The sequence below is a fragment of the Kribbella sp. NPDC023855 genome, from assembly GCF_040639475.1.
GTDB lineage: Bacteria > Actinomycetota > Actinomycetes > Propionibacteriales > Kribbellaceae > Kribbella.
Genome location: NZ_JBFAAA010000012.1, coordinates 169,157 through 225,641, shown reverse-complemented (window position 1 = coordinate 225,641; position 56,485 = coordinate 169,157). Strand labels below are relative to the sequence as shown.

The following is a 56,485-nucleotide window of genomic DNA, read 5'->3' as shown; positions in this document are numbered from 1 at the left end:
AACCACGGTCCTCCGCCGAGGGGCGTGCCACCCGGAACCTTCCCCGATCCCGGCCAACATCACGAGACAGTAACGAAGAAGTGGCGCAAGCGCCAATCCACTGGTCGGCGAGTCGCAAAAAGGTGTAACGGGCCGCTCACCCTTCGTGACGACCCCAGTGCCCCCGATGCACCACTTCGGCAGTACTGCGACGCCCGCGCTTCAGCGACGGGGACCGCTTGTCGGGGGCCCGGTAGCCGACCGAGATGACGCCGACCGGATCGAACCCGGCCGGTACGCCGAACTCCTCCTTGAGCCGGTCGACCTTCTCCGCCGGCGGCCCGAAAAGGCAAGCACCCAAGCCTTCGTCGACCACCGTCTGCAACATCAGCAGGGCCGCCATCCCGGTGTCGATGTACCAGTACGGCGCCGTCCAGTGCTTCTCGTCGCGGTCGGTCCAGCCCTTGTCCGGCGCGGTGTACCGGTCGAGGTACGCGTCCTTGTGGGCGAACGCGAAGATCAGCAGCGGAGCCCGCCGCAACCCTGTGATCCACTCCACATATTTCTCGTCCGGATCTTCGGCCGCGATCCGCCAGTACCGCTCCCGGTCGTCCCCTTCGAGGGTCAGGAACGCCCAGCCCTGGCTGAACCCGCCGGACGGCGCGTGCAGCCCGTTCTCCAGGATCCGCTCCCGGATCTCGGCCGGTACCGGCCGGTCGGGATCGTAGTTGCGCACCATCCGCCGGCGCCGGACGACCTCACTGAACTCCATTACCCGCACTCCATTACCAGGACCCGCCGAAGGCCCGGTCGGAGTTGTCCGACAGCGCCTGGCACAGCTCGGCGACGGAGATGTTCAGCACGCCGGCCATCTTCCGGACCGTGTGCGGGATCAGGTACGACGCGTTCGGCTGCCCGCGATGCGGCATCGGCGTCAGGTACGGCGCGTCCGTCTCCACCAGCACCCGGTCCAGCGGTGTCACGGCCAGCGCGTCCCGCAGCGACTGGGCGTTCTTGAACGTGATCACCCCGGCGAAGCTCAGGAACGCCCCACGGTTGACGCACTCGCGGGCGAACTCGGTGTCGCCGGAGAAGCAGTGCATCACCAGCCGGTCCGGCACGCCTTCGCGGTCCAGGATCGCCAGGATGTCGTCGTGCGCGTCCCGGTCGTGGATCATCAGCGTCTTGTCCAGCCGCTTGGCCAGCTCGATGTGCGCCGCGAACGACGCGTGCTGCGCCGCCCGGCCGTCCTCTCCGGTGCGGAAGTAGTCCAGGCCGGTCTCGCCGATCACCCGGACCTTCGGGGACGAGGACGCGAGCCGCTCGATCTCGGCCAGTGCGCTGTCCAGCTCGCCGGCCTCGGCGAGCTTCGGTGCCTCGTTCGGGTGCAGGGCGACGCCGGCGATCAGGTTCGGGTACTGCTCCGCGGCCTCGACCGCCCAGACCGCGCCGGGCAGGTCGCAGCCGACCTGGACGATCCGGGTCACCCCGACGGACGCGGCCAGCTTGATCGCCTTGGCGGCGGCCAGCCAGTTGCCGTCCTCGCCGTCGGCGATGTCCAGGTGGCAGTGCGCGTCGACCACGCTCATCGGCAACTGGTCCGGCACCGCGGGCCGGCTGCGATCCCGCGAGCGGCCGTCCTCCCCGATGGCAGCACGTTCCCGGGTCGGACGATCGACCTCCACACCGTCGGTAGACATGAAGAACAGCCTACTGACTGCCCCCGACAGCGCCGTACCAGTTATCGGAGGCGGTAGATGCGGATGTCCTGGTTGCGGTAGATCTCGGTGGCCAGCTGTTCCAGTTTCGGGGAGACCGGGCCGGCTCGCAGGTCGCCGATGATCAAGGTGATGCCGAAGTCGCCGGCCAGTTTGGCCAGATGTTGCTCGGACGGTTTCTCCACAGCGATCCGGCTGTCCAGCACGCGATCGGGCCAGGGCGACTGCTGGAGCAGGAAGCTGCGCCGGTGATCGGTGGCAGCCAGGTTGGCCGGCGCATACGCCCAGCCGCCGATCCACAGCTGCACACCACTCAGCCCGGTCATCCAGTACGCGTCGTTGGGGCACCCCGGCCGGTACGGCGCCGGCATGCAGAACACGTTGCTGACGGCCACGTCGTTGGGCTCGAGATGCTTGCGCAGCCAGAGCATCGCGCTCTGCTCTTCCTTGGTCAGGTACGTCCGCCACTCGATGTTCGGCGGCGGCAACGGCCTGGCCGCATCCCGCACCGCGTCCCCGAGCACGATGAACTGCACCGGAAGACTCGCAGCCACGGTCAGCACAATCACCTGTACTGCGGCCGATGCGGCCTGCCGTGTCCGGTTGATCCCGACGATCGCGGCCGCCCCAACCAAGGCCAGCACCCCGAACGGCGCCAGCAACCCGGCCGCGGCTCGCGCCACCGTGTGGGTCCCGGTGTCAGTCGGCCAGAACAGGTAGGTCGCCGTCGCGGTGAGCATCCCGGCCACCGCCACCACAACGAGCTCACGAGCCCCCGTCCGCCCGGGCTGCGTCTGCCAAGGAAGGTTGACGCCGACGGCAACCACTCCGACCATCCCGAGCGCCAGAATCGCCCCCAGGAAGTGGTACTCCGAATAGCCCGTGTGCGAGAACACCAGCGTCACGCCAGTACCGGCCAGCACACAGCCACCGATCCACCAGTACGCCGGATCGCGGCGTACCGGGGACATCTTCAACCCGAGCAAGGTCAGCAGCCGGACCGCGTTGACCAAGAGGTAATAGACCACCAGCACAACGGCGAACACGATCATCCGGGCATCGCCGTGCTCCAACGACGGGAGCACCCAGTTGCCGGTGGCCGGGTAGGTCTTGTCGCCCGTGACGGCCTGGTAGTACGGCTGGACCCGAAGCGCCGCGAGCAGCTGGAACCGGCTACCGCCCGTGCTACCGGTCAGCGCGAACGACGACGCCAGCAGGAACGCTGCCGCGACACCCGCCAACGCAGCCATCCGCCACGGCGCCCGGCGCTCCACGGCCCAAGCGCACGTACCGGCGAAGAGGCAACCGACCACCATGATCGGCAGCAGCGTCGGCTTCGTCCCGGTCGCCAGCGCGAGCATCAGCACCATCGCGGTCCACACCCCGCGACCCGCCTGCCGTCGCAGGATCAGCACGGTCGGACCGACCAGCCCCAGCATCACGACCCCGGCCATGGTGCCGGTTGGGCCCTGCACCACCTGCGCCGCCGACATGTTGGCAGTAGGAGTGTCGACCAACTGAATGGCGCCCGGCAGTACTCCGGCCAGCGCACCCGCCAGCGGCGCGGCCCAGGCGCGCTGACTGAGCGCCTCTCCAGCGGCCCAGCCGGCCAGGACCAGCGTGAGCAGCATCGTGAGCGGCCACTGGTGAATGAGCACCTGCGGCGGCCGGACATCGGCCATGACCGAGCCGCTCGCCATCGAGGCGGTCGCGAACCAGTGGTAGATCAGCGGCTCGCCGAGCACCCAGGGATCGGCAGGCGTCACGTCACGCAGCAACTGCTGGACCAGACCAAGCTGGTACCAGATGTCCTGGTGTCGCGTTGCGGCGATCGGCGGCAGCGGGACAGGTCGCAGGATGACGACCACGGTCCGAACCATGGCCAGCAGAAGACTGGCGACGAGCAATATGTGCCACCAGCGAGGTGGCGACGGGCTGGTGCCGCGCCAGCCGAGATGCGGCCGCAGGGTCTTACTGGCGGCGAAGACCACCAGCAACCCGGCGACGAAGGCCCACTGCAGCAGCGGGACGCCGAGCGCAGTACAGATTGCCCAGACGGCCAGCTGCCAGGCGAGGCCGAGGACTGCGCCGAATCCGAGGTCTTGGGTCACTGACCGGCCGCCCGCCAGGGCGCGCCACAGCAGCGTGCCGGGCAGCAGGACGGCGATCAGCCAGGTGAGGATCCAGCGGACACTCTCACCGGTCGAGTCACCGATCCGGACCAGCAGCAGGACCGCACTGACCGGCACGAGCAGCCACCACCCGAGCAGCCCGATACCGGGCAGTGACCGAGTGATTACTGTCGGATTCGTCCCCGTCATCCGGTAATGATGACGGGTGCCAGGGGGCTAACGGCTCTCGGCCGCCTCTTTCACGCCTTTGACGAGCATCTCCCACATACCGCGGGAATGGTCCGCCTCCTCCTGGCTGCCGTTGTTGTCCTGGCTCAGCTTGAGGTGCGTCCGGTCGCCGTCACCGGTCAGCTCGTAGGTGAGCGTGTGGTAGTTCTCCGGTTCGTCGGGCTGACCGCTCAGCGGGCTGTAGTGGGTCACCTTGAGCAGGCGACCCGTCTCCACCGCGAGGATCTCGCCCTTGTCGGTGTACTTCTTGCCCTCGTACTCGCCCTGCCAGGTGATCGGGCTGCCCTGCCGCCAGTCGGTCCGCACCTCGGCCCCGAACATGAACTTCTTGACCTCGTCAGGATCGGTCAGCACCTCCCAGACCTGCTCGGGCGACGCCTCGATCTCGGTCTCCGCGGTGGCCACGTAGTCGGCCATGATGTCCAACTCCTGTCTGTGTTCAGTTCTTCGACCGTACGGCGACGGCGCCGGGCAGGTCTTGTAGAAAGACGTCACCGCAGCCGGATCGTGCAGGAACTCAGCAACCTCGGCGATACCGGCAGCAGCCCTCGTCTCACTACCTTGCAGCCATGCTCAGACTCAGCACCGGCATTGCCCTGGCAAGCGCGCTGCTGGCCGCCACTCTCGCAGTACCCACTCAGGCGGCCGCCGCACCCATCCCCGTGCAAGTACTCAGCCTGACCGACCTGCACGGCTACCTGTCCGAGACCGAGAACCTGACCATCGCCGGCCCGTCGGGCAGCCTCGCCGTCGGCGGCGCGGCGTACCTGAAGGCGCATCTGGACAAGCTCCGGACCGGGCAGCCGAACAGCTTCCTGGTCGGCTCGGGTGACCAGTTCAGTGGCTGGCCCGACTACACCCAGGGGTTCGCCAACGAGCCGACGATCGAGGTGCTGAACGCGTTCGGGATGGACTTCGATGTCGCGGGCAACCACGAGTTCGACCGGGAGCTGCCGTTCCTGCGCCGGATGGTGTCGGGCGAGTGCTACGGCAAACCCGGTTTCGACAGCTGCTTCACGGACTCGGCCGGGCGCCCGTTCCACGGCACCGACTACGGCTATCACGCGGCCAACGTGGTGGACGCCGGGTCGAAACAGCCGGTCCTTCCGCCGTACTGGATCGCGCAGGCCGGGACCGCGCGGATCGGCTTCATCGGCGTGACGTTCCCCGGTACGCCGAACGAGACGCTGTCCATCGCGCAGTCCGGGCTGGAGTTCCAGGGGCTCGTCGACGGGACGAACCTGGCCGCGGCCGAGCTCAAGGCGCAGGGCGTGAACGCGATCGTGGTCAGCATGCACGAGGGCGGCCAGCAGGGCGGGTTGTTCAACGAGTGCAAGAACCCGACCGGGCCGATCTTCGACGCCGCCCGGGCGATCTCCCCCGACGTCGACGTGATCCTCGGCGGCCACTGGCACACCGCCTTCAACTGCATGATCCCCGACCCGGACGGCGTACCGCGGCCCGTCCTGGAAGCGTCCAACCACGGACGTTTGCTCGGCGAGGTCAACCTGTCACTCGACCCGGCGACCGGTGAGGTGATCCGCTCGGCGACCACCGCCACCAACCACGCGGTGACCAAGGACCTCACGCCCGACGCCGGCGTCCAGAAGATCGTGAAGTACTGGATGGACAAGTGGGCCGTCCGGCAGACCCAGCCGTTGGCCAAGCTCGACCGTGACCTCGACTTCTCCAAGACCGCGGAGAGCCGCACCGGCAACCTGGTCGCGGATCTCTACCGCTCCGAGGCCGCGCACGCCGCACACGGTGGCGCCGACCTCGCGCTCGTACCGGCCGATCTGGGCGTCGACGTGATCGCGGCCGGGCTCAAGGCCGGGACGGTCCGGTACGGCGATGCGTGGCCGGTGGTCGGTATCTCACCCATCACCACGCTGTCGCTCACGGGGTCGACCATCGAGCAGATCCTCGAGCAGCAATGGATCCCACCGGCGTACGGGTGCCGGCGGTTGTCCTCGCTCGCCGTCTCCGACCAGGTCCGCTACTCGTACGACTTGGGCAAGCCGGTGGGTGATCGGGTCGACCCGGCGAAGGTGTTCATCCGCGGCAAGCGGTTGGAGCTGGGCAAGACGTATCGGGTGACAACCAGTGCGGCAATGCCGTTGCACGGGGCGCAGTACGGCTATCCGGGCTTCCAGCAGTACACGGATCTCATCCGGGCGCCGCGAATGGGTCAGGAGGTTTTCCTCAACTACCTGCGGAGCCGTCAGTCGATCACAGCACCGGCGCTCGGCAGGGTGACGGCGATCCCTGGTACGCCGCCGCCGGTCGACGGTCCGTTCGGCCCGCTGAACCTGTTGCCGCAAAGCGAGATGACCGCCACCGCGACGAGTCCGGGGTCGCCCGCCTACAGTGCCGCCGCCGCGCTCGACGGCAGTTGCACGACGATGTGGCACTCCAACTGGAGTCCGCATGCGCCGCTGCCGCAGTACATCACTCTGGACCTCGGCCGGACCCGATCGATCGAGGCACTCGTGTACACGCCGCGCCAGGACGCAGCGGTGCCGAACGGACGGATCTTGAGGTACGACGTCCAGGTGAGCGCCGACGGCAACCTCTGGCAATCAGTTGCCACCGGCAACTGGGGCGGCACGGTCGACGCCAAGATCGCCCGCTTCCCCGCCGGCACGACGGCCCGCTACGTCCGCCTGATCGGCCTCGAAGGCGGCGCCAACTACGCGGCGGCGACGGAACTCAATATTGCTGTAATGCCCTGAGTCGGAAGGTCGGCGAGTGCTGGAGGTGTCCAGGCGGGTGCATCGCAAGGCGGAGAAGCAGCCTCGATGCGGGTTTCATCGTGGCTTCTTCTCCAACGCAGCGAGGTGCCCGCCTGGGCGCCTCCAGTGCCGTCGAACTTCCGACTCAGGGCATTGCCTCCGGGCTCCTGACCTTCTGGCGGTACTTCGTGGGCGAGAGGCCGAAGCGCTGGCCGAATTGGCGGCTGAAGTAGTGCGGGGACTCGAAGCCCACCGCGCGGGCGATCTGCGCGACGGACATGTCGGTTGCACCGAGCAACTCGGAGGCGCGTTGGAGCCGTAGCCCGACGACGACGTTCATGATCGAGTCGCCCACCTGTTCCTTGAACAGGTGGGCGAGCCTCGAGACGGACACCTGCGCCAGCCCGGCCAGGCTCGTCAGCGTGTAGGGGCGGGACGGGTCGGAGGTGACCGCGTCCAGCACCAACTGCACCCGCGAGTCGAGCTGACGGGTGTCCTTGCGCAGGCTGCTCGTCGCGACCAGCAGCACCTCTTCGATGCCGTTCATCGTCAACTGGACGGCGAGGTTCTTCTCCAGCAGATGCAACTCGGTATCGCCCGTCGGTGACAAGCCGGCCAGCTGCGCGTCCCGATGCAGCCGGGCGAACGCGGACACCAGCCGGTCGGTCTCGGACGGCCTGGTGAGCCGCACGTAGGACAGACCGGGCATTGCTTGCGGCAACGACCACCAGGCGTGCCACTCCCGCCGCGGCTGGAAGTGCGCCCACCAGGTCTCCCAGTAGGTGCCGACCGTGCCGTAGTCGTGCTCGGTCCCCGGGCTGACCAGCACGAGGTCGCCGTGCCGCAGGGTGAGCCTGTCCCCCGCGATCTGGAACTGCCCCGTGCCGCCGGCGGTGTAGAGCAGGTACCAGCTGCCGACGCCGTCCGGCCGGACCACCCGGTAGTCGCCACCGCTGTGGAAGTGGCCGGTCACCAGCTTGCTCGGCGGTGGGATCTCGCTGTAGAGCTCGATCAGCACCTGAGTAGCAAGATCGTGCTCGAAATCAGCAGGCTCTGTCATAGTGCACCCTTCGCGCGGGTCCCTAGATTACCCACACAGCAGCAAGATCCTGTATCCCCAGAATCGAGGATCCCCGTGGGTTTCGTCCCCGTCACCGAGCTCCCCGCCGATGCCACCACCCTGGTCTTCGAACACGGCTGGCAGTCCTGGAGTCCTTCCGGCTGGTACCCCCGTGCCGCGCAGCCGCCACGGCCCACGGCCGCGAACCACCACGTCATGGCCTACCGCCCGGGCGTCGACCAGAGTGGTTTCCAGGGCGAAGGCCTGCTGGCGGTTGCTACCGGCAACGAGGTGACCGTAATCGGCGCCAGGTCGCCGGATGAGGTTCCGTCAATCCGCTGCGAGTTGCGGGGAGACATTGCTGTGGTTACGGCTGACGGCAACGTGACGGTCCACTCCGGTCAGTACGCGAACGCGAATCAGGCCTTGGCCGACTGGGCTGATGGGTTCTCGACGGGTCGCGGGTCGCTCGACCACGCAGTACGGGTGTTCGGACCGTCCTGGTGCAGTTGGTACGCGTACTGGGGCAAGGTCACCGAGCGGGACGTGATGACCGAGGTCCGGCAGTTCGACGAGCACGATCTGAGCATCGACCTGGTCCTGCTCGACGAGGGCTACCAGGCGGAGATCGGCGACTGGCTGACTCCGCGCGAAGACTTCGGCTCGACGGTCCGCCTGGCCGCTGACATCCGCTCGGGCGGTCGACGAGCCGGTATCTGGGTGGCGCCGTTCCTGGTCGGCAGCAAGAGCGAGACCGCCAGGCTGCATCCTGAGTGGCTGGTGCCCGGCGTCACCGCCGGTACCAATTGGGGGCAGGAGCAACTTGTCCTCGACGTCACCCATCCCGGCGGCGCGCGACATCTCCAGGACGTCTTCACCGAGCTGTGCCGTCAGGGCTACGACCACTTCAAACTCGACTTCCTGTACGCCGGAGCCATCGAAGGCCGGCGGCACGAGCAGCTCGACGGCATCGCGGCGTACCGGCACGGCCTGCGTCTGCTCCGAGAGGCGGTCGGGCCGAACCGCATCCTGCACGGCTGCGGCGCCCCGATCCTGCCGAGCCTCGGGCTGGTCGACTGCATGCGGATCTCCCCTGACACCGACCCACTGGTCGACCCGCCATCAGGTGACATCAGCCAGCCCGGTCAGCGCGGCGCCCGGTCCACCTCGATCGCGCGCGAGTTCCTGCACGGCCGCTGGTGGGCCAACGACTCCGACTGCCTGATCGTGCGGCCGGACGTGCAGGAACGCGAGCAGTGGGCGGCGCACATCGAGGCCGCACCCGGGCTGCGGATGTCGAGCGACCCGATCGGCGAACTCGACCAGTGGGGGCTCGACCGCACCCGGGAACTGCTCACCCCGAGCTCGCCCCGGCCCCATCCGTTGAGGGATCCCGATGCTTAAACCCGCACCCCGCCGCAGCCGCGGGTCCCAACGGCAACGGCAGACCCTGGCCGGTTATGCCCTGCTCGCTCCGAGCATGGTCGGTGTCCTCGGCTTCCTGCTCGCACCGGTGCTGATCGTCATCGTGCTCAGCCTGTTCGACTGGAAGTTGCTCTCCACCCCCGAGTTCATCGGCCTGGCCAACTACCGCGAGCTCCTCGGCGACTCCGACGTCTGGCACTCCTTCCTCGTCACCCTGTACTACGTCCTGATCTGCGTCCCCGGAACGACGATCCTGTCGCTGCTGCTGTCCTTGCTGGTCAACCGGAAACTTCGCGGAATGAAGTACTTCCGCGCGTTGCTGGTGATCCCGTGGATGGCCACCCCGGTGGCAATGGGCCTGGTCTGGACGTGGATCTTCGACCCAGGCCGCGGCGCGCTGAACCAGTTCCTCGCGGTCTTCGGCATCGAGGGACCGGCCTGGCTGTCCTCGTCACTGCTGGCGATGCCGAGTGTCGCGGCGGTGCACATCTGGCAGTTCGCCGGCTACAACATGCTGTTCTTCCTGGCCGGACTGCAGAACATCCCCGCCTCGTTGCGCGAGGCATCGTCGCTGGACGGCGCCTCACCGGTCGCGCACTTCTTCGCCGTCACGCTCCCGCTGCTGCGGCCGACCATGCTGTTCGTGCTGATCACCAACGTGATCGGCTCGTTCCAGGCGTTCGACACGATCTTCGTGATGACCGAGGGCGGCCCCGGCAACAGCACCGAGGTGGCCACCTACCTGATCTACGACGAGGCGTTCCGCAAGTTCGACTTCGGCTACGCCTCGACCATCTCGGTCCTGCTCTTCGTGGTGATCCTGGTCGTCACGATCTCCCAGTTCGTCTACTTCGAGCGTCGCACGACGTACGACTTCTCCTGAGGTGGTGTCGATGTCGAGATTCCGGATCCTGCCGTACGGCGTCCTGGTGGCCGGCTGCGTCTTCGCGATCTTCCCCTACTACCTGACCCTGCTGACCGCATTCAAGGGCCCTGGGCAACTATTTGCCACCGCGCCGTGGGAGCCAGGCCGGCCGCCCAGCACGGCAGCCTTCGACCGGCTGTTCGGGTCCGGGTTCGGTGGCTATCTGGTCAACACCGTCGCGGTCACCGTGGGGATCACGGTCGGACAGCTGGTGTTCGCAGTACTGGCTGCTTATGCGTTCGCGCGGTTGTCGTTCCCGGGCCGGGACACCTTGTTCTGGGTCTATTTGTCGACTCTGATGGTGCCGCCGGTGGTGACGATGATCCCGCTCTACCTGATGATGCAGCGGCTCGGGCTGGTCGACACCTGGGCCGGACTGATGCTGCCGACGATGCTCGGGACGCCGTACGCGATCTTCCTGCTGCGGCAGTTCTTCCGAACCATCCCGGCCGACCTGGAAGACGCGGCCCGGATCGACGGTGCCGGGCGGGTCCGCACGCTGCTGTCGATCGTGCTGCCGCTGTCCAAGCCGATTCTGGTCACGGTCACCACGCTGGCCGTGGTTGCCAACTGGAACAGCTTCCTGTGGCCACTCATCATCACGAGCAGCGAGGACAAGCGGCTGCTCTCGGTCGGCATCGCGTTGTTCAAGAGCGAGATCGGCGTCGACTACAACGCCGTGATGGCCGGCAGCCTGATCGCGCTGGCTCCCCTGCTGGTGCTGTTCATCTTCTTCCAGCGCTTCATCGTCCGCTCGGTCGCGGTGACCGGGCTCAAGTAATTCGGAGGCACCATGTCCACTCCCCTGTCCCGACGGACCGTGTTGCTCGGCGCGGCTGGTCTGCTCGGCGGCCTGACTGCCTGCGGATCGTCCACCGACAAAGCCGGCAGCGGCGGCAAGACCGAGCTCGTCTACCGGTTGTGGGACGAGCAGCAGGAGGTCGGCTACAAGAAGGTCTTCGAAGCCTTCACGGCCGAGAACCCGGACATCACCGTCCGGATGGAGGTGCTGCCGTGGGACCAGTACTGGACCAAGCTCACCACCGAACTGGCCAGCGGCAAGGCGCCCGACGTCTTCTGGCTGACCGTCGAGAACTTCCCCGACCTGGCCGGCAAGGGGGTACTCGCGCCGCTCGACGACCTGATCGCCAAGGCCGGAATCAAGCTCGACTCGTACCACCCGAACGTGGTCCAGTCGTACAAGTTCGAGGACAAGCAGCTCGGGATGCCGAAGGACCTCGGCGTGGTCGGCCTGCTCTACAACAAGACGCTGGTCGCCAAGGCCGGGATCACCATGCCCGACCAGCTCACCTGGGCGCCGGACGGCTCGGGCAACTTCCTCGAGATCGCCCGCAAGCTGACGGTCGGTGAGAAGCAGTGGGGCTTCTGCTCCTGGAACCACAGCCAGACGCAGTGGCTGAACTGGATCGCGTCCAACGGCGGCAAGGCGATGGACAAGCCGTACGGCACCTTCGACTTCGCCGGCTCGAAGTCGGTCGAGGCACTGCAGTGGGCGCGGGACCTGATCTTCAAGTGGAAGGTCTCACCCGACGGCACCCGGACCAACCCGCCGACCGGCCAGGCGACCGAGATGTTCTACCGCGGTGAGGTCGCGATGTTCCCGGCCAACAACGCGTTGCTGCCGTACGCGCTGCCCGAGGTGAAGTTCCCGATCGGGGTCGCCGCACTCCCCGCTGGTCCGGCTGGCCGGACCGTGGTGATCAACGGGCTGGCCGAGGTGATGTTCGCGAAGACCAAGCACCCCGACCAGGCCGGCAAGCTGATCGCTTTCCTCGGCTCGGAGAAGGCGCAGAAGCTGATGGGCGACGCGGGCTACATCATCCCCGCCCTGAACGACGCGGGCGCCGGCTACGCGGCGTACTGGAAGAAGAAGAACATCGACGTGCAGCCGTTCCTCGACTCGGCGGCCGGCAGCACGGTGAACATGCCGATCGCGAACGGCTGGACCGCGAAGGTTGCCGAGATCAACAAAACCGCGAACGAGCTCTACCTGAACAAGACCGGCGTGCCCAGCATCGCGGCCGCCATGGACAAGATCGGGAACAAACGATGAAAGAGCTGCTCGACTCCACCCCCGTCGCCGACGACCCGCTGGTACTCCGCGAACGCCTCGCCGCCGAGGGGTACCTGTTCTTTCGCGGCCTGCTGCCGGCGGCGGTGATCGACGACGTGCGGAAGCAGATCGCCCAGATCCTCGCCGACAGCGACTGGCTCGCTCCTGGGTCGTCACCTGAGGAGTTGCTCGCCTCGGGCCGGGCGGTCGAGGAGGGGTCGCCCGGGTTCTTCGGCGCCTACACCGCGATCCAGAGCACCGAGGCCTTTCACGCGCTGGCGATCCGGCCCGAGTTGCTGGGGCTGGCGGAACGGCTGCTGGGCGAGGAAGCGTTCGCGCACCCGGCTCACATCTGCCGGATCGCACCGCCGTCGCCGGGAGCGAACCCGACGCCGATCCACCAGGACTACCGGTTCATCCAGGGTGACATCGACACGTTGACGACCTGGTTGCCGTTGAGCGACGCACCACCCGAGATCGGTGGGCTCCGGGTCTTCGCCGGGTCGCCGCGGCTCGGCGTACTGCCGGTGAAGGCGTCGGACGGACCCGGGATGATGCGAGCCGAGGCGGACGAGAACCACCCCGAGTGGCGGACCACGTCGTACCGGCCGGGTGATGTGTTGTTGTTCGGCAGCCTGACTGTGCATGGCGCAATGCCGAACATGACGCGCCAGCTCCGGCTGTCCGCCGACTTCCGCTACCAGGCGCTCAGCGCCCCGATGGCAGTCGACGCACTGGGGACCGGCAAGCCGCACTACCACCCCGACGTACCGGACTTCCCCACCCTGACCCGCGGCTGGACCTCGACGGCAAGCATCGAGGTCCCACCCGGCGTCAACTTCGTGGAGCGGTTCGACCCGCGCCTGGACGACGTACCGACACCGCCCTCGCGGTTTGCCTACAGCTAGGCTCCCGGCGGCTTCAGGAAGCGGGCTCCTCGTGGGCGGCTGGCGGGGTGAGGCGGGTGGCGCGGGCGTGGAGGTAGCGCTGTTCGGGGCTGCTGGTGGTGAGTTTCGCGGCGGCGAGGTACGCCTCGCGGGCGGGCTCGATGGCACCGGACTGTTCCAGGAGGTGTGCGCGGACGGCGGCCAGGCGGTGGTGACCGGCCAGCTTCGGGTCTTTCGCCAGGCCGTCGAGAAGTGCGAGCCCGGCCGCCGGTCCGTGCTGCATGGCGACGGCGACCGCCGAGTTCAGGCGAACCATCGGATCCGCGGACATCCGGACCAGGACGTCGTACAGGGCGACGATCTGCGCCCAGTCGGTGTCCTCGAACCGTTCCGCCTCGGCATGGACGGCAGCGATGGCCGCCTGTAGTTGGTACGGTCCGGGGCGGCGCTTCGGTAGCACCTCTTCGAGGAGGTGGATGCCTTCCGCGGTCAGCTCGCGGTCCCAGCGGGCGCGGTCCTGCTCGGCCAGCGGGATGAGTTCGCCGGTCGGACCGGTGCGGGCGTGGCGGCGCGCGTGGGTGAGCAGCATGAGCGCGAGGAGTCCACCGACCTCAGGCTCGGACGGGAGCTTCTCGTGCAGCATCCGGGTCAACCGGATCGCCTCGGCAGCCAGCTCCACCCGCTGCAACGTCGTACCGGAGGAGGCGGTGTAGCCCTCGTTGAAGATCAGGTAGAGCACCTGCATGACCACGTCGAGGCGCTGCCGCCGCTCCTCGCCGGCCGGCATCCGGAACCGCGCGCCGGACTGGCTGATCCGCTGCTTTGCCCGGCTGATCCGCTGACCGACGGTAGCTTCCGGGAGCAGCAGGGCCCGGGCGATCTCAGCCGTCGTCAGACCGCCGACGGCTCGCAGGGTCAGCGGCACCTGGCTGGCGGGCTGGATCTCGGGATGGCAACACAGGAAGAGGATCACCAGGGTGTCGTCCTGGTCGGCGGTTGTCGTCGGCTCGCCGCCCAGCAGATCGCCGGGAAGACTTCGGGTAGCGTCCAGTTGTTCGCGCCGGCGTCTCGCCTGCTCGCTGCGCAGCATGTCGGTCATCCTGCGGACGGCGACGGTGGTGAGCCAGGCAGCGGGATTCGGCGGTACGCCGTCCTTGGGCCAGCCGGTCACTGCCGCCAGCAAAGCCTCCTGGACGGCATCCTCGGCGAGATCGAACCGGCCGAACCGCCGGGTGACAGCGGCGAGGACCCGCGGCGCCAACTCGCGCAGCAGGTCCTCGATCCGAACGCCACCGACGCCCGCCGGCCCGCCACCGTCGGCGGGGCCGGCACCGTCCGCCGGCCCGGCACTGTCCGCGGGGCCGGCGGCATCCGTGGGGCCGGCGGCATCCGTGGGGTTGGCGGCATCCGTGGGGTTGGTCGGCACGGTCACATCTCCTGGCCGCCCTGGTCCATCACCGGTCGCAGCTCGACCCGGGTCTCGACCAGGGCCGAGAACCGCGCGGCCAGTTCCACCGCCCGGTCATGGGAGTCGACCTCGATGATCCCGAACCCGGCGAGCACTTCCTTCGCCTCGGCGTACGGGCCGTCCGAGGCGACCGGGCGGCCGTCGACCAGCTCGATGGTCATCGTGTGCGACGGGTCGGCCAGGCCGAAGCCGGTGACCAGTTCACCGTTGGCCGCGAGCTCGGCGTAGAACTCGCCCATCGCCTGGAAGTGGGCGTCCACCTGCTCCTGCGACCAGGTGGACTCCCGGCCGCCGAGCCCGAGGGTGTCCCAGGCCGACTCGTCCCCGAACGTCATGATCATGTACTTCACTGCCGATCACCCCACGCGCGTCATGGTCGACTCGTAGCCGCCGCCCGGCCACTGCCAAGCCCCGGTGTTGACCGAGTGGCCGGCGTCGAACTCCCCGACGAACTTGGCGGGCGAGTCGGTGTCGCCGAACCAGATCGTCAGCGTACGGCCGGCCAGCTGGTAGGTGTACTCGAGGATCTTGCCGGTGTTGGAGAAATAGTGGGACCGAAGTTTACCGCTCTCGGCGTCCAGCCCGATGTACTCGACTCCGCGACTGGTCTCACCGTCACTGACCAGCTCCACCCGCTGGACGATGAACGCGCCGCCTTCGAACCACTCGTAGCTGACGGTGCCGTGGTGGCCAGGACCTTCGACGGTCCAGCTACCGATCAGCGGCGCCAGCGTGCGCAGCGCCTCGACCGGGGACTGCTCGGTGGTGCTCCCACTCGCGGCGGGCATGTCGTGGTTGGTCATCGTTCGCTCCGATCACTCGAGGGTGTGTTTCACCCCGTTATCGGAGCCGCCCGACCGCTTTCGACAGCCCGCCGGAGAAATTTTCAGGAAGCGGGTGGGTTCTGGGTCGGCTGCGGGCCACGCAGGTCCGGAGTGACCATGTTGAGGACCGCCCAGTAGGCGCCCTTGAGGTCGTGGTCCGGTGCGCTGCCGTCGCTCTTGACATGGGTCGAGGTCTCGACGCCGACCCAGCCCTGGAACTTCCGGTCGTCGTCGATGATCTGCAGCAACGACTGGACGTGGTTGTTCGCGCGGTAGCAGTCACCGGTCTGCCGCAGGCATTCACACCAGTAGGTGTAGATGTTGTTCCGGGCCGGCGGCGCGTCGGCCAGGTACCGGATCCGGTCCCTGCGGGTCGGGTACTTGTCGCAGTAGCAACCCGTGTTGAGCTCCCGGATGCCCACGCACTTTCCGCTCGGGCAGGAGCGCCACTGATCGAACCCGGTCTTGACGAGGCCGGAAGGCTCGCGGTGGACCGCCCCGGCGCTGGCCGTGACGAACGTGCCCAGGTGCTCGTCCTGCCCGTACACCGTCCGGATGTCGGTGATGCTCGCCTTGTTGCCGGCCGACAGCGGCGCATTGCTGCCGTACCCGATCCCGAACGTCGCCGAGTAGTCGGAGAACGTGGTCGGCACGTCCACCGGGCCCTTGTAGATGCTGTGGTAGCCGTCGCTGCTGATCCGGGCGACCTTGCCGCCCGGAATCGGATCGAGGAGCCAGTGCTCCGTCAGCGGTGTGGCCAGGGGCTGGCCGGTACCCGTCTTGGTCCAGGTGACATCCAGCTTGCCGGCCGTGGTGCGGTAGGTGCCCTCGAAGGCCCCGCTGGGTGCCGTCAGGAAGCTCGACATCGTTTGGACTGGGCAGATGGGGACATCACCCCCACAACTGGCGACCACCCCACTGTCGACGCGCATCGGCTCGTCGCGCTGGTTCCAGCTCCACCAGTTCGTCCGGACCGTTCCGTCGGTACCGAAGATGTACCAACCGAGCCGGGTCCAGTTCGCATAGTTGTTGGCCGCGGCGGTGTTCAGTCCACCGACCGACACGACCCAGTTCGCCTTACCGCCCGGCAGGTCGGTAACCGTTGGCGTCGGCGTAGCGGGCAACACTCCCACCAGACTCGCCAACAGCCCGAGTACGACCCATCCGACCACGCGTTTCATGGCACCCCCAGTACCGTCGTCCGCTTGCTCTGTCGGGCCCAAGCATGCCGTCCGTTACTTGCCGGGCACAACCAGTAACCGTTGCAGCTTCCTGCAACGGTCACCCGGGTTGCGGACTAGGCCTCGGGGTCTGCCAGGCGGGGGAACAGCGACTCGCCCTTGACCAGGACGGAACCGGCGGGGACTTGGCCCCAAGTGCCGGCCTCCTGGATGCGCTGGTCCTTGAGTGGGCCGAGCTTGGCTTCGGCGCCGAGGAGGGTCCAGAGCTTGGCGGCGGTCTTCGGCATCGTCGGGTTGTGCAGCACCGCGACGGCGCGCAGTACCTCGGCCGAGGTGTAGAGGATGGTGGCGAGGCGGGCCTTCTGCGACTCGTCCTTCGCGACCTTCCACGGCTCCTGCTCGGAGACGTAGCCGTTGACCGCGCCGACCAGGTCGTTGATCGCCGCCAGCGCGTCGTGGAAAGCGAGGGTGTTGATCGCCTCGTCCGCCTTGGTGGCGGCCTCGGCGAGCTGGTCGGCCAGCGCCTGCTCGGCCGGTCCGTGGTCGGCGGGCTCGGGCAGTTCGCCGTCGAAGTACTTGTTCACCATCGCCGCGACCCGGCTGGCCAGGTTGCCCAGGCCGTTCGCGAGCTCGGAGGTGTAGACCGCGTTCAGGTGCTCCCAGGAGAAGGACCCGTCGGAACCGAACTGGATCGTGCGCAGGAAGTAGTACCGGAACGCGTCCGAACCGAAGTGGTCGGTGATCTCCTTCGGCGCGATCGCGGTCAGCTTCGACTTGCTCATCTTCTCGCCGCCGACCAGCAGCCAGCCGTGCGCGAAGACCTGCTTCGGGACGGGGACCCCGGCGGCGATCAGCATGGCCGGCCAGATCACCGCGTGGAAGCGGAGGATGTCCTTGCCGACCAGGTGCACGTTCGCCGGCCAGAGATCGGCGAACCGCTCCGGGTCGGCGCCGTACCCCGCGGCCGTGGCGTAGTTCAGCAGCGCGTCGACCCAGACGTAGAGGACGTGGTCCTGGTCCCACGGGACCGGGATGCCCCAGTCGAAGGTCGAGCGGGTGATCGACAGGTCCTGCAGGCCCTGCTTCACGAACGAGATGACCTCGTTGCGGGCACTGGCCGGCGCGACGAAGTCCGGCTGCGACTCGTACAGCTCGATCAGCCGGTCGGCGTACGCGGACAGCCGGAAGAAGTAGTTGGTCTCCGAGACCGCTTCCAGCTCGGTGCCGTGGATCATGCACCGCTGGGTGCCGTCCTCGTCGGTCCTGATGTCGGCGGGAAGCTTGAACTCCTCGCAACCGACGCAGTACAGGCCCTCGTACTCGCCCTTGTAGACGTCACCCTGGTCGTACAGCGCCTGGACGAACTCCTGGACCCGCTCGGTGTGCCGCTTCTCGGTGGTCCGGATGAAGTCGTCGTAGTCGATGTCGACGTCCACCCAGGCCGGCTTCCAGGACTCCTCGACCAGCTTGTCCGTCCACTCCTGCGGCGTCATGCCCTGCGCCTGAGCGCTGCGCATCACCTTCTCGCCGTGCTCGTCGGTACCCGTCAGGTACCACTTGCGCTCGCCCCGCTGGGCGTGCCAACGGGTCAGGACGTCCCCGGCCACCGTCGTGTAGGCACTACCGATGTGCGGCGGCGCCGTGACGTAGTAGATCGGGGTGGTGACGTAAAAGGCCTTCTCGGACATGCCTAAAGGGTAGTGCTCGGGGCAGGGCCGATTGACCAGGCCCTCAGCCGAGGATCCGGCCCCCGTGATAGCTCAACCGGTACGCCGCCCTCCTGTCCGCGGTCTCGATCCGCTCCGCACCGTCGAACCGCTCCACGCTGCCCCGGCTCTCGTCGACGTACACCCAGCCGTCGTGCCGGTAGGAGAACCCGCCGAGGAACCGGCCCTCGGCGTACAGCGCGGACAGAGCCCGTTTGATGATCCGCCCGGCGCCCGCGGCGTCGAGGACTCCCGGCTCGAGGAGGAATCCGTAGTAGTTCATCCCCCAGATCGGCGTAGAGCCCAGCCGGACGACCTCCTGACCGAGGAAGTCGGCGCCGCCGAAGTAGCTGTCGCGATACTCGAGATCGCCGTCGGTGAACCGCAGGTCGCCGTCGCCGACGTAGCTCGCGGCCTTGGCGCGGACGATGAAGGCTTCGAGTTCCTCACTGGTGATCACCCCTTTGATCTACCAGGCGGCGCCGACAGTGTTACTTCGGTGGGCGGGCGGCGAGCACTGCGTCGTAGACGGTGCGTTTTGGTACGCCGAAGCGCTTGGCGACGTCTGCGATGGCCTGTTTGCGGGGGGTGCCGGCCTCCTCGTCGGCGGCGACCTCCGCGGCCAGCTCCTCGGGGCCGAGTTCGCGGGCGGACGGGTCGGCGCCGGCCACCACGATGGTGATCTCGCCGCGGACCCCGTCGGCGGCCCACTCGGCCAGCTCGGCGGCGGTTCCGCGCTTGACCTCTTCATACGTCTTGGTGAGCTCGCGGCAGACCGCCGTACGGCGATCCTTGCCGAGCGCCTCGGCGAGATCCTTGAGCGAGGCGGCCAGCCGGTGCGGCGCCTCGAAGAAGATCATCGTGCGCTGTTCCCGCGCGAGCTCGGCGAACCGCTTCGCCCGCTCCCCCGACTTCCGCGGCAGGAACCCCTCGAACGTGAACCGGTCCACCGGCAACCCACTCAACGCCAGCGCGGTCAGTACGGCGGACGGCCCCGGTACGGCGGTCACCTGGATCCCCGCCTCGATCGCAGCCGCCACCAGCCGGTACCCCGGATCCGACACGCTCGGCATCCCCGCGTCGGTCACCACAGCAACCGTTTGCCCCTCGAGCAGAGCCTGCACCAACTCATCAGTCCGCTGCCGCTCGTTCCCCTCGAAAAAGCTGGTCACCCGCCCGCTGACGACAATCCCCAACTCACTCGTCAACCGCTTCAACCGCCGAGTGTCCTCCGCGGCCACCACGTCAACTTCCCCCAACACCCTCCGCAACCGCCCCGAAGCATCCGAAAAGTCCCCAATAGGAGTCCCCACCAACACCAATCGCCCGGTCACACGCGTCATCATCGCAGCCCGGGAGGCGCTGGTACCTCTGGCTCCGTACGATGGCCAGCGTGACTGCCGTGATCGAGGACGACACCGCGAAGCCGGCCGAGGTGGCCGGGGTGGGTGCTGACGTGCGTGAGACGCTCGGGCGGGACGTCCTCGGGCGACGGTTGCCGCCGCTGAAGGAGCGGTTGTACCCGCCGATGCCGAAGGAGTTCGAGGGCGGCTGGATCGCGACGCTGGCGATCACGGCGTTCGCGGCGATCCTGCGGTTCTGGAACCTCGGCAACCCGGTCAAGTTCGTCTTCGACGAGACGTACTACGCCAAGGACGCGTACTCGCTGCTGAAGTTCGGCTATGCCCGGCAGTTCATCGACAAGCCCGAAGGTGCCGCCGACAAGGCGATCCTGTCCGGCAACCTGGACGTCTTCAAGGACACCCCGAGCCTGACCGTGCACCCCGAGGTCGGCAAGTGGATGATCGCGGCCGGCGAGCACCTGTTCGGGATGAACAGTTTCGGCTGGCGGTTCATGCCGGCCCTGTTCGGCACGCTGACCGTTCTCTTGGTCATTCGGACTGTCCGCCGGATGACCCGCTCGAGCCTGATCGGCTGCATCGCCGGCCTGCTGCTCGCCGTCGACGGCCTGCACTTCGTGATGTCCCGGGTCGCGCTGCTCGACGTCTTCCTCGCCTTCTGGCTGGTCGCCGCGGTCTCCTGCCTGGTCGCCGACCGCGACTGGACCCGCCGCCGGCACGCCGACTCGCTCGAGCACCGCGACGGCAGCCGCAAGATCGGCCGCTGGCTGCTGGTCCGGCCGTGGCGGATCGCGGCCGGCGTCTGCTTCGGTCTGGCCCTGGGCACCAAGTGGTCCGCGGTCTGGGTGATGGCCGCGTTCGGCATCCTGGTCTTCGCCTGGGACGTCGGCGCCCGCCGCGCGCTCGGCGCCAAGCGCCCGGTGCTCAAGTCCGTCTTCGTCGACGGCCTGCCCGCGTTCCTCAGCATCGTGCTGGTCGCGATCGTCACCTACACCGCGACCTGGACCGGCTGGCTGCTGCACGACAACTCCTACGGCCACGACTACGCCTCGAAAAACCCTGCGCACGGCGTGATGAAGGTGGTGCCGGACGACTTCCGCTCGCTGATCCACTACCACCAGGAACTGCTCGACTTCCACACCGGCGACTACATCAAGAAGGCCACCCACCCGTACTCGTCGCACCCGGCCGGCTGGCCGATCATCGCCCGCCCGATCGGTTTCGACGCGGTCAACGACATCAAGCCCGGCACAAACGGCTGCACCGCCCAGCCCCCCACGAACTGCCTCTCGGTCATCTCGGCCGTCGGTACGCCGCTGCTGTGGTGGGCCGGCGCGCTCGCCCTGCTCGCCTCGCTGGTCTACTGGATCGCCCAGCGCGACTGGCGGTTCGGCGTACCGATCATTGCGTTCGCGACCTGCTGGGCGCCGTGGTTCGCCTTCGACGACCGGCCGATCTTCTTCTTCTACGCCGTCACGATGATCCCGTTCACCGTGATGGCGCTGGCCCTGGTGCTCGGCAAGATCCTCGGCCCGGCCCGGCAGCCGAACGAGGCGTCGACTCCCCGCCGGCTGGTCGGCAGCGCGGTCGTCGGCGCCTTCGTCGTCCTGGTCGTCCTCAACTTCGCCTACATCTGGCCGATCCTGACCGACCAGGTCCTCCCCCACCCCGACTGGCTCAACCGCATGTGGTTCAAGTCCTGGATCTGAGCCCCCGCGCCAGACAGTTCAGTGGCCGAGGTGGTTGTGGCCGCCTTGGTTTTTGAAGCGTTTTTTGTGGCGTTTGGAGCTGGGTTGGCCGCCGACGCCGCCGAAGAGGGCGAAGCCTTTGAGGATGACGACCGGGGCGTTCGGGTCGGGGGACTTGCCGCCGCGGGCGCCGAACCCGCCGAAGATGCCGAAGCCCTCGTTGCGGACCTCGACGGCGTCCGGGACGGTGACGTCGATGCCACCGAAGATCGCGAACGCCCAGATCGTCACCTCGCGGCCCTCGAACACGGCGTCCGTCATGTCCAGGTCGTAGCCGCCGAAGATGCACAGCGCGTTCGTCCGCCGCCGCACCCGCCAGCGGCCCTGGCGTTCACCGCCGCCGAAGATGCCCACCACACGGTCGAAACTGTCGGCCGGGTTGGCCGGCTCCTCGATCGGCACCGGGCTGTTCGACGGCACTGGGGCGACGGCCGGCCGGAACGGCTGACCCGGTACGGCGAGGTCCTGGGTGATCGGCTCGAGCTCACCCAGGGTGCGAGCCTGCAACGTCTGTTCCAGCCGCTCGGCGTGCTCGTCCTGCGTCAACCGGCCCGTCATCAACGCGTCGCGCAGTACCTCGACGACCTGGTCCCGATCGGTGTCGGAGGCCCGCAGATGCGCGTGCGGGTTGGACGGCTCCGGCAAGTTCTCCATAATCGCGAACAATATCCCTCCGCCCCGGTCAGCCGGAACGAATTCCGCACCGATCCAGGGTCGCGGCCGCACACCTCAGGGCCACACCGGGGAATCCCCCGACCCGGCATGGTCCCCAGGCGTCAACGCGACGGGCGAAGCAGCGGATTCGGCCGGTACGCCGTGAACGCCGGCGGCCGCACAGCGTCGGAGTTGGTGGCGAAGTCGTAGACCTTGCTCCACGACTCACCGAGCGCAGCGGCCTTCGCATTGAGGTGAGCCGGCGCAGTCGAAGGCCAGCGCCCAGTGTCGATCCGCGTCAGCAGCGTCTCCAGGGCAACGGCCTCCTCGGCGATGCTGAACGCACAGTGGGTCGCCCGCGCGGCGAAGAGTTGTCGCAACTTGCCGGTGTCACCGTGCCGGCGCACCTGTCCGGCGTACCAGCGCTCGTGATCGGCGACCGCCAAATCCACGGTGTTGTGCAGCGTCACGACCGGCGATGGCGTCGTGCCACGCGGTACGGCGTACCGCAGCATCCATTGCGTGGCAGCCGGATCGGGGCTGATCCGCGGCGCCTTCGCGAGCCGCGCGAGGTCCTTCCCGAGATCAAGCCCTGCCTCCCGGTACGCCTTGCGAACCAGAGCAAGCTGATCCGACTTGGCCAACTGCCGCGCGTAGTCCACACCGACGTTGTACGACGGGTTGCCGCCCGCATGCGCGGCGAGATCAGCCTGCCCGACCGCTCCGAAAACGCTGGCCGCGCCCATCATGTGAAGCTGGTACTGCGCCCGGATCTGCCCCTCGACCGACTCGGGCTTCGGGTCGTGCGCGGAGTTCCACCCGGTCACGTTCCCGAAGGCGCTGGCCAACGCGATCCGCGCCCGCCCCGGCGCCGTCTCGACCTGCTCGGTGAGCAGCTTCTGCATCCGCAGGTCACTGCCCTGCGGGTCCTTCGCGTTGACGAGCTCGAGGTCGTCGGCACCCGGCGCGAGCAGGGTCTTCAGCGCGAAGTTGATGTCCAGCGACATGTTCCACTGGCCATGGACGTCGGTCGGCGCGCACATCGCGACCACGCCGTCGATCCTGCTCGGGTGCTTCTCGGCCAGCAGAAGCGAGATCGCCCCGCCACCTGACGATCCGGTCGCCACGGTCCGGCGCGGCTTCCCGACGTGCCGCTCGAACCAGTCCAGTACGCCGATCTGGTCGTGCACCGCCTCCTTCATCACAAACCCGGTCCTGCCTTTGAAGTCCGAGGCGGCCAGCGCATACCCCTGCTCGAGGAAGTAGGCCTCACTGTCGACGCGGTTGCCGTAGCCGGGCGGGAACTCGGGCATTCCGTCGGGGTAGTACGGGTGGCTGTAGAGCAGCAGCGTCCCGTTCCACCGCTCCGGCACCTCCACCTTGTACTTCGCGCCGTCGATGGTGCCCTCGTAGGTATGGCGACCCGGGTTCGGCGTCTCGACGGCGGCCGCGGCGTTCGTAGTACCGGAGACCGCGCTGCTGATCAGTGCGGTGCTCAACGCGGCGGCGGCGACGGCTTGGGTAACTCGCTTCATCGTTCCTGCTCCTTGGTCGTGGGAGGTTTCCACCACGGGGTCGGAGCTGGGGACGGCGCAGGGACACCTTCCGCCGGAGAACTTTTCTGCGACAGGATGTCCCGGTGACGGTCCGGCCTCCGACTACTGGACGAGAGGCGCCCAGACCGGGGGCCGCAGTCGCGAGGAGTACGAGATGAAGTTCATCATGCTGGCCTACACGAACGCTCAGACCTGGGTCGAGGGCAGCTGGGATCCGGAGGAGTTCCAGAAGGCCTGCGACTTCTACGAGCAGCTCGGCAAGGAGCTGACCGAGAGCGGGGAGTTCGTCGCCACCGCCGGCCTCGGCGACCCGTCGCTGACCCGCACCATCCGCGCGACCCCGACCGGCACGGTCGCCGTCGACGGCCCGTACGCCGAGGTCAAGGAGGTGCTGGCCAGCTACGGCATCGTCGACGTGGTGAGCGCGGACCGCGCCTACGAGATCGCCCAGCGGATCGTCGACACGGTCGGCGACATCGTCGAGGTGCGGCCGCTGATGGACGGCTCGGCGGAGTCCTGACCATGGGCGGTGCGCCGGTCCCCGAGGTGACCGAGCCCGGCTTCGAGCACCTGTTGCGTGAGCTCACGCCCCAGGTGCTCGGGGCGCTGGTCCGCCGCTACGGTCACTTCGACGCGTGCGAGGACGCAGTACAGGAAGCGCTGCTGGCGGCGTCGCAGCAGTGGCCGCGCGACGGCGTACCGGCGCAGCCGCGGGCCTGGCTGATCACCGTCGCGTCGCGCCGGCTGACCGATGAGCTCCGCAGCGAGGAGGCCCGGCGCCGCCGCGAGAACAACCAGGCGCTGGAGATCCCTTTGGTTGCCCCCGGCGCCGATTCGGCCGGGCCGCGCGATGCCGATGACACCTTGCTTCTGTTGTTCCTGTGTTGCCATCCGTCGCTGAACCGGGCCGGGCAGATCGCGCTGACCCTGCGCGCGGTCGGCGGTCTGACCACGGACGAGATCGCCCGTGCCCTGCTGGTCCCCGAAGAGACCATGCGCAAGCGGATCACCCGCGCCAAGCAGAGCATCCGGACCTCCGGCGTCCCGTTCCGACCGCCGCCTCCTTCGGAGCTGCCGGAGCGACTGGCCGCAGTACTTCAGGTCCTCTACCTCATCTTCAACGAGGGCTACACCAGCACAGACCGCGTAGACCTGGCTGAGGAGGCCATCCGCCTGGCCCGCCTCGCATACCGCCTTCTCCCCGACAACGGCGAAGTAGCAGGCCTGCTGGCCCTCATGCTCCTGACCCACGCCCGCCGAGCAGCCCGTACTACGCCAGCCGGCGACCTGATCCGCCTGGACGAGCAAGACCGCTCACTGTGGGACGCGGACGCCGTCGCCGAGGGCACGACCTTGGTGACCGACGCGATGGCGCGCTTCCCCTTGGGCCCATATCAACTCCAGGCTGCGATTGCGGCGCTCCACGACGAGGCGCAAACCCCCGAAGCAACCGACTGGCCGCAGATCGTTGCCCTGTACGACTTGCTGGTCCGCTTCGACGACACTCCGATCGCCCGCCTCAACCGCGCCGTCGCGATCGCCATGGTCCAAGGCCCTCAGGCCGGCCTGGCCTTGATCGAAGACCTCGCCAAAGACCCACGCCTCACCAACCACCACCGGGTCGACGTAGCCCGAGCCCACCTCCACGAACTAGCCGGCAACCACCAAGAAGCCTTAACCGCCTACCTATCCGCAGCCCGCCAAACCACCAGCCTCCCCGAACAACGCTACCTAAACACCCGAGCCGCCCGCCTCCGATAAGCCGCACACAGAGCGCCCCGGCCGAGTAGGCGGCCGGGGCGCTTCAGTTGCTGCTGCGGTGCTAGCTGACCGTGACGATTCGGTGGGGGCTGATGGCTTGGGCGTGGTCGGGGTCGGCGGTGAAGAGGGTTCGGTAGGCGAAGCTGCCTCGGGTGGCTGGTTTGATGCCGAAGGCGTAGGCGCCGGTGGTGCTCAGTTTGGTTGAGGCGATCGTGCGCCAGGTCTTGGCTGAGTAGAGCTGCAGGTAGACCGGCGAGCCGTAGTGCCGTGGGGTGACGACGCCGGAGAGCCTGGTTCCCTGGCCGAGTCTGATCGCGGTCGGGGACAGGACGGACGTGATGGTCGGCGCGACGTTAACGGTGATGTCGGCGGTGCGCGTTCCCATCAGGTCGGCGTTGCCTGGGAAGACCATGGTGTAGACGGTCGACACTCCCGGCTTGAGGGTGTAGCTGACCGAGCCGGTTGAGCTGGTCTTCAAAGTGGTGATCAGCTTGAGCGTCGAGACGTTCTTGGGGCGGCCGTACAGGTGCACCGGCAGGCCCGCGAACGCCACGTTGTCGATCCGCAGCACACTGCCCTTGAGCGTGATCGCGCCGCCGTAGTTGATCAGGGTCGAGCTCGTGCGGATACCCGACTTGACCCCGTTCAGCGCCTTCGCCGAGATCGGGCTGACCTTGCCACTGCGGTCCTTGACCCACCCGGCGTACGTGTACGTCGTCGCCAGCGCGAGGCCGGTCACCTTGACCGACGTGCCGGTGCCCGCGTACACGAGCGTCCCCGTGGTCAGCGTCGGCGCCCTCCCCCCGACGTTCTGCCGGATGATCACCTGGTCGAGATCCGGCAGCGCCGGGATCGTCCAGGATACGGTCGCGGCTTTGTAGGCCCCGCTCGCAGCGAAGGTGGTGAGCTTCGGCGGCACCAGGTCGGTGGTGCTGAAGACAGTGGTGATCGGCTCGATCGACGAACCACCAGCCCATCCCACCCCGTCGACCACGATCTTGTACGGCGTCGCCTCCACCAGCGGCGTGACCGGCGTGATGGTCGCTTTGTGGAGCTCGGGGTCGTAGCTGACCGTCGCGGCAACGGTCGTGCCCGTCCTGCCGTTCAGGAGTTTGACGGTTCGCGATGTCACGGTCTCGGCGGACACCGACTGCGGGAACGTCACAGTGGGCTTCACGTCGAAGGCCGCGGTCGAGGACAGATGCGCCGGCGTCACGTCGAAAATCGGGTACGCCTTGTCCATGGGGGAAAGACCGTTACCGCCCTCGGTGACGGTCATCCGGTACGGCCGCGGGTCGCGCGATCCGTTGGAGTTCCGCACCGCGATGTACGTCGTACCGGCCTCCGCCTGGACTTCGGCCCACGCCCGGAGCTCCTCAGGGATCGGATACCCGTCCTCGTCCACCTCGGTCGGGAACACCTTCTCGTCGTGACCCCGGGAGTTCAGGACGTCGCTGTAGACGTCCACCACCGGGCCGATGTTCGTCGTGGAGCCGTACGGATCGTAGAGCGGACCGGTGACGATCACCCGGAGATTGCGGGCCGCGGCCGAGTCGACGGCGTACCAGTCGACGTCGCCCTCGGTGTCGATCAGGCCGGTCGTCTGCACGCCGACGGTCACCTTGGTAGCGCGGGACGGCTGGTCGTTGCCGTCGGCGGCGCCGCCCGGGAAGGCCGGGGCGAAGTGGCCGCCGAGGGCGGCGTAGGCGTCCAGGTTGCCGGCGCCGTAGTACGGGTCGGTACCGCGGGGACCGGCGTCGCGGGAGAGCACCTTGAGGCGCTGCTCCACCTGGGCGGGGGTGAAGGTCGGCCACTTGTTCTTCATGAGCGCGGCCACACCGGCCACGATCGGGGCCGAGCACGACGTGCCCGTGCACCACCAGTACGGCAGGTAGCCCGGCTCGGTGAGGTTGCGCGCGCCGGTGGTGAGGATGTCGGTACCGGGCGCGGCGATGTCGACGTGGTCGCCGTAGCTGCTGAAGTCGGTCAGTACGCCGGCCGCGTTCGTCGCGCCGACCGCGATGACGCCGGGGTAGGCGGCCGGGTAGCTCGGCACGTTGTTGCCGTCGTTGCCCGCGGCGGCGACCACGACGACGCCCCGGTCGAGCGCGTTCTGGATGGTGGCGGCCAGGACCGCGTTCTCGCCCGGGCCACCGAGGGACATGTTGATGACCTTGGCGCCGTGGTCGACGGCCCAGCTGATGCCCTCGGCGATGTCGACGTCGTAGCCGCTGCCTTCGGAGTCGAGCACCTTGACCGGCATCGCCTTGGCGTTCCAGCCGACACCGGCGACGCCGATCCCGTTGTTGGCAGCAGCGGCGATGATGCCGAGCGTCATCGTGCCGTGGCCGTTGTCGTCGATCGGGCCGCGGTTCGGCGAGGTCGCGTTGTAGCCGGCCACCAGGTGGCCGGCCAGGTCGGGGTGACCGGCGTCGACGCCGGTGTCCAGGACGGCGACGAGCTGACTGCCGGTGGTCCTGGACAGATCCCAGGCCTGCGCCACCCGGGAGGTGGTCAGGTACGACTTCTGGTCGGTGCCGTAGTACTCGTCGTTCGGGACGGCGCTGATCCGGCGGCGGTAGTTCAGCGACGCCACCTCGACGGCGGGGTCGGCCTTCGCCTTCTTCAACAACTCCGGGGCGGACCCCTCACCGGTGAGCTTGACGACGTCCTTGCTGACCGCGGCTTCGGACTTGGTTTTCAGCCGGGACGAGGTCGCCTTGCGGGCGGTGGCGCTCGCCTTCGCCTTGAACTTCACCAGGACCGTGTTCGGCTCGAACTCCGGCTTCGCGTTGCTGTGCGAGGTGAACTTCGGGTGGTACGGGCCGGGCTGCGCAGCGGTGCTGGACGAGCCGGTGACGGTGACCAGCGTGGCTGCGATCAAGGCGGCTGGGACGCCGAGGAACGCAAGGTGGACAGGACGGAAGGACACAGGACCCCCCAGGGCCTCAAGAATGACAGACCCGCGGAGTATGTCAGAGGCCCCGGCCGGGTACTCCGCCCGATCTCATGTCAAAATCTGCAATCAGGTTTGAGTTATCGGCCGGACACGGAGTGCGAGCAGGACGCCGGCGAAGGTGATCAGGCCAAAAACCAGTGCCAGGCCGGGGAATCCGCCGAGGCCGAGTCCCGCGCCGCCGACCGCCGCGCCCACGAAGGTGCCCATGCTCATCCCGGCGGCGTTGACGCTGAGCGCGGAGCCGCGGAGCGCGTCGCTGCGGCGTACCAGCAATGTCGTGACGCAGGCGGCGACGGTGGCGTGGGCGACGCCCATCAGTGAGGTCAGCAGGAGCGTGAGCGGAAGACTCGGGGCGAAGTAGAAGGCTGAGACGGCGAGCAGGGCGACCAGAAGGCCCAGCAGCAGGGTCTTCTCGGAGCTGAGCCACGGCCGGTCCGCGGCCAGGTAGCGGCCGGCGAAGAGGTTGCCCACGAAGAACGATGCGCCGCTGAGCGACCACACCAGCGCGAACCAGCCGGGAGCCAGGTCGAACTTCTCGTCGTAGAACGCCGCCAGGTAAGCGAGATAGCCCATGAAGGCGGCCGTTCTCAGCATCGCTACACCCAACAGCGGCAGAGCACCCGGGATGTGGGCCAGGGCCCGGTACGTCGCCAGGTAGCTCATCCGCTTCGCTCCATCGGTTCGCAGCGGCGCCTTGCGACCCCAGCCCCGCCAGAAGAACGCGGCGGACAGCGCCAGAGAGATCACCGCCGCGGCGACAAGGTTGCCCCGCCAGCCCCAGAACAGGCCCGGTACTGCGAGGACCGGCGCGGCCAGCATGGCCATCATCGACGTGGTCGCCGAGACGAGCGTCGCGGCGCGGCCGGCGGCGGCGGGTGAGGTGAAGCGGTCCGCGGCCGCAGCACCGATCGAAGGGGCGAGGATCGAGGTCGAGGCGCCGATCAGCAGGCAGAAGGTAGCCAGCGCGAAAACGTTGCCGATGGCTCCTAGTGCGGCCGAGAGGCCGAGCAGGGCAAGGCCGCCGGCGGCGACCAGTTCCCGGGCCAGCCGGTCGACGAGTGGCGCGAGCGCGATGCCGACGATGAGGGCTGCGAGGCCTCCGAGTCCTCGCAGACCGCCGATCTCGGCGACACTTCCGTCGGCCGCCGCCGCGATCGGCACCAGGTACATGCCGAACACGGTGAACGGAATCAGGCTGACGGCCGAGGCGAGCAGGAACGGCCACAACCGCTTGGCCATCCGCCAGTCGCCCGGCACTTCTCCTGTACTGCGTACTTCGGTCGTGGTGGTCACGGCGTGTGGGATCCGTTCTTGCGGTAGCGATAGAGGCTGGTCGGACGAGCGCTGAACTGGGAGAAGGGGAAGGGCTCCGCGGACAGGGCGGTGACGCCGGAGCCGAGGAAGGCACGGGCGACGGCGCTTCCGGTCTGAGCATAGATGGCCAGCGGCTTCGATTGCTGCAGGCAACTAGTTAGCAAGGTGTCGAAACTGCCGTTGCTCAAGGTCATCCCGGTCGCCACCACGGCATCGGCGGCGTCGACAACTTGCGTCATGTCGCGGGAAACCGGGATTCCGGAGGCGGTTTCGCGGAGGTTGAAGTCGCAGGGCAGACAGGTGCCACCCAATGCGGTGATTGCCTCGACCAACGGGTTCACGACGCCGATCAGGGCGACCTTCGACCCCTCGGTGACATCCAGCAGTCCGGCGACCGCCGCATCACGGGCTCGGGCGCGGACGTCCGGAGTACCGGCTGGGAGGACGACCTCTTCGGCCTGGGCCGAGAGATGGTGTGGCTCGACGGCGGCCAGGTAGGCGTCCAGGGCCGCGATCCGCACCGGTAAGGGGCCATCGGCAATCAACTCGGACAGCGGCAGCCCGGAGGTTTCCGCGCAGTACGACGGATCCAGCTCGCCCGCTTCGAAGGAGCAGGCGCCGAAGACCTCGCCTACCCGCAGCAGCACGTAGTAGTTGCGATAGGTGACGTCAGCGCCGGGCAGCCGGGTCGTGTGGTGCAGCCAGAAGGCGCTGGTGACGCTGAGCTCTGAGGGCGCAGGCCCATGCTCCCCGTTGAGGACGGCGGTGGTGAGGGCGGCCACGGAAGCGGTCATGGCAGATCTGCCTGACTGGGGCGGTGGGGTGGGCATGGAATCGAACACAGCCTTTCGGCGTGATAGTTGAGGGCGGACAACTCTGGACGTCCAGCAGGCTGGAAGCAGAACAGCAACGATCGGCGGTCGGTAGCAGTTCGGTTGGGTGCGGACCGGTGCACCATCAAGCCCGGAAACATCAGCACCGACCCGGCCGGCGCCGTCACCGTCACCGCGCGCTGGACGTCGACAGCCAGTGGGTCGACCAACAGCCCCGTGGGCTCGAGCGGGTCCCGCCGAACTGGGCCTTCGAGGTGACTGCCGGGGATCAGCGTCATGGCACCGTTCTCGACGGTGTTGTCGTCCAGCATCACGATCGCGGTGGCGATGTCGTACGCCGGATCGCCGGCGCAGCAGTACCAGTACGGGAAGTCCTGATGCCAGGCGAACTCCGACCCGACCCCGGCCCGCTTGAAGTTGAGCTTCGACACGAATGGGCCGACCGGTGCCCCGATCAACGACTCCATCGGGGTCGTCAGCCGCGGTTCTGTCCACAACTCGGCCAGCGCCGGGTGCAGGTGGGCCACCGGCGCGAGGCTCCGCACCGCCTTACCCACAGCATCCGGCTCCCAGTGGATCGTCGTACCGCGGATCTCCTCGAGTTGGTGCCCGTCCGGCCAGACCGTCAGGTCGGTCTCCCCCGCCTCCGCGGCCGACACCACCTCGGCGTGGACCTGCTCGGCCGCGTCGCGCAGGCGGCCGACTTCCGTTGCCGTGAACAACTGCGGCAGGAGCAGGTAGCCGGTACTCATGAAGATCACTTTAATGCGACGGAGTCGCAGATGGGAACTCCCGGCGCTGCGACTGGCCCGTGCGGGACGGTGGGGTAGCGCCGGCCTCCAGCACAGTTTCGCGCCGGTCCCAGGACATCGCCGACCACGGCACCGCGAGCTGGTCCAGCGAATCGATCTCCCGCGGCTGCATGCTGGCCATCGGCCGCGCCTCGGCATGGCGGGAAAAAGCCGACTCGACGTACCGGGTGCCGGTGTCGGCCGCGAGGAAGACGTGGGTGCGGCCGCTGTCACAGGTGTGCTCCCACAGTGCGGACAGGTACGCCGCGCCCGCGGACAGGCCGGCGAAGACGCCGCTGGTTCGCAGCAGGTCCACGGCGGCCGACATCGCGTAGTCGAAGGACACCCAGTGCAGCCGGTCGTACAGCTCGTGCCGCACGTTGCGGAACTCGATCGAGCTGCCGATCCCGGCGATGATCATCTCCGGGTCCTGCGTGTGCCCGGCACCGAACGTGATGCTGCCGAACGGCTGGACGCCCACGAGGTTCACGTCCCGCCCGCGGTCCCGCAGGTACTGCGCGATCGCACCGGTCGAGGCGCCCGTGCCGACTCCCCCGACCAGACACAGCGGCCCGGACGGCACCACCTCGGCGACGAGCTCGGCCACCGCGCCGTACCCGAGGTAGTGGATGTCGTCGTGATACTGCCGCATCCAGTGGTACGTCGGGTTGTCCTGCAGGATCTCGCTGATCCGGCGGACCCGGAGGTTCTGGTCGAGCTGCAGGTTGTTCGAGGACGGCACCTGTTCGATGGTGGCGCCGAGGATCTCCAGCTGGATCCGCAGGGTCCGGTCCACCGTGGTGGAGCCGACGATGTGGCACTTCATCCCGTACCGATGACAGGCCAGCGCCAGCGCATGGGCGTAGATCCCACTCGAGCTGTCGATCAACGTGTCGCCCGGCTGGACCGCGCCGGTCTCCAGCAGATGGCGCACCGCTCCGAGCGCGGAATACACCTTCATCGTTTCGAACCGCAGGCAGATCAGGTCGTCGCCGACCCGGATCGGGTCCGGGTCCTTGATCGCCTCCGCCAGGTGATCGTGCAGCAGGGCAGGCTTCATCGGTGCGGATCGCTCCTCGTGTCGGCACTACTGGTCAGCACGGGCGGCGCTTCCGGGGGTTCTTGCCCGACCAGAGCGGCCCTCACCAGCCGCTGGGTCAGTTCGGTGCTCGGTTCGGTCATCACCGTTGCCGGTGGCCCCTGCTCGACGACCCGGCCGGCGTCGAGCACCAGCACGTGGTCGGAGACAGCGGACACCAATCCGAGATCGTGGCTGATCCACACCAGGGCCGTGCCCTGGGCCTTCAGCTCGTTCAGGAGTTCGACCACCAGCGCGGTGCCGTGCTCGTCGAGCGCCGTGGTGATCTCGTCGCACACCAGGACGTCGGGTCGCGCGAGCAAAGCCCTCGCGAGAGCAGCTCGCTGGAGCTCGCCTCCGGACAGTTGGCTGGGCGGTCTCGCGGCGATCAACGCCGAGACGCCGAGCCTTGCCAGGGTTGCCACGGCTTCGTCTCGGGCAGCGGTCGGGATCAGGCCGCGTAGGCGTATCGCAGTACGGGCTACTTGTTCGTCGACGAGTCGGCGTTCGTCGAAGGAGCCTCGGACTTCTTGCCAGACGTACTGGACGCGGCGGTTCTGGTCGAGGGAGCGTTTTCGCAGTACGGGCAGGTCTTCGCCGGCCAAAGTGATGCGACCGGTGTGGCGCTCGTGCAGGCCGGCGAGGCAGCGCGCGAGGGTTGTCTTGCCGCTGCCCGAACGACCCACGATGCCGACACAGCCACCTGGCGGCACCGCGAGATCGATCTCCTGCAGGATCGGGTCACGGCCCCGGGTGCGCAATGATGCCGACACATTGATTGCCTGTAGCAACGGCTCTCCGGTACTACGAGTTGCCGCGCCGACGGTCCGTGCTTCAGTGGCGGGAAGGACATCGCCGACCACCCGACCGGCGGACAGCACCACGACGCGGTGGGCCAGGGCCCTGACGAGGTCGAGATCGTGGCTGAGCAGCAGGATGCCGAGGCCCGCATCGGCGAGGTCAGTCAGCTCGCCGACCAACTGGAGTCGGGTGATCGAGTCCAGGCCGGTGCTCGGCTCGTCCAGGACGAGCACCTTCGGACGGCACGTGAGGGCTTGCGCCAGGGCGATGCGTTGCCGCTGGCCACCGGAGAACTGATGCGGGAACCGCCGGAGCGTGGCACGGTCGTCTGCAAGCTGGGCTGCCCGCAGTGCCTCCGGTACGACGTCGGCACCCGGATGATGCAGCTTGGCCAGTTCGTTGAGGCCGGCACCGATCCGTCGAGCCGGGTTGAGCGCGCTGCCCGGGTGTTGGGGCATGTAGGCAACTACACGTCCGCGGACCTTGGCGGCGGCGGCTGTCACACCGTTGCTGTCGACAACCGTTTGATCATCGACCTCCACCGAGCCCGTCAGCGTCACACCGTTGCCGTGTTCACCCAACAGGGCCAGTGCAGACGTGGTCTTGCCGGAACCCGAGGCGCCGACCAGAGCGGTTACCTGCCCCGGCCACACCTCGAAGTCCACGCCGTCGACCAGGATGCTCTGACCAGCCACGGCTGCCAGCCCGCGGACCTTCACCAGTGGCTTCATCGCTTGACCTCGACGAGCCGACGGGTCCGGTGCACCAGGCGGTCGGCCAGCAGGTTGAACCCAAGCGTGAACGACACCAGCAGCAACGCGGGCGCGAGCACCGCCCACGGCTGCAGCAGCAGTCCCTCGCGGTTCCGCGAGACGCTGACCGCCCAGTCCGGCGCGGTCGGGCTGAGACCGAGACCGAGGAAGTTGACTGAAGCAACAAGGAAGACGGCTAGCGTGATCCGCGTGCCGATGTCGGCGGCCACTGGCCCGAGGACCGCGCGACCGACGTACCCGAGATGGATGCCGGCCCAGCTCTCCCGCTGCATCCGTAGCGCCTCGACCACCGGCCCACTGGCCGCGTCCAAAGCAGCCGCCCGGACCAGGCGGGCGACAGTCGGGACGTTGACCATGGCAACCGCCAGCGTGATCGCAAGAGGCGACGCGCGCCAACCGACCGCGACCACGCTGATCACCAGCAGCGAGGGCAACGGCAGCAGGACGTCGAGCGGCCGGATCAACGCCTCGTCGACCCACCGGTGCCGAGTGGAAGCGGCGACCAGACCGATCACTCCGCCGATGAGGTAGGCGGTGACGACCGCGCCCAGCGCCATACCGAGAGCCGTGCGACCACCCTCGAGCAGCAGGCTGAAAACGTCTCGGCCGAGCCCGTCGGTGCCGAGTACACCAGCCTTGTCGTACGGCAGACCGGGTTTGACGTCCACAGAAATCATCGGGCCGAGAAGCGCCACCAGCAGGGGAATCAGGACAAGCAACGTGGACACGGCGAGCGGCGTACGGGCTCTGAGGGCTCTCATCGGAGCAGCTCCGTTCGCGGAACCAGCCGGTTGCAGACGAGGTCGGCGCCGAGGTTGATCAGCAACGCGGCGACCGCGAGCACCAAGGTCAACCCTTGGACGACCGGCACGTCCCGCGTCTCCACCCCGTCGACGAGCGCAGTCGCGAACCCGGGGATCGCGAAGATCGCCTCCACCACGAGAACCCCACCCAGCAAGGTGTCTCCGGTCCTCGCCAACTCCTGTACACCGGGAACCGCCGCGTTCGGCAACACATGCCGGAGCAGCAACCGCCGCCGAGGAACCCCGAGCCGCCGAGCCTGTACGACGTAGTCGGCGTGCAGCGCATTGATCGTTCCTGCCCGAACCTGACGGGACAGCAGGCAGACCGTGCGGCCGAGGAGAACAGCGACCGGGAGAACCAGCAGCACTGGGCTTGCCAGCAGCGATCCACCGACCCATGTGGCGGGCAACCAGCCGAGCTTCAACGAGAAGAGCGCGACCAGCACGACCGCGATGACGAAGTCGGGGATCGCGCTCAGCGCCAGCGTGATCGAGGTGATGGTCCGGTCCAGCCGGCCATTCTCGCGCGTGCCCATCAAGATGCCGAGGGCAACCGCCAGCGGAACGACGACGGCCAGCGTCGCGAGGGTGAGAACAAGCGTCGCCCCAGCCGACGCCTTGACGATGTCGAGCACCGGGCCACCGCTGATCAGCGACGTCCCGAGGTCGCCGGTCAGCACGTTGCTGAACCAGTGCGTGAACCGCTCGAGGGCCGGCTGGTCCAGGCCGAGCTGCTCGCGCAGCCGGGCGACCTGATCAGGTGTCAGCGTCTCGGTGAACCGCATGTCCGCGGCGTCGCCGGGCAGCAACGCCGTCAGGACGAAGACGAGGATCGACAGAACGGCCAGCTGGACCAGGGCCAATGCGGCCCGCTGGGCAGCATAGGACCGCATTCAGGCCAGCCACACCTTGTCGAACCGGGCCGACTCCAAGGTATTCGGCGGCGCCGCCTGGACGCCTTGCACCTTGGCCGCGACCGCGACCATGAAGTCCGGATGCCCCCAGGCGAGAATGCCCCCGGTGTCCCGCAACGTCTTCTGCAGTTCCCCGTACTTCGCCGTCCGGGCCGCCTCGTCGGTCTGCACCTGCGCGGCCGCGAACGCGGCGTCGAAGGCCGGCTGCCGCCAGTGCGTGACGTTGAACGGCGACTTCGACAGCAACCGGTCGGTGATGTACTGCGGGATCGGCATCGCGCCCGAGCGGTGACTGCCCAGCACGCCCTTGGTGAGCAGGTCCTTCGCGTAGGTCTGGGCGCTGCCGGTGCTGACCTTGAGCTTCACGCCCGCCTCACCGGCCTGCTCGGCGAGCAGCGTCGCCGCTTCGACGAAACCCGCCGAGGCGTCGGAGGTGAAGATCTCGACCTCCTTGTTCAGCAGGCCCGCCTTCTTCAGCAGGGCCTTCGCCTCGTCGACGTTCCGCTCGCGCTGCGGCAGGTCGGCCGGGTAGTACTGGAAGCCCTTGCCGAACAGGTCGTTGCCCACTACCCCGCGACCGGCGAGCACGACGTCCACCAGCCGCTGCCGGTCGGCGAGCAGCTTGAAGGCCATCCGGACGTCCGGGTTGTCGAAGGGCGCCTGGTCCACCTTCATCACGAACGCCTGGGTCGTACTGCCTTTGGCCGCGACGATCTTCACCGTCTTGCCCGCCTCGGCGGTCCGGGCGAAGGTCGCGGTCATGTCGTTCGCGTACTCCGCCTGGCCACCCTGCAACGCATTCGCGCGCGCCTCGGCGTCGGCCGAGAGGATGTGCAGCTCCTCGAGTTTCGCCGCGCCGTCCCAGTAGTCGTCGTACCGGGTGGCGACCATCGAGCGGCCGGCCTCGAACGAGACGAACTTGAACGCCCCGGTACCGACCGGCTTGGTCGGGTCCTTGAAGCCGTCGCGGACGATCTGGGTGCCGATCCCGGCCAGCAACGCCGGGAACTCGGCGTTCGGGGCGGTCAGCACGAGCTCGACGGTGCGTGGGTCGATCGCCTTGCAGCGGCGCAGATCCAGCGCGGCCAGCGACGACTGCGCGACCCGCTCCGGCGCGGCCGGGTCGGCCATCCGGGCCAGGCTGTAGAGCACGTCTTCGCTGGTCAGCTTCTTGCCGTCGTGGAAGGTCGCGTCCCGCAAACTGAACCGCCAGGTCGCGGCCTGCGCGTCGGGCTCCCACTTCTCGGCCAGGCGTGGCAACGGTTTCAGGTCCGGCCCGAGCTCGACGAGCTTCTCGTACATCGCCTTGTGCCGGGCGATGTCGACGAACAGGCTCTGCACGTGCGGGTCGAGAACCTCCTTGGCGCCACCACCGGCGAAGACGGCCCGCAGCCGGCCACCCGCCTTCGGCTGGGCAGCGGCGCCAGTGCTGCCGCCGGACCCGCAACCGGTCAGCGCGGCCAGGCCCAGACCGCCGGCCAGGCCGAGGAATCCCCGTCTGTTCAGAGCATCGGACATCCGTTTTTCCTTCACGGTCGGGGGCTCCGACGACGGGTGGTCGTCGGGTCAGAATCCTGCCGTTAATGAAAATAGTTGTCAAATTCAGGCGCATCTGAACGGACCTCTTCATTGTTCCGTCAGACCCCGCGCGCCCGTCGCCCGTAACGGCGTGTCACCGCGTCCGGACGCCGAGTACTGGCAGTCACCACCAGCTTTTCCACGCCCTTGCGACGGGAGGAAGGTGGTCGGCGGCGGTGCGAAGGAAGGTCAGCAGTCCGCGATGGGAGTGTCGGCGGCGCGGGTGGGGAGGTCGGCCAGGACGCGGTCGAGCAGTTTGGCGAGCAGGTCCTGCTCTTCGCGGGTCAGCTGGTCGAGGAAGTGGCTCCTGACCGCGTCCACGTGGTCCGGCGCGGCCGCTTCGATCGCGACCCGGCCGGCCTCGGTCAACCGGACCATCGAGCCGCGGGCGTCGGACTCGCACTCCTCGCGAACCACCAGCCCGCGCTTCTCCATCCGGCTGACCTGGTGCGACAGGCGGCTACGCTCCCACCCGATCGAGCGGCCGAGGTCGCGGGTGCGCAGTACGCCGGACTCCGCGATGGAGAGTGGATGCAGGAGCGCGTAATCCGCACCGGACAGCCCGGAGTTGCGGATCAGGCGGCCTTCGAGCGTCGTGGTCAGCTCACGGTAGGCGTCGCGGTACGCCTGCCAAAGATGCGCCTCCCGCGCATCGAGCCACCGCGTCTCCTTCATCCACCCATCGTACGTGGCCTGTTGACATGTCACTGAGCTACGGCGTACGGGACAGGGCGACGGCGAGCCCGACCGTGCCGGCCATGACGAGGAGCTCGACGGCGGCGAGGCGCCAGAAGGCGGCCGGTTCGTTGGCTGTCAGTGCCGGGAGCGTGAGCTGCCGGTGTCGCTGGCCGATCCACACGAGCAGAACGAAGGCGACTGCCTTGGCGAAGACCAATGCGCCGTACCCGGTGGTCACCCATTGGGTGATGAGGCCGAAGCCGTCGTCGCGACCGCCGAGGTGGATCTCGGCGGTGAGCAGGCCGGTGAGCCCGATCGTCACCGCGCAGACCAAGGCGAGGCGGCTGAACTTCTCGACCGTCACCGGCAGCTCACGGCCGTAGCGGATCACCGAACCGAGACCGCCGATCCACGCGGTCGCACAGAAGACGTGGACGACGAGCGACGCGGTTGCGAGCACCGACCAGAAGGTTGTCCGCTCGATCGCGCCGTGCCCGGTCAGGAGCGGGCCGGTCAGCGCCGCGGCGATCAGTACGAGCGCGACCCGCGCGGTCGCAACCGTGCGAGCACCCGAGAGGATCACCGCAAGCACAGCAGTCAGTACGACGGTGAGCGCGAGCGCCCTGACCTGGTCGAGTGACCCGGCATCCCCAGCCCTCGCGGCCAACTGCGACAGCGGTACGCCGAGGATGACCGAGGCGTTGGTCAGCAACAATCCGATACTCGCCACGGCCCACAGCCCCGCAGTGACAGCAGCATCCTGGCAGGCCCGAAGACCTTCTCCGGAAAGACTTCTGTCTGTTGCTGGAAGCAACCAAGCGGCTGCCAGCACTGCACCGCCAGTGGCGACAGCTGCTAGGTCGGCGAGCAGGCGTAGTACGGGGAGTGCCCACGACGTCGCCTGACCGGCGCCGATCAGGCCCGCGGGCAGCGGCTTCGGCGCGCCGCCCGCGAGCACCAAAGCGGCTACCAGTACTACGACTCCTGCGGCGACAACTCCAAGCCCTAGAACCCTTCTCATTGCGGCGGCGGCGCGGGCCTGCGGCGGACGATCACGATGGCCAGGGCGACGACGACCAGCATCACCAGGGACATCGCGACGATCACCACCACATTCGACCCGCTGTCCTTGGTCGGCGGCCCTCCGGCGACCGGCGTGGCCGGATGGCCGGCGTGGGTGATCGTGAAGCTGGCGGTGACGGTGATCGGGTGGCCGTCGGCGGACACGATCCGGGCGTCGACGGTGTACTTGCCGATGTCGACCAGCCCGTCGACCGGCTGGGTGACGGTCTTGTCGATCACCTTGAGCTCGCCGGTGGACACGTTGGTCCCTTTGGGCGACTTGACCTGCACCACGGCGCCGGTACTGCCGACCGGCTCGTTGAAGGTCAGCACGACCTCCGTCGGCGGCACGGCCTGGGTCGAACCGTCGGCCGGCGTCATGGACTCGAGTTTGGCGTGCGCCGCCGCCGTCCCGGTGGAACCCACCAGGACGAGCAGCGACGCCACCAGCACAGCGGCTGCTCGACGCACGATTACGGCGTCGCCTTCCGCGTCCGCCCGGCCCGCAGACCGAGTCCCAGCCCGATTAGTCCGAGCAGCAACCCGGCTCCACCCAGCACGCGGGCGAGGGTGTCCGGATTATCCACCTCGGTGCTGGCCGCCACCGGCGTCACGGCCGTGACCAGCTTCAGCGTCGGCGCCGGGTGTTCGGGCTTGTCCGCGCCGTCCTTGGCGAGCTCCTCCCACTTGACCACCTCGCCGTCGCTGTAGGTCTGGACCGCCGGGAAGTTGAGCGAGTCGACGCCCTCGGGCAGCTTGCCGACCGACAACGCGAACTCGTCGAAGTCGTTCGGCGGTACGCCGCCCGCCGCGGCCGTCCAGGTGACGGTGGTGATCGCCTCGGACAGCGTGACGTCACCGACCTTCACCGCCTGCGGGAGTTTCTCGGTCGTCTTGACCACCTTCCAGCCGTCCTTCACCTGCGCGCCGACATGGGCGAACGGGTGGTCCTTCGGCAGCGAGACGACCAATTTGGTGGTGCTGGCATTGTCCGACTCGGTCGGCACCCGGAACACCAGCTTGGCGTAACCGCCCGGCTTGGCGTCCGGCGACGACACCGTGACATGGGCGGAGGCAGAACCGGCGGCTCCGGCCAGGATGAGCGCACTGGCCGCGGCGATCGCGGCAGCACGGAGTACAAACTTCTGGGGCATGACAGAAAAACCCTTCGCGGGCAACGGTTTCGAACCGTCCCACGCGATGGCGGGACGGTCAGTACAGAGCTGCGAGAACCCGGTACTGCGGAGGCCCGCGCCGCGAGACACCCGAGGTCAGCCACCGCTGAGTCAGCCGCGGCTGCTCCGGTACGCCGAGCAGCGCTGCGCGCACACCGGGGATCGCGACGGCGGGTACGGGGAGCTGAGGGGCCAGCCGCGCGAGAATCCCCAACACCCGCTGAACCCACCGATGAGTGCTCCCCACCAGAAGCACACCAGCCAGCAGCACCACCAAGTGCGCCACCGACATCCCCACCGCCCCAAAAACCCCGTCATGCATCCCACCCATGGACCCGACGCCGGCCTCACCCACACCCGACACCGAAGCCGACGCCGCATCCATCCCCGCCACGCCGTCCACCGCTCCATGCCCCACCGCCGAGTGGTCCGCTGCCGCGGCGTGAGCCAGCGCCGAGTGGTCCGCCGTGGCGGCGTGAGCCAGCGTCGTGTGGTCCGCCGTCGCGGCGTGGTCTGCCGCTTGCACGACGTGCCCCAGCGTGGCGTGGTCTGCCGCTTGCACGGCGTGCCCCACGGCGGCGTGGTGCGTCGCCGTCGCGGCGTCGGCCGTCGGGCCGAGCCCCGCGGCGTGGCTCGTCACGGCGGGGTCCGTCGCCGTCGGGGCAGTTGGGTGGTTTGCGTCGAGGGTGAGGTGGGTTGTGAGTTGGAGGGTGGCTAGGAAGCCGAGGGTCAGGTGTCGGCGGCCGCTCAGGTGTTCTCCGAGAGACCAGCCGACGGCGGCCAGCACGACTAGCTGTGGCAGCGCCGTGAGCGAGACGGATCCGCCTGCCAGCGCATGGCCGAGCGCCGCGACCGCGACGCTCAGCGCCGTGATCGCGGAGGTCGCACTGGTCTCGGCACGCAAGCCCGGTAACCCTCGTCAGTCGCGGTGGCGGCCAAAAAACCGCCCTCCACTCAACTCTACGTTTGGGCAGGTCCCGCTGGTTCCCGGCTCAGTGCGCCGCCGCGAACCGCAGTACGGAACCGAAGAACTCCTCGGGCTCCTCCAGATGGCCGAAGTGCCCGCTGCCGGCCAGTACGACGAGTTCGGAGCCGGCGATCCCGTCGTGCAACTGACGCGCCCACTTCTCCCCGCAGATGAAGTCGTAGGCGCCGACGATCACCAGCACCGGTCCGTCGATCTCGCCCAGCCGGTCACGAATGTCCCAGGCGGACGGCTGCCGGTTCGGGTCGATCGTCAGGTCCATCAGCGTGAACCAGTCGGCGAGCCGCGGCTCGATCTCCTCGAAGTCGCGGAAGTACACCGGGAGCAGCCGGCGCAGGTTGTCGAGGTGGCGCTCCTTGTCGTCGGGCAGCTCCGAGTCCTCGTTCCAGGCCTGCTGGACCTGCGCGGCCAGTGGGTCACCAACGGGCCGGCGGGCGACGTACGCGTCGAGCTGGCGCTTGGCCTCCTGGCCGAGCTCCTTGCCGTTGAACGCCATCCCGTCGTAGACGATGATCCCGCGCACCAGGTCCGGGTAGTCCAGCGCGAACTGCAGCCCGACGAACCCGCCATGCGAGTGGCCCAGGAAGAACACCTTCTCCTCGCCGAACTGCTGAGCCACCTGTGCGGCGTAGTACGCGTAGCTCTCCATCGAGTAGTTGCCGTCGGCCAGCAAGTCGGAGGCGCCGGTTCCGACCGGCTCGAGGTAGACCATGCTCAGCTGCTGCTCGAGTTCGGGCATCCGCAGGTAGTCGTAGTGGATGCCCGGACCGCCGGAGTGCACCAGGCAGACAGGCCCGGAGCCGGCAACGTGGTAGCTGACCTTCACACCGTCGACGACGAGTTCTGCCATCTGACCAGTCTGCCCGGCCCCGCAACCGATCGGCGGCTCGCCACGTTTCAGACCAACACCGCGAAGGCACGAGCCCGTTGGCGGGCCGTCGTGGATGATGGGCGGCATGAGTTCTGGTGTGCCGGTGCTGGAGATCGGTGGGAGTCACGTGACCGCGGCGGTGGTGTCGCCGTCGACCGGGGTGGTCGAGGGCGTGCATCGGGCCGGGCTGGATTCGAAGGCCGATGCCGACTCGATCATCGGCGAGCTGTGCGCGGCCGCCCAGCAGTTGCCGTTGGCAAAGGGTCTGGCGGTGGCGTTGCCCGGGCCGTTCGACTTCGCGGCCGGGGTGGCGTGGTACCAGCTGGACAAGTTCGCCTCGCTCTACGGACACGACCTCGGCCAAAGCCTGCGCGAGCGCCTCGGCCTCGACCAGGTCATCTTCCTGAACGACGCTGAGGCGTTCACGGTCGGCGAGTGGTCAGCGGGCGAGCTCCGAGGCCTGGACCGCTGCGCCGGCATCACCATCGGCACCGGAATAGGCTCAGCCTTCCTAGCGAGCGGCCGAGCCATCCGCACCGGCGACACGGTCCCACCGGGCGGCGAGCTCTACCGCACCACCTACAACGACCGCCCCCTGGAAGACTGGATCTCCGCCCGAGCCATCCTCACCCGGTACGCCGAACTGCTCGGCTCGCCACCGCCTCGCAGTACCGGCGTCAAGGAGATTGCGGAGCTTGCCCGGGCGGGAGACGCCAACGCCAAGGGCGCCTTGGTTGGCGCGTTCGAGGTGCTCTCCGACGCACTCGTGCCGTGGCTCGAGCGGTTCGGGGCGACTCGGGTGGTGCTCGGCGGCTCGATCTCCGGCGCGTTCGACGTGGTGGCCGATGTGTTCCCGTTCCCCGTCAGCGCCACCGCCGACACCGAGCACTCCGCGCTGATCGGCGCGGCCGCGCACTACCAGCGCAGTACGGGCTCCGAAAACTGACGGAGGCGGTCGCTACGGTGGCGGACATGCCTCCTCGCAAACCCACCGTCCGGATCGCCACTCCTCGGCTGCGCACGCAGCTCGACGAGAAGACCCTGACCACCGACGAGGTGGAAGACGAGGACCGGCTCACCGATCTCGCGCTGACCGACCAGGATCTCGGCGGCCTGCTCGCCGAACACCTCGAGCTCAGCGGCTGCCGGCTGACCAGGGTCAACCTCGGCGGCTCGGACCTGGACAAGCTGATCCTGGTCGACCTCGAGATCGACCACTGCGATCTGGCCAACGCGCGCTGGGCCGACGCCTCGGGCACTCGGCTGGCGATCTCGTCGTCGCGGCTGACCGGATTCGCCGGCTCGGGGAGCAACCTGCAGCACGTGACCGTGCGCGACTCGGTCCTCGACTTCAGTTCGTTCCGGTTCGCGAAGTTCGTGAAGGTCGAGTTCACCGACTGCCGGCTGCAGAGCGCCGACTTCGTCTCGGCCGACCTGACCGGCACGGTCTTCCGCCGCTGCGACCTGACCGGTGTCGAGTTCTCCCAGGTGACCGCCACCGGCGCGGTGTTCGTCGACTGCACCTGGGATGGCACCCGCGGCATCGGCAGCCTGGCCGGCGCGACCATCGCCAACTCCTCCCCCATCGACACCCTGGCCGTCACGATCGCGATGGCCTCGGCCCTGGGCATCAAACTCGGCGACCCGGACGACTCCCCGGAAGCGGGTTCTTAAGGCGAGTTAAGGATGGCGCAGGTGATCTTGCCGCCACTTTCCGCAGCCCGGACAGTGACGCAGAAAGGCGGCAAACCCACCTGGAGGCATCGTGAGAACCTCGGCACCTGACAGTTCACGACGAGTCGTGAGCAACATCTTCAAAGGCTCGATGGGCAACCTGGTCGAGTGGTACGACTGGTACGTCTACACCGCGTTCGCACTGTACTTCGCGCCGGTCTTCTTCCCGCAGGGCAGCACGACCAGCCAGTTGCTCAACACCGCGGGCATCTTCGCGGTCGGGTTCCTGATGCGCCCGGTCGGCAGCTTCCTGCTGGGCCGGTACGCCGACCGCCACGGCCGGCGAGCCGCGTTGACCCTGTCGGTCACGTTGATGGCCACCGGCTCGCTGGTGATCGCGTGTACTCCGGGCCACGCGAGCATCGGCATCGCGGCACCCGTGCTGCTGGTGACAGCACGGTTGCTGCAGGGCCTGTCGGTCGGTGGCGAGTACGGCACCTCCGCGACGTACATGTCGGAGGTCGCGACGCAGGGCCGGCGCGGCTTCTTCTCCAGCTTCCAGTACGTCACCCTGGCGGCCGGCCAGCTGGTGGCGCTCGCAGTACAGATCCTGCTGCAGCAGACGCTCTCCAAGAGCGCACTGGCCGAGTGGGGCTGGCGGATCCCGTTCGTGATCGGTGCCGTCGCCGCGGTCATCGTCTTCTGGTTGCGCCGGTCGATGGATGAGTCGGCGGCCTTCGAGGCGCAGCCCGCGTCGCGCCGCTTCCGGCAGGGGTCGCTGGCCGAGCTGGCCAAGCACCCGCGCGCCGTACTGACCGTCGTCGGCCTCACGCTGGGCGGCACGGTCGCGTTCTACACGTTCACGACGTACCTGCAGAAGTTCATGGTGAACACCACCGGGCTGCAGAAGACGACGGTGACGTGGATCAACTTCGCGGCCTTGCTGGTGTTCGTCCTGCTGCAACCGCTGGGCGGCATGCTCTCCGACCGGATCGGCCGCCGGCCGCTGCTGATCTTCTTCGGCGCCGGCATCACGCTGCTCACCGTCCCGCTGCTGACAGCGCTGGAGGACGCGACCCCGGTACAGGCCTTCCTGCTCATGCTGGCGGGGCTCATCGTGGTCACTGGCTACACCTCGATCAACGCCATCGTGAAGGCCGAGTTGTTCCCGACCAGCATCCGCGCACTGGGCGTCGGCATGCCGTACGGCGTGACGGTGGCCGTGTTCGGCGGGACCGCGGAGTACGTCGCGCTCTGGCTCAAGGACGCCGGTCACGAGTCGGCCTTCTACTACTACGTCAGCGGCTGCGCGGCGATCAGCCTGATCGTCTACCTGGTCATGTCGGAGACCCGCGGCAAGTCGACCCTCGACCAGAACGGGCCGCGTCCAGTGCGGCGTCCCCGCACTCCGGCGGCACAATGACGCAATGCGTACTCTCATCGCCGAGGACGACGAGCCGGTCGGCCGCGCCCTGCGGGACGTCCTGAGCGCCAACGGGTACGCCGTCACACTGGTCCACCGCGGCGCCGACGTACTGCTCCGGCACGCCGAGGCCCAGGTCATCCTGCTCGACCTGGGCCTGCCGGACATCGACGGGCTGGAGGTACTGCGCAAGCTCCGCCGGGTCGACGACGTGGTGGTGATCGTGCTGACCTGCCGCGACGACGAACGGTCGGTGGTCCTCGCCCTGCGCCTCGGGGCCGACGACTACCTGGTCAAGCCGGTCCGGCTGGCCGAACTGCTGGCCCGGATGGAGGCGTCCGTACGCCGGTACCGGCACGCGGAACTCGACGGGACCGGCTACAGCGCGGGTGGTCTGCAGATCGACTTCGGCCTGCGCCAGGTCACCGTCGACGGCTCGGTGATCCACCTGACCCCGACCGAGTTCGACGTACTCGCCGTACTGGCTCGCCGCGCCGGTACGGCGGTCAGCCGGGAGGTGATCCAGGACGAGATCTGGGGCGACGCGTTCCTGACCAAGTCGAATGCGCTGGATGTCCACCTGCACCAGTTGCGGATGAAGCTCGGCAAACCGGTCATCACCACGATCCGCGGCTTCGGCTACCGGCTCGAACCATGAGAGCGCGTTTGATGGGCGTGCTCGCGATCGTCTCGCTCGTCCTGCTGGCCGCGTTGCTGCTGCCGTTCCTTGCGGCCGTCTCCGACGCGCAGACCCAGCGCTTGCAGCTGACCAGGAGCGCCGCGCTCGACCGCTTCGCCGGGCTCGCCGACCGGTCGGCCGCCGAGAACGACTACAGCAGCGTGCGAATCGAGGCCGACCGGCACGAGGAGCTGTACGGCGAGGCTGTCCTGGTGACCGATGCCTCGGGCAAGGTCGTGGTGTCCACCGGCGATCTTTCGATGGCCTCACCCGGCGTCGGTACCGTCGCCGATCTCGCCGCCCGGGAGCTGCCGCAGCTCACTATCGATCCTCTGCGTCCGTGGAGCTCTGCTCGCACGCTGATCGCCACGCCGGTCGGATCTCCGCATGAGCCGGAGGGGGCGGTGGTGCTCGCGGTCGACAGCTCACGGGCGATCGGTGACGTCCGCCGGTTGTGGCTGATCATCTGTGCGGCAGCCATCGCGGCTGCGCTGTTGTTGCTGTTCATGGCGTCCCGGACTGCCCGTTGGGTGATTCGCCCGGTTCGGCAGCTGGAGGATGCGGTGGTCGAGCTTGGCCGGTCGGCCACCTGGAATCAGCCGCTGGAAGCGAGTGGTCCGCCTGAGCTGCGTCGGCTCGCGCGGGCCGTGGAGGTGATGGGTGCGACCGTCCAGCGTTCGATCGATGTGCAGCGGCAGATGGTGGCCGACTCGTCGCACCAGCTGCGGAATCCGCTCGCCTCGATCCGGCTGCGCATCGACGGCCTGGCCCCGGAGCTGCGGGATCCGGCGAGTCCGGCGTTCGCGCATCTGCAGGATGATCTCGAACGGCTGGAAGATGTTCTGAGCGATCTGCTGAAGCTCGCCGCTCTGGAGAGTCGGGTCACGGACGGGCGCGCTGCCTTCGCAGCGGAGGAGTGCCTGGTCGGCGCAGTGCTGACGGAGGAACTCGAGATCTGGCGCCCGGCTGCTCTGGCGGCCGGCATCGACCTCGTACTACGGGTGTCCGACGGGCTGGTCGCCGCTGCCGGGGAACACGATCTGCGGCAACTCATCGGGGCGCTGCTGGACAACGCGATCAAGTACGCGGGGAGCGGAGCGACCGTAGTACTGGCGGCGGCTCGTCTCGGGGACGGCTCGATCGAGGTCAGGGTTGCGGATGACGGGCCTGGGTTGCCGGCGGAGCAGTTGGAGTTGGCCACGCAGCGGTTCTGGCGTGGGGGTGTCACGCCGCTGGGGACGGGTCTCGGGCTGGCCATCGCCGAACAGACCGCTTTGGCTGCGGGTGGGCGGCTCGAGCTTGTGCCGACCGAACCGCATGGACTGACCGCTGTCATCACGTTGCCTGAGGCAACCTCATGACCGGGGTGGGGCAACCTCATGATCGGGGTGGGCAACCTCATGACGAGGCTTGGGGCAACCGCATGACGGGGCTTGGGGAGCCGCGGCGGATCGTGGCTCGGCGTACGGTGCTGGCGGGCGGCGTGGGGGCGTTGTTGGCTGGGTGTGGGCCGCGGGATGCTGCTGTTGGCCGGTTGACCATCGCTGCCGGCGAGGCCGGTGGTTTCTATTTGGAGTTCGCCCAGTTGCTGGCGGCTCAGCTCGACTTCGCCGGTGTCGCGAGGGAGATCGTCGTACGGCCGACCACCGGCAGCAAGGAGAACCTTCGGCTGCTCCTGAACCGCGAGACGGACCTGGCTCTCAGCCTCGCCGACACCGTGACGCCCGGGCCCGAGATCACCGCGCTGGGTCGGGTCTACGAGAACTACTTGCAGTGTGTGGTCCGCGCGGACAGCCCGTACAAGACTCTCCGGGAGCTGGCAGGGACCAGGATCTCCGCCGGTGCTGCCGGCTCGGGCGCCGCCGTGACGGCAGACCGGCTTCTGACCACGGCCGGCGTCACCTGCACCGTGGACCACCTGCTCCTGGAGCAGGCCACCAAGTCCCTGGCCGAGCGCAAGATCACCGCGATGTTCTGGTCCGGCGGCGTACCGACCTCCACGCTCGACAAGCTCAGCCGCAGCGTTCCGTTGCGACTGATCCCACTCGACGGCTGGCTCGGCGCGTTGCGGCGTACCTACGGTCCGGTCTACCAGGACGTGCGAGTGCCGGCCGGCGTGTATCGCGGCACGACGCCGGTGAGCGTCGTCGGCATCCCCAACCTCCTGCTCTGCCGGCCGGATCTGCCGGCTGCGGCTGCGCGCCGGATCGTCGAAACGCTCGTCCGCCGCGCCAGCAACCTGATCCCGCCGTCAGCGGTTGGGGCACAGTTCCTCAATCTGCAGTCATTGGTCGTCAGCGCTCCGATCTCCCTTCATCCGGGTGCGGTTGAGCAGTACCGGCGGATGTACGGCTGATCATTCCGTCGCCGCTTCGACTCGTTGGGCCAGGCCGTCTCGACTCGTCATTCCGTCGCCGCTTCGACTCGTTGGGCAAGACCGTCGACGATGAGCGCGACGGCGCCGGTGAAGGCCTGGTCGGCCGCGCGGATCCACGGTTGTGGACCTCCTTTGCGTTGCTGGGTTGCCATCGCGGTGGACTCCGGGAACCGTTCGGCGAAGTCGGGAGCTGCCACGGCGAGCGCCTGCGCACGCTCAGCCCACCACTCGGCGTCCTCCTCCGTCACCGCCGCCCTGGCCTCGCTCGCTTGCTTGGCCGCGCCGCGTACGACGCTGAACAACGCGCTGGTCGCCGCCGGACGGTCCTCCAGCGGCAGGCCTGCCTTGGCCAGGACCCGCAGCAGGGACTCGAGCACCTCCTGCTCCTTCGGACCGAGCACCGGTCTCGCGGATGAGACCTCGAGCAGCCAGGGATGCGCAAGGTAGAGATCGCGCAACCTCGTGCACCAGTTCGCGATCGCCTTGCGCCAGTCCTTGACGTTACGCGGCCCGGCGAACTCCGCATGGACGCTGTCGTACATCAGGTCCACCATGACTTCGCGACTGAGGACATAGGTATAGAGCGACATCGCGGTCCGGCCAAGTTCGTTGCCCACGGCCCGCATCGTGACTGCCGGGAGCCCTTGCCGGTCGGCGACCCGGACCGCCGCGGCGATGACTTCGTCGGAGCCGATCGAGTGCCGGGGCCCGCGCTTCGGCGTGGCGACCTTGCCCCACAGGAGGGCGAGCGTGCGCGCCGCATCACCCTGGCCGATCAGCTCGGTCACTTTTACTCCTTACGCCGTAAAGTGTTATCGTTCCTGGGAACACTATACATCGTAAGGAGTTTCTTGTGATGGACTTCGAAGTGCACGGCGCTGGCCCGAATCTCTTGCTCCCGGTCAATCCGGTCGCTCCGGTCGAGGGCCCGGAGACCGAGCAACTCCGTGCCTGGGGCGCGGATCCCGCCCTCGGACACACCCTCGTCGAGGGCTTCAGCAAGCGCTTCCGGGTGATCGCCTTCGACTACGAGGGCCACATCCAGGCCAACCCCCTGCCCGACACCCTCACACCCGCCAGGCTGGTCGAGGACTTCCTGGCCGTCGCGGACGCTGCCGGCGCCGAGACATTCGCGTACTACGGCTACAGCTGGCTAGGCATGGCCGGACTGCAGCTCGCCATCCGCACCAACCGCCTGACGGCCTTGGTGATGGGCGGCTATCCACCCCTCGATGGCCCGTACGACGCCATGCTCGCGGTCACCGAGGCGACCCATGCCGAGGCGGGCAAGCCGGTGAGCGACAAAGTAGTCGAGCCCGGCGACTGGGACAGCACAGAAGTTGCCTTGAGCAAAGACCAGACGAAGCAGTTCCTCACGCTCTACCAAGCCCTGCAGGGATTCGACGACCACGCAGTACAGAACCAGCTCACCATCCCCCGCCTCTGCATCGTCGGCGGCGCCGACAACATCCAGTACGGCGAACGCTGGGGCAACACTCTGGTCAGCATCGCCACCCCGGTGGCCGCCAACAAGTCAGTGCTCGAAGACCTCGGCTGGACGGTTCACCTGCTGGACGGTCTCGACCACATGCAGGCAATGCAGGCCGTCCAGATCCTGCCAGTGGTCGAGCCATGGCTGTCCGAGCAACTGGGAGTCTGAGTCAGCGGATCAGGTACTTGCGGACGTCATCGGCGATCTGGGCGCGGTTGACCATGCCGTACTTCTTGAGGATGGCGCTGAGGTGAGTCTTGACGGTGTTGAGGCTGATGCCGAGCTCGGCGGCGAGCTGGTCGTTCTCCAGCCCGTCGACCAGGAGCACGGCCACGCCCTGCTGCGCCTTCGTCAGGCTCGCGAACCGGCGCTCGGGCCCTTCGTCGGTGGCGAGCATCATCTCCATCAGCTCGGACTGCATCTCCTCCGTCGAGCGGATCAGCCGTTTCAGGTGCTCCCGGACCGGCGAGTTGGCCACATCGGGTTCGTTCATCGCCTCGGTGGCGATCTCGCGAAGGGTGGCAACCCGGTGACCGATGTACTCCATCACGTGATCGGAGGTGAGCAGGTTCGGGCTGTCGTCACCGGCCGGTAGCCGGCGCAACGCGTCCTTGTCCTCGTCCTCGCGGGTGAGCACCCGTTCGACCAGGCCGCAGAGCCACTCGAACGCGCGCACCGCGTTGTCGTCATAGGTGTTCGGGGTGTAGCTGTGCATCGACAGCATGCCGAACAGCTGATCCGGCCCGTTCTGCGTCGGCCGGAAAATGGGCACCGTGACCGCGTCCGCGGACTCCTTGGTGACGTCACCGGTCGGCACCCCCGCGTGCAGGGCCGCCCCGTTGTCGTAGGCGAAGCGGTAGGTCTGCCGCTGTTTGAGCAGCCAGGCCGTCTGACCGTTCGGTCCGAAGATGTGGGTCGCCGGATCGTCGTACCGGCCGCCGTCGTAACCGTACGGGTAACGCACCCGGTTCGAGCCGTGCAGGAAGCCGACGAAGAAGCTGTCGACGGTGGTGAACTTGGCGGCCACCGCACGGACGTAGTCGTACAGCCCGTAGTGGTCGCCGCGGTACAGCGACTCGATCTTGTGGTACGCCTCACGCAGGATGATCGCCGTCTCGGCGTCCACCCGCAACGGTGCAGGCCTGTCCGAATCCACCGGCCGCATTCTCCCTGTGCCTAGTTCAGTGCTGTCCGTAGTCAGTGCTTGTTCTCGAGTCCGTGAGGTACCCAGGTTTGGCCCTTGCTAGCGAGGACTATGCCCGCCGTCACGGACGGTTGCCAAGGCTTTGCCCGATCACAGAACCCAGCGCACCTGCTGCACCCGGTCACGATGCTAAGCGCTGCCACCCACCCGGGTCGCCCGATATCAAGCCCGAATCGACACACGGACGAATCAACGCCGTCAGCTCCGCGTCGTCCTCGCCCTTGAGTTGGTCGGAGGCGATCTTGCGCGCCACCCCGGCCAGGAACTTGGCCACCTGGATGCACGGGCCGGTGAAGGAGCGCACCAGCCGGCGACAGGGTGGTCCGCCGGTCATGGCCGATGACGACCCAGCTCGGCCCAGCGCTCGACGGCCGGGCGATCGCCCGGCGGAGCGGACCGAGAGGCGGGATCAGATTCACCAGTGCTCGTCGCGGCGCCGCGCCGCGCCGCCCGCACCATCGCCTCAACTCGCGGCCGCGACGTTTTCGGAGCGGCTGTTGCCGGGCTCTCGTGGCCCAGCCGGTGCGGAGAAGCTCGTCAGGTCGTCCCGCGGCTCACCCGACCGGTCCGCCGCGAACGCGAGAAGTGAGGTTCATCGCGCCGCGGGCGGCCGGCGGCCGTGGTGAACGCGGGAGGTGACGACCTTGCGCGACTGTCAGATGCGCGACCGCCGGATGTTCTGCCCCCATCACATCCGGCGACCGGCCGTTTGAGCTCACCACCTGGTTGAGCTCAACCAACCTTCAACGCATCCCCAACCTGGAGCCCTGCAACTCCTCAGCCACACCGTCCACCACCACCCACGCCCACAGCACCCGAGACCCGTTCCAAGCGCCCGGATCGCCCACCCCCAGTGCCCCCACCAGGACAAGCTCTCCCAACCGCCCGAACTACGGTCCCTTCCATTCCCCCTGTACCAAAGACTGTCACTCTCCGCACCACCCGCCCATCCCCCACCGAATGATCTTTCGCTCAACTACCCTCACCCCAGGAATGAGACGCCCCCACGCCACCCCCGCGCCTCGGCAGCTCGGTTCTCCGTCGCTCGCGCTCATCCGTCGCTCCCCACCTCCGTCGCTGGCCCTCCGTCGCTGGCCCTCCGTGGCTGGCCCTCCGTCGCTGGCCCTTCGTCGCTCGCGCCCCGTCGCTTGCGGCCCCCGCCGTTCGCGCCCCGCGGCTCGCCCTCTCCCGCTCGCGCGCCCGCCGCTCGCGCGTACCGTCGCTCCCAGCTTCGGGCGCTCCCCCTCCCCGACGGCCACCGGAGATGCTCACCCGACTCCGTCGCCCGGTGCCCCTGCGCTCGCTCCTACCGCTGCTCGCTCCTACCGCCGCTCCCAGCTCCAGGCCGCTCCCGCCCCGCCTGTCCCCATGGGCCACCGAAGATGCTCACCCGACTCCGTCGCCGGCCGCCGGCACGGCCTGCGTCGCCGGTGGCCGCCGCGCCACCCGCAGTACTCCGATGGCGGCGCCGATGAGCCACAGCCCAAATGCCACGGACGCCATACCCCCACTCCAGAAGCCGGTCAGGCACAGCACAGCGACCGCATAGGACCACCAGATCACCCACCTCGGCAGAGCACCCGCCTGCTGAGCGATCCGTGTCGTGACAGCAACCAGCACACCGCAACCGATCAGCCCGGTGAGCGCGACGACCTGCCCCGCCATGCCGAACGCACGAACGGTGTCCGGGTCGGCGGTGAACTCGTCCGACCACGCCGCGAACGCGCTCGCCACATCCAGGGAGACACCGGTGATGATCAGCCCGCCGAACAGCGCTGCAGCCGGCACGACCACGTGCGCGAGCGGGTCACCCCCAGACAGCCGATCCAGCACTCGCCGCAAACCGGCGGCAAACCAGAGCAGCAGCGCAACCCCAGCAGCGAGCACGGGCAACCCGACGCCGGCACCGGCCTGCCGCGCATCGTCGTTGAGCCTCTCGATGATGGCCGCGTCCGACATGCCCGGATCGTCGACGCCAACCAGGTAGCCCAGCACCACCCCAGCGACCAGCAGCACGACCGAAGCCAACCCCGCCCAGCCAGTACGCCGAAGCGCCCGTGACTCGTCCATCCCGCCTCCCACGGTGGGTCGGAGGTGATGCACGCACCCCGCTCCGGCCAGCGAAGTACTCGTCAACCCGAGCATGCGTCCGTACCAACCCACCAGCAAGAGCCCGAAACGATCCCACTACCCGGCCCCTCTTGGCCACCTGTCACCGCTTCTCGATGAGTACGCTCGGCCCACGATGACCCCGCTGACTGTCGCCACGTTCAACACCCGCGGCCTCCCTCTGCGAGGCAACCGCATCGCCGACCGCTTCGCCGCGATCGCGTCCGAACTCAACACCAGCGACATCGACCTGATCTGCCTGCAAGAGGTCTTCACGTACCGCCACCTGGCACACCTCCGAAAAGGCATGCCCTCCTTCCCCCACCTCGCCTACCGCAAGTCGCTCCCCGGCCCCGCAGGCGGTCTCGTCACCCTGTCGCGCCTCCCACTGACCAGTACGACGTTCACCCGCCTACCACGCCCGCCACGCCGCTCAGGCCTCCCCACCCGATCCCGACTCAACGCCCTCCAAAGCGGCATCCTCACCGTCTACCTGGCCGACACCGGCGTCCGCGTACTCAACATCCACCCCACAGCCAACACCGACGGCGACTGGTCAGAACACAACCGCTTCCGCCCCCTACAACACACCCAACTAACCGCCGTAGCCAAAGCAGTAACAGCCGACCCGTCCCCAACCGTCGTCTGCGGAGACTTCAACATCTCCCGAGAAAGCACCCTCCACCCCGACCTTCACCACCGCACCGGCCTACGCGACACCTTCAACGGAAAATGCCCACCCACCTTCCACCCCGAATACCTCCCCCCAGGCAGCACCCCCCACTGCATCGACTTCATCCTCACCACCGAGTCGATCCGGGTAGACGACACCGGCTTGCTCTTCACCAACAAGCAAACCCTGCCAACCGGCCCAACCCACCTCTCAGACCACATCGGCCTACAGGCCCGCCTCGACCTCCCTGGCCTCAACCACTAACACCCCATAGACGCCGAAGCAGTTGCCATAACATCACGACGGTTTGCCCCCGACCCTCCAGCGCGCTACCGGACGGCTCGGCTCCTCCGATGCGACGTCCTCCACCAACCCGCTGTCAGCTCACACCCATCTCGACACTCTGAACAGCACCTTCCGGCGCCAGAGCGCGTCGCGCCGCCGACGGCACCCCACCCGAGCGGTTTGACCTCCAGCAGAAGACAACCCGCACCCGGGCACCCACCGCGACGCAGGAGCGGCAGTTCGCGCGACGCAGGAGCGGCTCTAGACACGGGTGGGTGGGAGCGGCCGGAGCTAGGAGCGACGTAGGAGCGAGTGGCGCAGGCCGCGTGGGGGGTGCACTTGCGCAGTACAAGCAAAAAGCCGGTCTCCCGTGCGGGAGGACCGGCTTTGTCTTTCTGGGTGGAGCTGAGGGGATTCGAACCCCTGGCCTCTTCGTTGCGAACGAAGCGCGCTACCAACTGCGCCACAGCCCCAGGTTGCCGCCGTGTTCCTGGCGACCGCGAAACTCTAACACGCGATCGGTCGCTCTCTGAAACCGGATCTCGCGTCGGCCCACGAGAGGCCTCGCGAGGAGGTCGCGGAGAGGTGAGGGCGGTTCGCCGCGGTCATGAGAACAGCCCTGAGCGGTCATGAGAACAGCCCCGAGACGGAATCTCGGGGCTGTTGGAAGGCGGTGTCGGACAAGTCGTCAGTCGCCGACGGCGCGGCGGATTTCGGGCTCTTCGACCGGGGCCGGGGCCGGCTCCGGTACTACGGGGGCCGCCTGCGGCTCGGGGTCCGCAGTACGGGCTGATGAGAAGACCTCAGGGCCGGACAGGCTGATCGTGCGGACCGTCCGGTCGGGGGCCTTCTCCTTCATCACGTACGTCGGCAAAGTCACCGGCACCGGGTCCCACAGGCCGTCGGTGCGCGGCTCGGGCTTCGTCTGGATGACGGGCTCCTCGATGACCGGGAGCGTCACCTCGATCGTCATCTCGTGGTCCGGCGACTGCACCGGCGCAGTGGCCGGGCCGCGGTCGTGGTGAGCCTCGGCGCGAGCCCTGCGCTCGGCTGCCAGCGCAGCACGCTCACGCGCCTGACGGCGAAGCTGCACGCGAGTCAGTACGACGAAGGCCACGATCAGCGTCGCCGGTACTGCGAGGGTCCACCACGCCAGCATCTCGAAGCTCGCGAGTGCGGTGACCGACAACAGCGAAAGGGTCAGGATCGACAGCACCCGCCGGCGGCGCATGGCGGCCACCCGGCGGGCTCGGTTGGGGACGTATCGCGTCGGCGGCGACGGATCCGACACGACTTCGTCGGCACCGCCCGGGCCGGCGGACACTTCCGAGCCTGGGGGTCGTACGACGTAGCGCGAGCGCGCCTGGACGTCGGTCTGCCGCGACAGCACGCGGGCAGCCGACGACGAGTACTTCTCCGCCGAGCGGCGCTGACTCGCCTCGTCGTTGCGCTTCAGCAGCATCGGGACAAGGTAGGCAGCCCACGCGGCGACGATCGCCACATAGATCAGCCCTGTCGTCCCCATGACGACGACGCTAAGACCCCGGACGGGTCAGGTCCGGTACGTGAGCCGGTGTGTCGCAAGAAGACTCGTGTGACTGGTGTGAATAAGCACGCAGCGTGATCAGGGCAGACGTGCTACCAGACCCGGCCCGACTTCCTCGGCGTTGAGGGCGAAGATGCGATGGTCGCGCCAGTCGCCGTCGATGTGCAGGAACCGCGGCCGGTCTCCTTCGTAGCGAAAGCCGAGCTTCTCCACCACCCGCAGACTTGCCTTGTTCTCGGGGCGGATCGCGACTTCGAGGCGGTGCAGCCCGAGGGTGAACCAGCAGTGGTCGGCGGCCAGCGCGACGGCCGTCGGCACGATGCCGCGGCCCGCGTACTGCTCGTCGACCCAGTACCCGAGGTTCGCCCAACGCGCTGAGCCGTAGGTGATTCCGGACACCGTCAACTGGCCGACCAGTGGCCGCTTGGCCCGGCCGGCCGCAGTACCGCCGTACGTGATGACGAAGGGGAGCATGCGGCCGTAGCGGGCCTGGCGGTTCCAGTCGCGGGCCATTGCGCGGAAGGTGCGGGCGCCGTCTTCTGCGCCGGGCGGCTGGGTCGCGTCCCAGGGGCGAAGCCAGTTGATGTTCCGCTGGCGCGCTGCGCTCCACTCGGGACCGTCGGACGCCTTGAGCGGCCTGAGCCCTACCTGCCCGTGCTGGAGTTCGACGGGCCAGTGGACGACGGCCATCAGTCCTGGTCCGTCCGGGGGTGGTCTCCCCCGCGTACCTGATCGACAGCGTGCTGCAGTAGTGGCTCCAGCACCACCAGACCGTCCTTGACACCGCCACGCGAGCCAGGAAGGTTCACGATGACGGTCTTGCCGGCTACTCCGGCCAGTCCTCGTGACAGAGCGGCAGTAGGCACGCCCTGCGCTATCCCGTAAGCCCTGATGGCTTCAGCGATGCCGGGGATCTCCTTGTCCAGCACAGCTCGCGTCTGCTCCGGCGTCTCGTCGGTAGGTGAGATCCCCGTGCCACCAGTCGTCAC

General features: G+C 68.2%; 53 protein-coding genes and 1 tRNA gene (1 of these 54 only partly in view). 17 read left to right on the top strand and 37 right to left on the bottom strand.

The features are described 5' to 3' along the window. Nucleotides 1–136: 136 nt before the first annotated feature. From AB0F51_RS32625 to AB0F51_RS32610, 4 genes are read right to left on the bottom strand one after another with little or no spacing between them, the layout of a single operon-like run. Nucleotides 137–751, bottom strand: a complete 615-nt coding sequence (locus AB0F51_RS32625; RefSeq protein ID WP_360286029.1) for a nitroreductase family protein — start codon at nt 749–751, stop codon at nt 137–139. A 13-nt stretch (nt 752–764) separates the two neighbouring features. Further along, nucleotides 765–1,679, bottom strand: a complete 915-nt coding sequence (locus AB0F51_RS32620; RefSeq protein ID WP_360286028.1) for a TatD family hydrolase — start codon at nt 1,677–1,679, stop codon at nt 765–767. 41 nt (nt 1,680–1,720) lie between these two features. Continuing rightward, entirely contained in the window at nt 1,721–4,018 is a 2,298-nt protein-coding gene (locus AB0F51_RS32615) for a hypothetical protein (protein ID WP_360286026.1), read from the bottom strand. A 27-nt stretch (nt 4,019–4,045) separates the two neighbouring features. Beyond that, nucleotides 4,046–4,474, bottom strand: a complete 429-nt coding sequence (locus AB0F51_RS32610) for an SRPBCC domain-containing protein (protein ID WP_360286024.1) — start codon at nt 4,472–4,474, stop codon at nt 4,046–4,048. 152 nt (nt 4,475–4,626) lie between these two features. Between AB0F51_RS32610 and AB0F51_RS32605 the strand changes: the two genes are divergently transcribed. Continuing rightward, a complete protein-coding gene (locus AB0F51_RS32605) occupies nt 4,627–6,789 on the top strand; it encodes a discoidin domain-containing protein (RefSeq protein ID WP_360286023.1) in 2,163 nt (720 codons plus the stop codon). Nucleotides 6,790–6,934: 145 nt separating this feature from the next. Here AB0F51_RS32605 and AB0F51_RS32600 read toward each other — a convergent pair whose 3' ends face one another. Then, the gene (locus tag AB0F51_RS32600) at nt 6,935–7,849 is read right to left on the bottom strand and encodes a helix-turn-helix domain-containing protein (protein WP_360286021.1); all 915 of its coding nucleotides are present in this window, start codon (nt 7,847–7,849) and stop codon (nt 6,935–6,937) included. 75 nt (nt 7,850–7,924) lie between these two features. Between AB0F51_RS32600 and AB0F51_RS32595 the strand changes: the two genes are divergently transcribed. Genes AB0F51_RS32595 through AB0F51_RS32575 form a run of 5 tightly spaced genes read left to right on the top strand, consistent with a single transcriptional unit; the run spans nt 7,925 to nt 13,181 of the window. Next, the gene (locus AB0F51_RS32595; protein ID WP_360286020.1) at nt 7,925–9,253 is read left to right on the top strand and encodes a glycoside hydrolase family 36 protein; all 1,329 of its coding nucleotides are present in this window, start codon (nt 7,925–7,927) and stop codon (nt 9,251–9,253) included. After that, nucleotides 9,246–10,157, top strand: a complete 912-nt coding sequence (locus tag AB0F51_RS32590; RefSeq protein WP_360286019.1) for a sugar ABC transporter permease — start codon at nt 9,246–9,248, stop codon at nt 10,155–10,157. Before AB0F51_RS32595 ends, AB0F51_RS32590 begins: the two co-directional genes overlap by 8 nt. Nucleotides 10,158–10,167: 10 nt before the next feature. Further along, the gene (locus tag AB0F51_RS32585; RefSeq protein ID WP_360286018.1) at nt 10,168–10,980 is read left to right on the top strand and encodes a carbohydrate ABC transporter permease; all 813 of its coding nucleotides are present in this window, start codon (nt 10,168–10,170) and stop codon (nt 10,978–10,980) included. A gap of 12 nt (nt 10,981–10,992) precedes the next feature. Next, on the top strand, nt 10,993–12,273 hold the full coding sequence (locus AB0F51_RS32580) for a sugar ABC transporter substrate-binding protein (protein ID WP_360286017.1): 1,281 nt from the start codon (nt 10,993–10,995) through the stop codon (nt 12,271–12,273). Then, a complete protein-coding gene (locus AB0F51_RS32575) occupies nt 12,270–13,181 on the top strand; it encodes a phytanoyl-CoA dioxygenase family protein (protein WP_360286016.1) in 912 nt (303 codons plus the stop codon). Before AB0F51_RS32580 ends, AB0F51_RS32575 begins: the two co-directional genes overlap by 4 nt. 13 nt (nt 13,182–13,194) lie before the next feature. Here the strand turns inward: AB0F51_RS32575 and AB0F51_RS32570 are convergent, their stop codons facing one another. From AB0F51_RS32570 to rsmI, 7 genes are all read right to left on the bottom strand, one after another. Beyond that, complete coding sequence (locus AB0F51_RS32570; protein WP_360286080.1) at nt 13,195–14,442, bottom strand: sigma-70 family RNA polymerase sigma factor; 1,248 nt, start codon at nt 14,440–14,442, stop codon at nt 13,195–13,197. Between the two features lie 146 nt (nt 14,443–14,588). Next, nucleotides 14,589–14,969, bottom strand: coding sequence for a YciI family protein (locus AB0F51_RS32565; protein ID WP_360286079.1), 381 nt, complete (start codon nt 14,967–14,969; stop codon nt 14,589–14,591). 15 nt (nt 14,970–14,984) lie between these two features. Then, nucleotides 14,985–15,431, bottom strand: coding sequence for a hypothetical protein (locus AB0F51_RS32560; RefSeq protein ID WP_360286015.1), 447 nt, complete (start codon nt 15,429–15,431; stop codon nt 14,985–14,987). Between the two features lie 83 nt (nt 15,432–15,514). Beyond that, nucleotides 15,515–16,633, bottom strand: a complete 1,119-nt coding sequence (locus tag AB0F51_RS32555) for a hypothetical protein (protein WP_360286014.1) — start codon at nt 16,631–16,633, stop codon at nt 15,515–15,517. A gap of 116 nt (nt 16,634–16,749) precedes the next feature. Next, on the bottom strand, nt 16,750–18,321 hold the full coding sequence (gene metG, locus AB0F51_RS32550; RefSeq protein WP_360286013.1) for a methionine--tRNA ligase: 1,572 nt from the start codon (nt 18,319–18,321) through the stop codon (nt 16,750–16,752). Nucleotides 18,322–18,364: 43 nt separating this feature from the next. Further along, a complete protein-coding gene (locus AB0F51_RS32545) occupies nt 18,365–18,799 on the bottom strand; it encodes a DUF5680 domain-containing protein (protein WP_360286012.1) in 435 nt (144 codons plus the stop codon). Nucleotides 18,800–18,830: 31 nt separating this feature from the next. Next, nucleotides 18,831–19,685, bottom strand: a complete 855-nt coding sequence (rsmI, locus tag AB0F51_RS32540; protein WP_360286011.1) for a 16S rRNA (cytidine(1402)-2'-O)-methyltransferase — start codon at nt 19,683–19,685, stop codon at nt 18,831–18,833. Between the two features lie 38 nt (nt 19,686–19,723). Between rsmI and AB0F51_RS32535 the strand changes: the two genes are divergently transcribed. Further along, entirely contained in the window at nt 19,724–21,409 is a 1,686-nt protein-coding gene (locus AB0F51_RS32535) for a phospholipid carrier-dependent glycosyltransferase (RefSeq protein ID WP_360286010.1), read from the top strand. Between the two features lie 18 nt (nt 21,410–21,427). Here AB0F51_RS32535 and AB0F51_RS32530 read toward each other — a convergent pair whose 3' ends face one another. Together AB0F51_RS32530 and AB0F51_RS32525 are read right to left on the bottom strand one after the other, a co-directional pair. Next, nucleotides 21,428–22,102 carry a DUF1707 domain-containing protein gene (locus AB0F51_RS32530; protein ID WP_360286009.1) on the bottom strand — a complete coding sequence of 225 codons (675 nt, stop codon included), beginning with the start codon at nt 22,100–22,102 and terminating at the stop codon, nt 21,428–21,430. Between the two features lie 122 nt (nt 22,103–22,224). Continuing rightward, nucleotides 22,225–23,637 carry an alpha/beta fold hydrolase gene (locus AB0F51_RS32525; RefSeq protein ID WP_360286008.1) on the bottom strand — a complete coding sequence of 471 codons (1,413 nt, stop codon included), beginning with the start codon at nt 23,635–23,637 and terminating at the stop codon, nt 22,225–22,227. 175 nt (nt 23,638–23,812) lie between these two features. Between AB0F51_RS32525 and AB0F51_RS32520 the strand changes: the two genes are divergently transcribed. Together AB0F51_RS32520 and AB0F51_RS32515 are read left to right on the top strand one after the other, a co-directional pair. Continuing rightward, nucleotides 23,813–24,178, top strand: coding sequence for a YciI family protein (locus AB0F51_RS32520; protein WP_360286006.1), 366 nt, complete (start codon nt 23,813–23,815; stop codon nt 24,176–24,178). 2 nt (nt 24,179–24,180) lie between these two features. Then, nucleotides 24,181–25,419, top strand: a complete 1,239-nt coding sequence (locus tag AB0F51_RS32515) for a DUF6596 domain-containing protein (protein WP_360286005.1) — start codon at nt 24,181–24,183, stop codon at nt 25,417–25,419. 61 nt (nt 25,420–25,480) lie between these two features. On the opposite strand, the gene AB0F51_RS32510 is transcribed toward AB0F51_RS32515, so the two are convergent. The 15 genes from AB0F51_RS32510 to AB0F51_RS32440 form a co-directional block, all read right to left on the bottom strand. After that, a complete protein-coding gene (locus AB0F51_RS32510; RefSeq protein WP_360286004.1) occupies nt 25,481–28,351 on the bottom strand; it encodes a S8 family serine peptidase in 2,871 nt (956 codons plus the stop codon). A 93-nt stretch (nt 28,352–28,444) separates the two neighbouring features. After that, nucleotides 28,445–29,671, bottom strand: coding sequence for an MFS transporter (locus AB0F51_RS32505; RefSeq protein WP_360286003.1), 1,227 nt, complete (start codon nt 29,669–29,671; stop codon nt 28,445–28,447). After that, complete coding sequence (locus AB0F51_RS32500) at nt 29,668–30,486, bottom strand: DUF364 domain-containing protein (RefSeq protein ID WP_360286002.1); 819 nt, start codon at nt 30,484–30,486, stop codon at nt 29,668–29,670. The genes AB0F51_RS32505 and AB0F51_RS32500 overlap by 4 nt, the downstream gene beginning before the upstream one ends. After that, on the bottom strand, nt 30,483–31,277 hold the full coding sequence (locus AB0F51_RS32495) for a phytanoyl-CoA dioxygenase family protein (RefSeq protein ID WP_360286001.1): 795 nt from the start codon (nt 31,275–31,277) through the stop codon (nt 30,483–30,485). Before AB0F51_RS32495 ends, AB0F51_RS32500 begins: the two co-directional genes overlap by 4 nt. A gap of 10 nt (nt 31,278–31,287) precedes the next feature. Beyond that, entirely contained in the window at nt 31,288–32,376 is a 1,089-nt protein-coding gene (locus tag AB0F51_RS32490; RefSeq protein ID WP_360286000.1) for a pyridoxal-phosphate dependent enzyme, read from the bottom strand. Further along, nucleotides 32,373–33,926 (bottom strand): ATP-binding cassette domain-containing protein, encoded by a 1,554-nt coding sequence (locus AB0F51_RS32485; protein ID WP_360285999.1) that lies wholly within the window; start codon nt 33,924–33,926, stop codon nt 32,373–32,375. Before AB0F51_RS32485 ends, AB0F51_RS32490 begins: the two co-directional genes overlap by 4 nt. After that, on the bottom strand, nt 33,923–34,729 hold the full coding sequence (locus AB0F51_RS32480; protein WP_360285998.1) for an ABC transporter permease subunit: 807 nt from the start codon (nt 34,727–34,729) through the stop codon (nt 33,923–33,925). The genes AB0F51_RS32485 and AB0F51_RS32480 overlap by 4 nt, the downstream gene beginning before the upstream one ends. Continuing rightward, nucleotides 34,726–35,664: an ABC transporter permease gene (locus AB0F51_RS32475; RefSeq protein WP_360285997.1), complete on the bottom strand. Its 939-nt coding sequence runs from the start codon at nt 35,662–35,664 to the stop codon at nt 34,726–34,728. The genes AB0F51_RS32480 and AB0F51_RS32475 overlap by 4 nt, the downstream gene beginning before the upstream one ends. After that, nucleotides 35,665–37,203 carry an ABC transporter substrate-binding protein gene (locus AB0F51_RS32470; RefSeq protein ID WP_360285995.1) on the bottom strand — a complete coding sequence of 513 codons (1,539 nt, stop codon included), beginning with the start codon at nt 37,201–37,203 and terminating at the stop codon, nt 35,665–35,667. It abuts the gene before it with no gap. 249 nt (nt 37,204–37,452) lie between these two features. Then, nucleotides 37,453–37,938 carry a MarR family transcriptional regulator gene (locus tag AB0F51_RS32465; RefSeq protein WP_360285993.1) on the bottom strand — a complete coding sequence of 162 codons (486 nt, stop codon included), beginning with the start codon at nt 37,936–37,938 and terminating at the stop codon, nt 37,453–37,455. A gap of 37 nt (nt 37,939–37,975) precedes the next feature. Then, entirely contained in the window at nt 37,976–38,962 is a 987-nt protein-coding gene (locus AB0F51_RS32460; protein WP_360285992.1) for a CopD family protein, read from the bottom strand. After that, entirely contained in the window at nt 38,959–39,474 is a 516-nt protein-coding gene (locus AB0F51_RS32455; protein WP_360285991.1) for a copper resistance CopC family protein, read from the bottom strand. The genes AB0F51_RS32460 and AB0F51_RS32455 overlap by 4 nt, the downstream gene beginning before the upstream one ends. Nucleotides 39,475–39,476: 2 nt before the next feature. Beyond that, nucleotides 39,477–40,157, bottom strand: a complete 681-nt coding sequence (locus tag AB0F51_RS32450; protein ID WP_360285990.1) for a YcnI family protein — start codon at nt 40,155–40,157, stop codon at nt 39,477–39,479. Nucleotides 40,158–40,215: 58 nt separating this feature from the next. Then, complete coding sequence (locus AB0F51_RS32445; protein ID WP_360285989.1) at nt 40,216–41,082, bottom strand: hypothetical protein; 867 nt, start codon at nt 41,080–41,082, stop codon at nt 40,216–40,218. Nucleotides 41,083–41,170: 88 nt separating this feature from the next. Beyond that, nucleotides 41,171–42,013, bottom strand: coding sequence for an alpha/beta hydrolase (locus tag AB0F51_RS32440; RefSeq protein WP_360285988.1), 843 nt, complete (start codon nt 42,011–42,013; stop codon nt 41,171–41,173). Between the two features lie 106 nt (nt 42,014–42,119). Here AB0F51_RS32440 and AB0F51_RS32435 point away from each other — a divergent pair, with 106 nt between their 5' ends. The 6 genes from AB0F51_RS32435 to AB0F51_RS32410 all read left to right on the top strand — a co-directional run bounded on the left by AB0F51_RS32435 (nt 42,120) and on the right by AB0F51_RS32410 (nt 48,166). Beyond that, a complete protein-coding gene (locus tag AB0F51_RS32435) occupies nt 42,120–42,980 on the top strand; it encodes an ROK family protein (protein WP_360285986.1) in 861 nt (286 codons plus the stop codon). A gap of 26 nt (nt 42,981–43,006) precedes the next feature. Further along, on the top strand, nt 43,007–43,708 hold the full coding sequence (locus AB0F51_RS32430; RefSeq protein WP_360285985.1) for a pentapeptide repeat-containing protein: 702 nt from the start codon (nt 43,007–43,009) through the stop codon (nt 43,706–43,708). A 127-nt stretch (nt 43,709–43,835) separates the two neighbouring features. Continuing rightward, on the top strand, nt 43,836–45,131 hold the full coding sequence (locus AB0F51_RS32425) for an MFS transporter (protein WP_360285984.1): 1,296 nt from the start codon (nt 43,836–43,838) through the stop codon (nt 45,129–45,131). 4 nt (nt 45,132–45,135) lie between these two features. Then, nucleotides 45,136–45,789 (top strand): response regulator transcription factor, encoded by a 654-nt coding sequence (locus tag AB0F51_RS32420; RefSeq protein WP_360285983.1) that lies wholly within the window; start codon nt 45,136–45,138, stop codon nt 45,787–45,789. Continuing rightward, nucleotides 45,786–47,171, top strand: a complete 1,386-nt coding sequence (locus AB0F51_RS32415; RefSeq protein ID WP_360285981.1) for a HAMP domain-containing sensor histidine kinase — start codon at nt 45,786–45,788, stop codon at nt 47,169–47,171. The genes AB0F51_RS32420 and AB0F51_RS32415 overlap by 4 nt, the downstream gene beginning before the upstream one ends. A 62-nt stretch (nt 47,172–47,233) precedes the next feature. Then, nucleotides 47,234–48,166, top strand: a complete 933-nt coding sequence (locus AB0F51_RS32410; protein WP_360285980.1) for a TAXI family TRAP transporter solute-binding subunit — start codon at nt 47,234–47,236, stop codon at nt 48,164–48,166. A gap of 47 nt (nt 48,167–48,213) precedes the next feature. On the opposite strand, the gene AB0F51_RS32405 is transcribed toward AB0F51_RS32410, so the two are convergent. Continuing rightward, complete coding sequence (locus AB0F51_RS32405) at nt 48,214–48,975, bottom strand: TetR/AcrR family transcriptional regulator C-terminal domain-containing protein (RefSeq protein WP_360285979.1); 762 nt, start codon at nt 48,973–48,975, stop codon at nt 48,214–48,216. Between the two features lie 68 nt (nt 48,976–49,043). Between AB0F51_RS32405 and AB0F51_RS32400 the strand changes: the two genes are divergently transcribed. After that, nucleotides 49,044–49,847 (top strand): alpha/beta hydrolase, encoded by an 804-nt coding sequence (locus AB0F51_RS32400; RefSeq protein WP_360285978.1) that lies wholly within the window; start codon nt 49,044–49,046, stop codon nt 49,845–49,847. 1 nt (nt 49,848) lies between these two features. Here AB0F51_RS32400 and AB0F51_RS32395 read toward each other — a convergent pair whose 3' ends face one another. The 3 genes from AB0F51_RS32395 to AB0F51_RS32385 all read right to left on the bottom strand — a co-directional run bounded on the left by AB0F51_RS32395 (nt 49,849) and on the right by AB0F51_RS32385 (nt 52,953). Next, the gene (locus AB0F51_RS32395; RefSeq protein ID WP_360285976.1) at nt 49,849–50,844 is read right to left on the bottom strand and encodes a LuxR C-terminal-related transcriptional regulator; all 996 of its coding nucleotides are present in this window, start codon (nt 50,842–50,844) and stop codon (nt 49,849–49,851) included. A gap of 160 nt (nt 50,845–51,004) precedes the next feature. Beyond that, nucleotides 51,005–51,217, bottom strand: coding sequence for a hypothetical protein (locus tag AB0F51_RS32390; protein WP_360285974.1), 213 nt, complete (start codon nt 51,215–51,217; stop codon nt 51,005–51,007). Nucleotides 51,218–52,269: 1,052 nt separating this feature from the next. Continuing rightward, nucleotides 52,270–52,953: a hypothetical protein gene (locus tag AB0F51_RS32385; protein ID WP_360285973.1), complete on the bottom strand. Its 684-nt coding sequence runs from the start codon at nt 52,951–52,953 to the stop codon at nt 52,270–52,272. 175 nt (nt 52,954–53,128) lie between these two features. On the opposite strand from AB0F51_RS32385, the gene AB0F51_RS32380 reads away from it, so the two are divergent. Beyond that, nucleotides 53,129–53,929, top strand: a complete 801-nt coding sequence (locus tag AB0F51_RS32380; protein ID WP_360285971.1) for an endonuclease/exonuclease/phosphatase family protein — start codon at nt 53,129–53,131, stop codon at nt 53,927–53,929. A 421-nt stretch (nt 53,930–54,350) separates the two neighbouring features. On the opposite strand, the gene AB0F51_RS32375 is transcribed toward AB0F51_RS32380, so the two are convergent. From AB0F51_RS32375 to AB0F51_RS32360, 4 genes are all read right to left on the bottom strand, one after another. Then, nucleotides 54,351–54,423 (bottom strand) — tRNA-Ala (locus AB0F51_RS32375). A 215-nt stretch (nt 54,424–54,638) separates the two neighbouring features. After that, entirely contained in the window at nt 54,639–55,475 is an 837-nt protein-coding gene (locus AB0F51_RS32370) for a hypothetical protein (protein ID WP_360285970.1), read from the bottom strand. 99 nt (nt 55,476–55,574) lie between these two features. After that, nucleotides 55,575–56,186, bottom strand: coding sequence for a GNAT family protein (locus AB0F51_RS32365; RefSeq protein WP_360285969.1), 612 nt, complete (start codon nt 56,184–56,186; stop codon nt 55,575–55,577). Continuing rightward, nucleotides 56,186–56,485, bottom strand: partial view of a MogA/MoaB family molybdenum cofactor biosynthesis protein gene (locus tag AB0F51_RS32360; RefSeq protein ID WP_360285968.1) — the 3' portion only. It continues 189 nt past the right edge of the window; 300 of the gene's 489 nt are visible here — the last part of the coding sequence; the start codon falls outside the window, past its right edge — the gene reads right to left on this strand; the stop codon is at nt 56,186–56,188. The genes AB0F51_RS32365 and AB0F51_RS32360 overlap by 1 nt, the downstream gene beginning before the upstream one ends.

Coding starts and splice junctions, on each gene's coding strand:
- AB0F51_RS32625 (WP_360286029.1), bottom strand. CDS start 751: ATGGAGTTCAGTGAGGTCGTCCGGCGCCGGCGGATGGTGCGCAACTAC.
- AB0F51_RS32620 (WP_360286028.1), bottom strand. CDS start 1,679: ATGTCTACCGACGGTGTGGAGGTCGATCGTCCGACCCGGGAACGTGCT.
- AB0F51_RS32615 (WP_360286026.1), bottom strand. CDS start 4,018: ATGACGGGGACGAATCCGACAGTAATCACTCGGTCACTGCCCGGTATC.
- AB0F51_RS32610 (WP_360286024.1), bottom strand. CDS start 4,474: ATGGCCGACTACGTGGCCACCGCGGAGACCGAGATCGAGGCGTCGCCC.
- AB0F51_RS32605 (WP_360286023.1), top strand. CDS start 4,627: ATGCTCAGACTCAGCACCGGCATTGCCCTGGCAAGCGCGCTGCTGGCC.
- AB0F51_RS32600 (WP_360286021.1), bottom strand. CDS start 7,849: ATGACAGAGCCTGCTGATTTCGAGCACGATCTTGCTACTCAGGTGCTG.
- AB0F51_RS32590 (WP_360286019.1), top strand. CDS start 9,246: ATGCTTAAACCCGCACCCCGCCGCAGCCGCGGGTCCCAACGGCAACGG.
- AB0F51_RS32585 (WP_360286018.1), top strand. CDS start 10,168: ATGTCGAGATTCCGGATCCTGCCGTACGGCGTCCTGGTGGCCGGCTGC.
- AB0F51_RS32580 (WP_360286017.1), top strand. CDS start 10,993: ATGTCCACTCCCCTGTCCCGACGGACCGTGTTGCTCGGCGCGGCTGGT.
- AB0F51_RS32575 (WP_360286016.1), top strand. CDS start 12,270: ATGAAAGAGCTGCTCGACTCCACCCCCGTCGCCGACGACCCGCTGGTA.
- AB0F51_RS32565 (WP_360286079.1), bottom strand. CDS start 14,969: ATGATCATGACGTTCGGGGACGAGTCGGCCTGGGACACCCTCGGGCTC.
- AB0F51_RS32560 (WP_360286015.1), bottom strand. CDS start 15,431: ATGACCAACCACGACATGCCCGCCGCGAGTGGGAGCACCACCGAGCAG.
- AB0F51_RS32555 (WP_360286014.1), bottom strand. CDS start 16,633: ATGAAACGCGTGGTCGGATGGGTCGTACTCGGGCTGTTGGCGAGTCTG.
- metG (WP_360286013.1), bottom strand. CDS start 18,321: ATGTCCGAGAAGGCCTTTTACGTCACCACCCCGATCTACTACGTCACG.
- rsmI (WP_360286011.1), bottom strand. CDS start 19,685: ATGATGACGCGTGTGACCGGGCGATTGGTGTTGGTGGGGACTCCTATT.
- AB0F51_RS32535 (WP_360286010.1), top strand. CDS start 19,724: ATGGCCAGCGTGACTGCCGTGATCGAGGACGACACCGCGAAGCCGGCC.
- AB0F51_RS32530 (WP_360286009.1), bottom strand. CDS start 22,102: ATGGAGAACTTGCCGGAGCCGTCCAACCCGCACGCGCATCTGCGGGCC.
- AB0F51_RS32525 (WP_360286008.1), bottom strand. CDS start 23,637: ATGAAGCGAGTTACCCAAGCCGTCGCCGCCGCCGCGTTGAGCACCGCA.
- AB0F51_RS32520 (WP_360286006.1), top strand. CDS start 23,813: ATGAAGTTCATCATGCTGGCCTACACGAACGCTCAGACCTGGGTCGAG.
- AB0F51_RS32515 (WP_360286005.1), top strand. CDS start 24,181: ATGGGCGGTGCGCCGGTCCCCGAGGTGACCGAGCCCGGCTTCGAGCAC.
- AB0F51_RS32500 (WP_360286002.1), bottom strand. CDS start 30,486: ATGACCGCTTCCGTGGCCGCCCTCACCACCGCCGTCCTCAACGGGGAG.
- AB0F51_RS32495 (WP_360286001.1), bottom strand. CDS start 31,277: ATGAGTACCGGCTACCTGCTCCTGCCGCAGTTGTTCACGGCAACGGAA.
- AB0F51_RS32490 (WP_360286000.1), bottom strand. CDS start 32,376: ATGAAGCCTGCCCTGCTGCACGATCACCTGGCGGAGGCGATCAAGGAC.
- AB0F51_RS32485 (WP_360285999.1), bottom strand. CDS start 33,926: ATGAAGCCACTGGTGAAGGTCCGCGGGCTGGCAGCCGTGGCTGGTCAG.
- AB0F51_RS32480 (WP_360285998.1), bottom strand. CDS start 34,729: ATGAGAGCCCTCAGAGCCCGTACGCCGCTCGCCGTGTCCACGTTGCTT.
- AB0F51_RS32475 (WP_360285997.1), bottom strand. CDS start 35,664: ATGCGGTCCTATGCTGCCCAGCGGGCCGCATTGGCCCTGGTCCAGCTG.
- AB0F51_RS32470 (WP_360285995.1), bottom strand. CDS start 37,203: ATGTCCGATGCTCTGAACAGACGGGGATTCCTCGGCCTGGCCGGCGGT.
- AB0F51_RS32465 (WP_360285993.1), bottom strand. CDS start 37,938: ATGAAGGAGACGCGGTGGCTCGATGCGCGGGAGGCGCATCTTTGGCAG.
- AB0F51_RS32460 (WP_360285992.1), bottom strand. CDS start 38,962: ATGAGAAGGGTTCTAGGGCTTGGAGTTGTCGCCGCAGGAGTCGTAGTA.
- AB0F51_RS32450 (WP_360285990.1), bottom strand. CDS start 40,157: ATGCCCCAGAAGTTTGTACTCCGTGCTGCCGCGATCGCCGCGGCCAGT.
- AB0F51_RS32440 (WP_360285988.1), bottom strand. CDS start 42,013: ATGGCAGAACTCGTCGTCGACGGTGTGAAGGTCAGCTACCACGTTGCC.
- AB0F51_RS32435 (WP_360285986.1), top strand. CDS start 42,120: ATGAGTTCTGGTGTGCCGGTGCTGGAGATCGGTGGGAGTCACGTGACC.
- AB0F51_RS32430 (WP_360285985.1), top strand. CDS start 43,007: ATGCCTCCTCGCAAACCCACCGTCCGGATCGCCACTCCTCGGCTGCGC.
- AB0F51_RS32420 (WP_360285983.1), top strand. CDS start 45,136: ATGCGTACTCTCATCGCCGAGGACGACGAGCCGGTCGGCCGCGCCCTG.
- AB0F51_RS32415 (WP_360285981.1), top strand. CDS start 45,786: ATGAGAGCGCGTTTGATGGGCGTGCTCGCGATCGTCTCGCTCGTCCTG.
- AB0F51_RS32410 (WP_360285980.1), top strand. CDS start 47,234: ATGACGGGGCTTGGGGAGCCGCGGCGGATCGTGGCTCGGCGTACGGTG.
- AB0F51_RS32400 (WP_360285978.1), top strand. CDS start 49,044: ATGGACTTCGAAGTGCACGGCGCTGGCCCGAATCTCTTGCTCCCGGTC.
- AB0F51_RS32395 (WP_360285976.1), bottom strand. CDS start 50,844: ATGCGGCCGGTGGATTCGGACAGGCCTGCACCGTTGCGGGTGGACGCC.
- AB0F51_RS32390 (WP_360285974.1), bottom strand. CDS start 51,217: ATGACCGGCGGACCACCCTGTCGCCGGCTGGTGCGCTCCTTCACCGGC.
- AB0F51_RS32385 (WP_360285973.1), bottom strand. CDS start 52,953: ATGGACGAGTCACGGGCGCTTCGGCGTACTGGCTGGGCGGGGTTGGCT.
- AB0F51_RS32380 (WP_360285971.1), top strand. CDS start 53,129: ATGACCCCGCTGACTGTCGCCACGTTCAACACCCGCGGCCTCCCTCTG.
- AB0F51_RS32370 (WP_360285970.1), bottom strand. CDS start 55,475: ATGGGGACGACAGGGCTGATCTATGTGGCGATCGTCGCCGCGTGGGCT.
- AB0F51_RS32365 (WP_360285969.1), bottom strand. CDS start 56,186: ATGGCCGTCGTCCACTGGCCCGTCGAACTCCAGCACGGGCAGGTAGGG.